Genomic DNA, 57,671 nt, shown 5'->3' with positions numbered 1-57,671 from the left:
TTGCACACGGCAACGTCGGTTCGGCTACCCAGCATCGTGAAGAGAGGTCTTTGTTCGTCGATCACGTTTGCCGGGCTGATGCTGTCGTGCTCGACGCCGAGGCCGCCCACGGGGGGAGACGTCAGCGAGAACGGGGTCCACAGCACCAGTTCGCAATGGTTGTTGAAGAAGAACGTCAGATTGTCGTCGAACGTGACTCGTTCGACGACGTGACCTTGAATCCACAGTTGCATTGAGGCCTCCGTGTGTCGGACGTCACATCCGACGGTAACATCCCGCTCCAGGCCGCTCAGCCGCATCGATCAGGAATCGAGAAGCGTGGGCGGCGGCCCCGCCGATAGCGTCGCCGGTAGGACGTCGATCAAGCGATGTCCCCGGTAGATCTGGGAGGTCGAGAACTGTGAAGACGATGACATGCAAGCAGCTGGGTGGGCCGTGCGACGTCGAACTCCGCGGCGACAAAGCCGACGACGTGATCCATGCGCAAGACCGCCACCTGAGGGAAATGGTGGAGAACGGTGACCTGACGCACGACGAGGCGCTGAAAGAGATGAAGGGCCGGTGGAAGCGGCCGGTATCGGGCCTGGGTTGGTACCGCAGCACGAAGAAGGCGTTTGCGGCGCTTCCCGAGGACTGACCACCTGCCCCGGTTGGGCAGGCGTCCTGACTTCGCGAAAAGTGGTGCCCCCGGCAGGACTCGAACCTGCGACCTAGAGATTAGAAGGCTCTTGCTCTATCCACCTGAGCTACGGAGGCATGCCGACGACCGGCGCAGGTGAGTATATCGGCACGGGTGAACCCGGGCCGACGCGAGTCACACTCGGCCGGTGCCTACCCTGAAGGGGTGAGTACACCCAGCCCTGATTCGATCGACATCCGTCGCAGCGCGGCGGCAAGCATTGGCTGGGTGCTGGCCTGGGTGGCAGCAGCGGTTGCCGTGGTGGTCACCGCGATCTCCGCGGGCGACGCGCTCGATCTCGCCGGTGTCGGAGATCCGGGGGTGCTGACGAGGTATGGGCTGCCCACCGTTCAGACGATCGGTGAGATCGGCGCCGTGGTCGCTGTCGGCGGAGCGTTGTTCGCGGCCTTCTTCGTGCCGCCGCAGTCCGACGGCATCCTCGATGTCGGCGGTTATCGGGCGATCAAGTTCGCATCGGTCGGTGCTCTGATCTGGGCTGTCGCGGCGCTGCTGATGATCCCACTGACCATTTCCGACACGTCGGGATACCCGCTCTCGGAGACCCTGAGTCCCGACCGGATCATTTCGGCGTTCGATCAGGTCGCAGACGCCCGGTCCTGGCTGTGGACCGCGATCTTCGCGTTGATCTGCGCGATCGTGGCGCGCATCGCCCTGCGATGGACGTGGACCCTGATCGTGTTGCCCCTGTCGATCCTGACGTTGATGCCGACTGCACTGGCAGGGCACTCGTCGACCGGTGGCAGCCACGATGTGGCGACGAACAGCCTGATCCTGCACATCGTGGGCGCATGCCTGTGGATGGGTGGACTCTTCGCAGTCCTGATCTACGCCCGCGGCGGCGGGCGGTACACACCGCTCGCGATCACCCGCTACTCCCGGGTCGCGTTCTGGACGTTCGTCGTCGTCGGGGCCAGTGGTGTCATCAATGCGCTGGTCCGGGTGAAGATCGACCAGCTGTTCACCGAGACCTATGGCCAATTGGTCCTGGCCAAGGTCGCGGCATTGGTGGTTCTGGGCGGGTTCGGTGCGTGGCACCGGAAGGTCGCCATCCCGGCCATCGAGAAGGATGACAACCGGCGTCCACTGATCCGCTTTGCCGTGGTCGAGTTGCTTGTCTTCGCGGCAACGTTCGGTATCGCCGTGGGGCTGTCCCGGACGCCCCCTCCGGTCAACGTCAACCCGTCGGACATGCCCGCGGCCGAATTGCTCCTGGGCTACCGGATCGACCACGAACCGACTTTCGCACGCGTCTTCCTCGACTGGCGCTTCGACCTGTTGTTCGGGACGTTGGCGATCGTCATGGCGGTCGTCTACCTGCGTGGCGTGATCCGTCTGCGCCGCCGTGGTGATGCCTGGCCGGTCGGTCGGACGATCGCCTGGATCCTGGGCTGCGCGGCGCTGTTGTTCGCCACCTCGTCCGGACTCGGTAAATACGCACCGGCGATGTTCAGCCTGCACATGATCGCGCACATGACGCTCTCGATGCTGGCGCCGGTGCTGCTGGTGCTCGGCGGCCCGGTGACGCTCGCCCTGCGGGCCCTGAGCCCGGCCGGCAAGAAGGCACCGCCCGGACCCCGCGAGTGGATTCTGATCATCCTGCACAGTCCGTACTCGCGGTTCATCACGCATCCGCTGGTGGCGTCGGTGCTCTTTGTCGGCAGCTACTACGTTCTGTACCTGGGTGGACTCTTCGAGTCACTCGTCGACTATCACGCCGCGCACGTGGCGATGAACTTCCACTTCATCGTCAGCGGATACCTCTTCTACTGGGTGGTCATCGGGATCGATCCGGCACCGCGGACGTTGTCGCCGGTTGCCAAGCTCGCAATGGTCTTCGGCTCGTTGCCTTTCCATGCGTTCTTCGGCGTGGCGCTGATGAGCACCGACAATGTGATTGCACGCAGCTTCTACCAGAGTCTGATGTTGCCGTGGAACCCCGACCTGATGAGCGATCAACGGCTCGGCGGCGGTATCGCCTGGGCGGCCGGAGAGATTCCGCTCGTGCTGGTGATGTTGGCCCTGTTGGTGCAATGGAGTCGCCAGGACCTTCGGCAGGCCCGCCAATTCGACCGGCGTGCCGATCGCGACGAGGATGCCGAGTTGGCAAGCTACAACGCGATGTTGAAGCAGATGTCCAGCGCCGACGAACCTGCGCCGGTGGCCGCGACAGGTCAGGTCGGGGACACGTCGGCGTCTGAGGACTCCGGCGACCAGGACGCGAGTGAACCCACCCCGGGGTCCCGTTCCTGACGTCCCGACCGGGCTGGTGCGCAGATCTGTCGGGTGTCCGAGTCCCGTCGCCGAGATCGGGCGTACGGACAAATTGCGGATAATTCGCTTATGCGGCAGTAAATCTCAGTGGTGACCGAGGCACTCCGAGGAGGGGTCAAAAGGCCATCGCCGTGGTTCTGTCCTTCCTTGTGGTGTTGTCGTGAAAAGACGATTTGCTGATTTTGAAAACTGTGACGTGAAACCGGGCTCAAGATCTGGTCGCATGTTCAGGCCCCATCATTTCCGGAAAATCCGGCGGTCGGGAATGCGAAGTCTTTTCTGACACAACCGGATTGACCAAGCGGAACTGTGTGCCGATTCGAGTGCCGCGGTCGTGATATGCGGGCCTGACTTGTGTTCATCATCGGTGGTACCTTCGGCAGGCCTAAGCGTAGGTGGCAGCCCCCGGTGATTCGGCAACCAGGCGGAAGGCAAAGGGTTTCCTTGTTACCTGGCCGGCATTGTCGACGGTGACAAGGTGGGCGGATGGGCAAGTGGCGGTGGAGATTTGGGCAGCGATGCATATCGCGGCAACGAATGGCGGAGCTCCCGTTCGCTGACCGGCCATCGCAAAAAGAGGTGAGCACAATGCGGCCGAGGCCTAGCAGGGGACTCAGCTGGGGTCTAGTATCCAATATGTGTGATCCTCACAGTCGAGTCCCCAATTGGTATTTGACGTCGCGCAACGCCTTTCGCACATAGGCGGATTCGCGCGGTGATGACAGGGCTCCTAGTGCAGCTGAGTAGGACCACGGTGTCAGGCATGGATGAGTCCTGGCCTATGCGGGGAAAAGCCCCGTCCGATAACTCGGGCTTCGGAAGCTGGCCGCGAGTGAGTAAGCGTGTCGGGGATGCCCACCGACATGCGCATCATCATCGGAGACTCTGAACGAATCGTAGGTGAACCTCAGATGAGGCGATTGATTGCTGCTGTAACAGGAACTTTGTTGGCGACTCTGGTATTTCAAGTCGTCCAAGAGCCTGTGGCAAACGCCCAGGTGTGTCCGGCCTCGCAAAACTTTGTGGTCGGCGGGACCGGGGACCCGAACGGCGTGGGTGTGCCCAATGTTCCTGCTGGGCCACGTACCAATATCGTGTATCCCGCAAGTATTTCGCCGGTCGGCGGTTATGTGTCGGGTGACGAGTCCGTTCGGCTCGGCACCGAAGGTTTGACCAACGCTCTCAACGAATTTCGTGCCAGATGTCCGGGCTCGGGCGTCAGCATCATCGGATATTCACTCGGGGCGATAGTCGTGTCGGACGTATGCGACAGATTGGGGGGCCCGAACACGACCTGTATCACCGAAGGCAATCCCAAACGTTTGCCAGGGGCTGACGGCGCCGGAATCTTCGGTGTCTTACCCACTTTCATACCAGGCTTTCATTTCACGGGTTGGCGGGCGGCGCCGGCAGGTGGCCCCGCGATAGTCGAGATCTGCAACCTTCGCGACCTCTACTGCGATGCGGTCAATCCGTTGAAGGATCCGTTGACCTTCGTCGAACGCGCGATCGGGACGTATTGTCAAGCGCAGCATGCATATCCGGCCCCCTGTGCGGAGCCGGTCTACCCCTCGTATCCGGTGCCTTTCGATGTTCCGAATCCACGTGACCTCGAGCCGGCCACGGGCCAGTTGGTGCCCAGCGCACCAATACGACCGTTGGATGCACCCTATGTACCGACTAGATTCGGCGACTTCCTTCCTCCGGTGGTGGCGGCGTCATTACCGGCTGTATTGACCGACTATGTCCCGCCCCCGGTACCCGACTGGGCGGTGGCGGCATGGAGTGACATCGTGGCTGCGATCCTCAATGCACTACCGGCAGCGGCAGATGTGCCCGCTGCGGTGCCAGAGATCGTGCCTGCGGTGGCCACCGATGTGCCCACCGCAGTGACTGATGTGTCGGTGGCCGAGGATGGTCCGCCCGTGGAACCAGTGGTGGTAGAAGACATCCCGACTGCAGCGCCTGCCGTGGCTGCGGTGGCCGATGATGTTCCGGTGGTGGAGACCGACGACGTCTCTGCCGGTGCGCCCGCGGTGCCGACTGATGTTCCGCCCGTGGTGAACGATGTGGTGAACGATGTATCGGCGCCCACGGTCGCCGACCTCGTCCCGCCTGCCGTCGGTGATCTGTTACCGCCTCCGGTTGCCGATTTTGTTCCACCTGCGCTCGCTGATGTCTTGCCGTCCATTCCGGGTCTGCCATGACCGAAAGTCACGCTCCGGTTCGGTCTACGCGTGAGATCTGTATGGGGTTGAAAGGCGGCTGTCATGCCCAAGCCATATCCACTTGACTTCCGCCGTGAAGTCATCGAAGCGGCTCGTGATGGCGAGGCCTCGGTGCGTCAGGTCGCGAGTCATTACGGCATCTCCGAAACGTGTTTGAAGCGGTGGCTCAGGATCGCCGACCGCGAGGACCACCTCAACGCGCTCAGACCGGACTCAGTTGCTGACGAGGCGGCTGCGTTGCGGGAAGCGCGCCGCAGGATCAGGGAACTCGAGCAGGAAGTGGAGGTGATGCGACAGGCGGTTGTGTACTTGTCGCAGGGCATCATCTCGAAGTGAAGTTCCTCCACGTGCAGAACTGTCGGGAACTCCTTGGGCGTGTTGTGACGTTGCTCTCAAGGATGATGAATCCACCCGGGCTGATGAGCGCCGTCGGCGACCGTGGTTGCGCGGTGGCGGGCGAACGCGACTTCGGCGATTGGATAGGGTTGTGGGGTGCAAAGGCGGCTCAGCTCCGTGTGCAGCGTGTCAAAATCGGACAACGCTTCATCTCGGGGAACTGACCCGGCTCAGCGGAGGGCAGAACACGGGCAATCCCTACGCCCATCACCCCTGAACAGCAGGTAGGAAGGCCATTAGATGCCAGAGTTCATCTACACAATGAAAAAGGTGCGAAAAGCACACGGCGACAAGGTGATTCTTGATGATGTCACCATGTCGTTCTACCCCGGCGCGAAGATCGGTGTGGTCGGTCCCAACGGTGCCGGTAAGTCGTCGATCCTCAAGATCATGGCCGGCATCGATCAGCCGTCCAACGGCGAAGCATTCCTCGATCCCGACGCGAGCGTCGGCATCCTCATGCAGGAACCCAAGCTCAACGAAGAAAAGACTGTTCGACAGAACGTCGAAGAGGGCATGGGTCTGATCAAGGAACAGCTCGACCGGTTCAACGAGATCGCCGAACTGATGGCAACGGACTACTCGGACGAGCTCATGGAAGAGATGGGCAAGCTGCAGGAAGCCCTCGACCACGGCGACGCCTGGGACCTGGACTCACAGCTCGAACAGGCGATGGACGCCCTGCGCTGCCCGCCGGCGGACGAGCCCGTCACCCACCTCTCCGGTGGTGAGCGTCGTCGCGTGGCACTGTGCAAGCTGCTCCTGCAGAAGCCCGACCTGTTGCTGCTCGATGAGCCCACCAACCACCTCGACGCCGAGAGTGTCCTGTGGCTCGAGCAGTACCTCGCGTCCTACCCGGGCGCAGTGCTGGCCGTGACCCACGACCGGTACTTCCTCGATCACGTCGCGCAGTGGATCTGTGAGGTCGACCGCGGAAAGCTCCACCCGTACGAGGGCAACTACTCGACGTACCTCGAGAAGAAGGCCGCCCGTCTCGAGGTCCAGGGCAAGAAGGACCAGAAGCTGCAGAAGCGCCTCAAGGAAGAACTGGCGTGGGTGCGGTCCGGATCCAAAGCCCGCCAGACCAAGAACAAGGCCCGTCTCGGCCGGTACGAAGAGATGGCAGCCGAAGCCGAGAAGATGCGCAAGCTCGACTTCGAGGAGATCCAGATCCCGACGCCTCCGCGCCTCGGCGATGTGGTCGTCAACGTCAGCCACCTCGACAAGGGTTTCGACGGTCGCGTGCTGATCAAGGACCTGTCGTTCACGCTCCCGCGTAACGGCATCGTCGGAGTCATCGGCCCCAACGGTGTCGGTAAGACGACACTGTTCAAGACCATCGTCGGACTCGAAGAACCCGACTCGGGCGAGGTCAAGGTCGGCGACACGGTCAAGCTCAGCTACGTCGACCAGAACCGCTCGAACATCGATCCGAAGAAGAACGTCTGGGAGGTCGTCTCCGACGGCCAGGACTTCATCACGGTCGGCCAGAACGAGATGCCCTCACGCGCTTACGTCAGCGCATTCGGGTTCAAGGGACCGGACCAGCAGAAGCGGGCCGAGGTTCTCTCCGGTGGTGAACGCAACCGCCTGAACCTGGCGCTGACCCTCAAAGAGGGCGGCAACCTGATCCTGCTCGACGAGCCGACCAACGACCTGGACGTGGAAACGTTGAGTTCGCTCGAGAACGCGCTCGAGTTGTTCCCGGGCTGTGCTGTGGTCATCTCGCACGACCGGTGGTTCCTCGACCGCACCTGTACCCACATCCTGGCGTGGGAAGGCAACGTCGAAGAGGGCAAATGGTTCTGGTTCGAGGGCAACTTCGAAGCGTATGAGGCCAACAAGATCGAACGTCTCGGCGCCGAGGCCGCCCGTCCGCATTCGGTGACACATCGCAAGCTGACCCGCGATTAGCAATTCGCCGACCGTCGGCGGTCACTACATTTGAAGGCAGCCCCTCGGAGATCCCGGGGGAGACCGATCAACTGGAGTGTGACGGTGATGGTCGGATCGACGCAGTCTGATTTCGCGGATACCCCGTCGGAGGACCTGCCAGAGTCTGTGAAAGCCCTGCTGGGACAAGCAATCAGTGGGTACTTCCACGGGCCGGGGACCCGTCGGCAGACGTCGTGGGATGAGCTGGGATCGGCGAGGCGATCCCAGCTCTTCCGGCATCTGGGTCTGGGCCAGGTCAGGGCACCGGACACGGCGGTGATCGACATCGACCACGACGGCGGGTCGGTGTTGATCGCAATGGTTGCCGACGACATGCCGCTGCTCGTCGAGTCCGTGGTGGCCGGCATCGAGGCGGCCGATCTGATGGTCGTCCGCATCGATCACCCGATTCTGTCCGTGGTCCGTGACGCCGACGGCGTCCTGCTGGAAGTGCACGGTCCCGAGGTCTCCGGCGGCACCACCGGGCGTGTCCGGATCACCGAGTCCTGGATCTACGTGGAGGCGACCCCGACCACGTCGACGATCGATCTCGAACGAGTCCGGGAAGAACTCGACACCGTCGTCGGACGGATCCGCGACGTCAATCAGGATCGAGCCGCGATGATCGGACTGATCGCCGGTCTTGCCGACCTGTTCGGCGCTTATCCGACGGCCGACGTGCCGGACGGTCTGGACCGGGCGACGGCATCGGATCATGCGCAGATGCTCGGTTGGCTCGCCGAGCAACATTTTTCGCCCTATGGCTACGTGCACTGCACCGGCACCGCGGGCAATCGGACCGCAGAACCGCAGACCGGTCTGGGGATCTGGCGGGGTGACACCGCTGCGCACCGAACCGATCCCGGAGCCGGCCCGGTGACCGTGCGGCAGCTCTATCTGCCGACCAGGATCCAACGGTCGAACTTTCCCACCTTGGTCACGATCGCCGACTACGACACCGACGGGACCCGTAAGGGCGATCACGTCTTCGTCGGGAGCTTCACCTCGACGGCATTGCACGAGAACATCCTGGCGATCCCGGTGATCGACACCAAGGCCGGCGACGTCCTGGCCAAGGCAAAGTTCGATCCCAGTTCGTTCAACGGCATGGCAATGCTCGAGTTGATGCAGACCCTGCCTCGAACCGAACTCTTCTCCATGTCCGCCGACGAACTGGCGCGGACACTGTCGGCGGTCCTCGAGGCCGTCCCCAATCGGCAGATCCGGGTGTTCTTGCGTCCGGAACCGGCCGGCGAGATCGTCTCGGCGCTGGTCTATCTGCCGCGCGACCGCTACACGACCCGGCTGCGCAAGACCCTGCAGCAACTGCTGCTCGACGAACTCGGCGGTGGACAGCTCGAATACACCGCCCGGGTCAGCGAATCGGCGCTGGCGCAGCTGCATGTGGTGATGCGGGTCCCGGCCCGCGACTGTCGTGCACTGGGCAGCCTCGCGGTGGGTACGCCGGGGCAGATCGCGTTGCAGGACAAGCTGGTCGAGGCGGCGCGTGGTTGGGACGAATTGCTCCGCGAGGTGGCGGTGGGCGATGCCGGGGACCTCGATGAGATCGCGTTCTACGCGGCGACGCTGCCCGACAGCTACAAGGACGTTCGCAGCCCGGCGGAGGCATACGTCGACATCGCGATCGTCGAATCCCTGGACGACGGCGATTTCTACGTGCGTCTGTACCGGCCGTCCGATGACGCGGCGCGCAGCGGTCAGGACTGGCGCTTCGCGTTCTATCTGTGCGGGCGCGCGGCGACTCTGACGGAGATCTTGCCGGTCTTGCACAGCCTGGGCGTCAACGTCCTCGACGAACGTCCACTCGCGATCGAGCGCCAGGACGGCCGACGGTGTTTCGTCTACGAGTTCGGACTCTCACTGGCCGACGGGATGACCGTCGACGAGCAGAATGTAGCCGACGTCGAACATCGTTTCACCGAGGCGTTCTCGCAGATCTGGCGCGGCGACGCAGCGGTCGACAACTTCAACGAACTGATCTTCCGATGTGGTCTGACCTGGCGCGAGGTGGCAATGCTGCGCGCCTACGCCAGCTATCTGCGCCAATGCGGAAGTTCTTACAGCGCAACACATGTGGCGGCGGTACTCGGCAGCAACACGATGGTCACCAAGTCGCTGGTCGAACTCTTCCGGGCCTCGTTCGACCCACGGGTCGCCGACGAGGACCGCCGCAACGAGGTGCTCGAACGGTTGTCGGCGGCGATCGGCGACATCATCAGCATGGATGTCGACCGGATCGTCAACGCATATGCCTCCGCACTGTCGGCAACGGTCCGCACCAACTACTTCGGCACCGATCGTGACGGGCAGCAGCACCACACCCTCAGTTTCAAGCTCCGGCCCCGCGAGATCCCCCAGACCCCGTTGCCGCGGCCGTTGTTCGAGATCTACGTCTACTCGCCACGTGTCGAAGGCGTACATCTGAGATTCGGGTCGGTGGCACGTGGTGGCCTGCGCTGGTCCGATCGGCAGGAGGACTTCCGCACCGAGGTCCTGGGATTGGTCAAGGCCCAGGCGGTCAAGAACGCGGTGATCGTGCCGGTCGGTTCCAAGGGTGGATTCGTGGTCCGGCGCCCACCGCTGCCGACCGGTGACGCGGCGACCGACCGCGATGCGATCCGGGCCGAAGGCATCGAATGCTATCGCCGGTTCATCTCCGGACTGCTCGATGTCACCGACAACATCGATGCGAAGTCAGGCGACGTCGTCGGGCCCCCGGAAGTGGTCCGCCGCGACGGAGAGGACCCTTACCTGGTCGTGGCCGCCGACAAGGGGACTGCCTCGTTCTCTGATATCGCCAATGATGTTGCCGCACAATATGGCTTCTGGCTCGGTGACGCATTCGCCTCAGGTGGTTCGGCCGGATACGACCACAAGGCCATGGGTATCACCGCCCGAGGTGCCTGGGAATCGGTGAAGCGGCACTTCCGGGAAATGGGTGCCGACACCCAGACCGAGGACTTCACGGTTGTCGGGATCGGCGATATGAGCGGCGATGTGTTCGGCAACGGAATGCTGTTGTCCCAGCACATCGGCCTGGTGGCCGCATTCGACCATCGGCACGTGTTCATCGACCCCGACCCGGACCCGGCCGCGTCCTTCGCCGAACGCCGGCGTCTGTACGACCTGCCCCGGTCGTCGTGGGCGGATTACCGCACCGACCTGGTCAGCGAGGGCGGCGGTGTGTGGCCCCGGGATCAGAAGGCGATACCGATCAGCCCCCAGATCGCCGACGCGCTGGGACTGGCCGACGACATCACGACGCTGTCTCCGCCCGAACTCATCCGCGCCATCCTGCTCGCACCGGTCGACCTGTTGTGGAACGGCGGGATCGGGACCTATGTGAAGGCCAGTACCCAGTCCCATGAGCAGGTGGGGGACAAGGCCAACGATGCGATCCGGGTCAACGGGAATGAGTTGCGCGCCAAGGTCGTCGGTGAAGGTGGCAATCTCGGGCTGACAGAACTCGGCCGCATCGAGTTCGCGCTCGGCGGTGGTCGGGTGAACACCGACGCGATGGACAATTCTGCCGGTGTCGACTGTTCCGATCACGAGGTCAACATCAAGATCCTGCTCGATTCGCAGGTCTCGACGGGCAAATTGCCCGCTGTGCAACGAAATCCACTGCTGGAGTCGATGACGACCGAGGTCGGGGATCTGGTGCTGGCCGACAACGTCTCGCAGAACGCGGAGCTCGGTACCAGCCGGGCCGGTGCCGAAGAGTCGGCCGAGGTCTACACCCGACTGCTCAAAGAACTCTCGGGGCACGGTGTCGACCTGCGGCTCGAGGCCCTGCCGCGTCCGGACGAATTGAGGAAACGTGGAAACACCACCGGCCGTCGGGGTTTGACCTCGCCCGAACTGGCCACCGTGATGGCGCACGTCAAGCTGTTGCTGAAGGCGGACATGCTCGCGGGTGAACTTCCGGACAACGATGTGTTCTCCTCGCGCCTGAGTGCCTACTTCCCGGCCGCGTTGCGGGAACGTTTCGCGGAGGGGATCGCAACCCACCAGCTGCGACGTGAGATCGTCACCACCACAGTGGTCAACGATCTGGTGGACAACGGTGGCATCACGCACGTCTTCCGTCTCTGCGAGGGCAGTGGCGGCGAGCCGGTCGACGTGGTGCGGTCCTATCAAGTGGTCACCGAGGTCTTCGGCCTGCACGCGCTGTGGTGGGCGATCGCCGCGGCCCCGTGCCCGGTCCCGACCACCGACGCGATGATCGTCTACACCCGTCGACTGCTGTTCCGGGCGTCCCGGTGGATGATCGCCGGACGCCCACAGCCCCTGGCGATGGCTGCCGAGGTCACCCGGTACGGCGAGCTGGTCGCTGAGCTGTCACCGCATCTGCCGGGGTGGCTGCGCAACGACTCGGCGCAGGTCGTGAACAGTCACGCCGCCCGACTGCACGCAGACGGCGCCCCGGAGGACGTCGCCGAAGCCGTCGCGCTGAGCCTTCATCGCTTCTGCCTCCTCGACATCATCGATGCCGCGGAGATCTCGGACCGCGACCCGATGGAGGTCGGTGACCTCTACTTCGCGCTGATGGACCATCTCGGGGTGGAGAAACTGCTCAGTGCGGTCTCGGATCTCGACCGCATCGACCGGTGGCACTCGTTGGCGCGGCTGGCATTGCGCGACGATCTGCACCAGGCGCTGCGATCGCTGTGTCTGGTGATCCTGGACTCCGGTGAACCCGACGAATCAGCGGACGAGAAGATATCCGAGTGGGAACTGCACAACACCTCGAGGCTGTCCAGGGTCCGCGCGACACTCGCAGACATCGCTGAGAGTGGAAACCTCGATCTGGCAACCCTTTCGGTTGCCGCTCGACAACTGAGGAGCATCATCCGCTGATGGCCGAATTGACACTGTCCGCCCGAGATCGGACCGATCTGGCGGCGTTTGCCGGTCGGGCCCTGCGCGCCGACGATGTCGCCGTGATCCGGATCAAGCGGCGACCCGATGGACTGCTCGGTGTCTGGGTGAACACCGGATTCGATGTTCTGGCCAGCCGCGTGGTCGCCGGATCGATGTCCGGCGACGACGTGGTGTGCGGTGCGTCCGAACTGCGAAGTGTCTTGCGGGCGAACAGAGATGACCCCGCGGCGAGCACCGTGGACACCGGGTTCGCGCTCGACAGCGCCTGGCGCGGTGCGCTGCCGTCCACCGATGGGTTCACGCACGTCGACGACATACCCGCACGAGTGCTGGTGCAACTGTCCAGGACCGGCGCCGAGGTGGCGCGCACACAGGGCAGCGGACACGGGTCGCCGACCTCGCTGCTCGACCAGCAGGTCCTCGATGTCTCGTCCGAGTCGTCGGATCAGGTTGTCGGGGTGTCGATGCGCTCGGTTTTCGCCTTGACCGCAATGGGTTTCGTGCGAGCGGCCGACAACCGCGACGTCACCGAGACCTCACCCATCGAGGACATCGACGACGCCGAGATGGTCCGGGTCCGGGCCACCACGGTATGGGCAAGGCTCGACGCCCGATTCGGATCGGTCTACCAGCGCCGAACTCTGCCCCTGGGGCTGTCGGTCAACTAGCCGGTGCCCGGCGCTTCAGACGAGCCACACCGCCGCATTGGGTGGCAGTTTGCCGTCGACCAGCGGTGCGCTGGAGAGCAGGACCTCACCGGGTGGCAACCCGATGGGTTCGTCCCCGGCGTTGAGGGCGCAGACCAGCCTGCCGAGTGACCGGCGGAACGCCAGACATCCGGACGGGGCGCCGTACCACTCGATGGCCTCGCCGGCGAACTCCGGACGTGTCTTGCGGAACTCGATCGCCTGCCGGTACAGCGACAGCGTGGAGCCCAGGTCTTCGAGCTGATTCTCGACCGTCAACGCAGCCCATTCCGCGGGGATCGGCAACCAGGTGTCCGGGTTGCTCGAGAAGGCGAACGGGGGAGCGGTGCCCTCCCAGGGCAACGGCACGCGGCAACCGTCGCGTCCGCGTTCGGTGTGTCCCGACCGCTCCCAGACCGGGTCCTGCAGCACGTCATCGGGCAGATCGACGTTGGGAAGGCCGAGTTCGGCGCCGTTGTAGATGAACACCGCGCCGGGCAGCGCGAGTTCGACCAGGATCATCGCCCGGGCGCGATCAATACCGGCCTGCGGTGAGTCCTCGGAGGCGTACCGGGTGACCTCGCGCTCGACGTCGTGGTTCGACAGCGTCCAGGTCGGGGTGCCCGAGACGAACGCGACGGCCTCGAGCGAATGCTCGATCGCCTCACGGACGGCCTCCGACTCGAAGGGGATCTTCGCAAGCCGGAAGTTGAAACCCAGGTGGAGTTCGTCGGGGCGCACGTATTCGGAAAACCGCTCGTTGTCCTGCACCCAGATCTCGCCGACCGTCATCGCATCGGGATAGTCGTCGAGGACCGCGCGGATCTGTCGATGGATGTCGTGGACGCCCGGATTGTTGAACCGGGGATCGTCGTCGGCGTTGCTGAGCAGGCCGACGCCCTCGAGGTCCATGTCCGGAAGCCCCTCGGGCTTGGCCATGCCGTGGGCGACATCGATCCGGAACCCGTCGACACCGCGGTCGAGCCAGAACCGCAGCGTCTTCTCGAGGTCGGCGAAGACCTCGGGATTGTCCCAGTTCAGATCGGGCTGTTCGGTGGCGAAGATGTGCAGGTACCACTGGCCGGGTTCGCCATCGGCCTCGGTGACCCGGGTCCAGGCCGGTCCGCCGAAGACGCTGCTCCAGTTGTTGGGCGGTTCGCTGCCGTCCTCGCCGCGTCCGTCGCGGAAGATGTAGCGCTCACGGGCCGCGCTACCGGGCTCGGCGGCAAGCGCCTCGACGAACCAGGGGTGCTGGTCGCTGGTGTGATTGGGGACGAGGTCCATCGTGACCTTGATGTCGCGTTCGTGGGCCTGCCGGATGAGCGCGTCGATCGCCTCGAGACCGCCGAACAGTTCGTCGATGTCGCGTGGGTCGGACACGTCGTACCCGTGGTCGGCCATCGGGGACTTCATCACCGGACTGAGCCAGATGGCATCCACGCCGACCAACTCCAGATAGCCGAGTTTGTCGATCACACCGGGGATGTCGCCGATGCCGTCACCGTTGTCGTCGGAGAAAGAACGGGGGTAGATCTGATAGAAGATCGCGTTCTGCCACCACCGGGGATATCCGGAATCGGCCGGCGGGTGATCCTGCGTCGAAGCATTGCTTGCGGCCTCGGAAAGATCATTCGTCTCGTCACTCACGTGATTTATCTTGCCTCACGCCCCACCGAACGTCACGATCACATCGCCGTAGCAGGTCTCGCTGTCATATCGGCGAGTTCATCATGGAGTCTGCTGCCATCTCGACGTAGTCGATCAGAGCCTGTCGATGGGGCTCGTCCAGGCGCTGCGAGTCGATCGATGCGATCGCGATGTGCATGCATCGCAACCACGCCGCCTTCTCGATGGGCCCGATGCGGAAGGGGTTGTGCCGCATCCGCAATCTCGGGTGTCCGCGTTCGTCGGAATACGTTCGCGGTCCACCCCAATACTGCGCGAGGAACATGCGCATCCGTCGCTCGGCCGGACCGAGATCTTCTTCGGGGTAGAGCGGTCGCAGGATCTCGTCCTTGGCGACTTCCTCGTAGAAGCGGGCAACCAGGTCGACGAATGTCTGTTCGCCGCCCACCGCCTCGTAGAACGTCTGCGGAGAAGTAGTCACGGCACCCATTGTTCCACTCTGTGAGCACTCGGGTGCGGCCGCGCCCGTCGGTCGGTTTCGGGTCCGGACACCCAGAGTTCACACAATTGCCGCGAGCGAGGCGCATTTTGCCTCGCATTTGTTCGGCATCCGTGTTGAACTGAATCGTTCCCATCGAGGTCGGTTGGTTTGGCCGGGAGGTCAGATGTCGCGGACGAAGGCGCAGCGTAAGAAGGGCCACGCGGGGTATGACCGCGTCTCGACCACAAGTGATGGACGCGTCAGATCGCGTGGTGAGGCAAGTGTGTCCACGTTGGACACCGGACCCCGCTCCGTCGACGCGATCGGTGTGCCGCCGGCCGTCGGAACCAATTCGCGCTGGGGCAAGCACCGTGTGCTGCTCCTGAACGCGACCTACGAACCACTTGCCGCGATCTCGATACGCAGGGCGATCGTGTTGGTGCTCCGTGAGCGGGCCGATGTCATCCACGAGGACGGCGCCGGCCCGCTCATTCATTCGGCGGAGATGGCGATGGCCGTGCCGTCGGTGATCCGGCTGCGGACGTACGTGCGGGTGCCGTATCGCGCGGTCATCCCGATGACGCGGGCCGCACTGATGCAGCGCGACCGGACGCGTTGCGGCTATTGCGGTGGCAAGGCCGACACGATCGACCATGTGGTGCCGCGCAGTCGCGGTGGGACGCACACCTGGGACAACTGCGTCGCCTGTTGTGCCTCGTGCAACCACAAGAAGGCCGATCGTCTGCTCTCGGAACTGGGATGGACACTCAAGGCTTCACTGACCGCGCCGAAGGGCCGGCACTGGCGGCTGCTGGCGACGGTGAAGGATTTCGACCCGGCATGGTCGCGTTATCTCGATGTGGGTGCGGCCTGAGCCGGGTCGGCGGGCATCGGCGTACCTTGTTTCGACGCGCCGGGTGACCTCGGCGAAGCAGCGCCGGTGCCGTCGGCTAAGTTTTGACACAAGAGTCGAGCGGTTCTGAAGGGCGGAACGATGGAAGACCTGATTGTGGCGATCGGCATGCCGACCATCATCATCACTGTCATTTCTGTGGTGTTGGTTGTCATGGCGTTGGTGTTCACCAGCGGTATCAAGTACCCGAAGGTGAAGTTCTACACGATCGACCAGAAGTGGGAGCATGGACCGTTGCTGCTCAGCGCAACCGAAGCAGCACCCGTGGCCCCGCTGTACCACGGGCACGGAACGGACGATTTGATCGGAGGCTCGGCAAGTGGCAAGTGGTGATGTGGTCAAGTCGACCGTCGATCCCGAATCGCTCCCCATGGGCTCGGCCCTGACCCTCAGTGGTCGGGTGTCGGCAGCTCGTTTCCCGGAGGACGTCCCGTCCACGCCACCGTTCAAGACGGACGAACTGGTGGCACTGGACGAGGCATTGTTCGATGCGACCGATCAGACGGGTATCCGTTTCTCGGTGTTCATCGGAGACCTGGGCGCTGACCCGGTCGCCGGTGCCGCGGCGATCCTTCCGAGTGCTCCGGAACCGGAACATGCCGCGCTCATCGCGGTGTCGCCGAACACCAAGGACGTAGTGGTCGTCTCCGGCAAAGAGGTCGCCACCCGTCTCAACGATCGGGTCGCCCAGCTCGGTGTCACCGCGGCGATCGCGGGCATCCGGTCCGGCGACCTCGTCGACGGATTGATCTCCGCCATCCGCGTGATCGCAGCGGCCGTCACCGTTCGCTGATCACGATCTGAACAGACAAAAGGGGCGGGGCAACCAATTCGGTTGCCCCGCCCCTTTTGTGTCTGTCTAACTCTTGTCGAAGGTGCGGGCCCGCAATGTCCGGGCCACGGTGTCGCGTCCTTCGGAGATCAACCGGCGCAGTGCCGGCGGATGGTCGGCCGCCAGCAGTTCGTCGGCCAGCGCCAGTGCGTCCTCGTCGACTGCCCAGTTCGGGTACAGCCCGACGACCACGGTCTGGGCGACCTCACTCGAACGCCGCTGCCACACCTGCGGGGCGACCTCGAAGTACTTCGAGGTGTAGGGCGCCAGGAGCGCGCTCTGACCCGGTCGGTTGAATCCGGCGATGATCGAGCGGCCCAACGTGTTCGAGAGGCTGTCGTCCTCGGTCACGGTGGTCCACGCCTGCGCTTTCGCCTCGGCCAGCGGACGTGAGGCCCGTGCCTTGGCGGCCTGCCTGCTGCCCGCGGAGGTGTTGTCCCGGGCGAGTTCGGCGTCGATCAGCGGGCTGTCGGCCGGATCGGTGTCGATGGCCCCGGCGGTGGCCAGCGCCTGCACGATCGACCACCGCAGGTCTGTGTCGACGGTGAGCCCGGCCAGCCCCTGATCGGCGGGATCGGAATCGAGCAGTGCCCGGACCACATCGGTCTGCTCAGGAGCCAGCACGCCGGCGAGCAGCGTGTTGACGAAGGCCAGCTGATGGTCGGAACCGGGCTGCGCCGCCCGGGCGAGTTCGAGTAGCCGGGCGCTGAACCGGGGCCACCCCACACTCGTTGCCCACTCCGGATCGGCGTAGCCGTCGATTGCGGTCTGCGCTTGCAGGAGCACCCGCTGCACGACACCGATCTCGGTTTCGGTACCGATGTTCTGCTCCACCAGCGCGGCGAAATCCCGGGCGCGCATCTCTGCCTGCCGGGTCATCTCCCAGGCCGCCGACCACACCAGCGTGCGGGGCATCGGCTCGCTGATGTCGGCGAGCCGGCTGGTCGCGGTGGCCAGGGAATCGGGATCGAGCCGGACCGAGCAGTAGGTCAGGTCGTCGTCGTTCAGCAAGATCAGCTGTCCGCGATCGACCCCGACCAGCTCGGCAACGGAGGTGCGGTCCCCGGTGACATCGAGTTCAACTCGCTTGGTGCGGACGAGTTTTCCGTCCACATCGTCGTACACGCCGACCGCGAGGCGGTGGGTACGGGTTTCGCCCGCGCCGGGTGCCGCCCCGTCCTGGAGGATGTCGAACCGCGTGAACGCCCCGGAATCGTCGAGGTCGAAGTCCGGCCGGATGACGTTGATCCCGGTCGTCTTGAGCCACTGTGAACCCCAGTCCGAAAGGTCGCGGCCCGACGCCTTCTCCAGTGCGCCGAGGAGATCGGCGAAGGTGGCGTTCCCGAACTGGTGGGCCTGGAAGTAGTCGCGCAGGCCGGACAGGAACTCTTCGAGACCGACGTATGCGACCAGTTGCTTGAGCACCGAAGCGCCCTTGGCATAGGTGATTCCATCGAAATTGACCTCGACGGCGGCGATGTCCGGGATGTCGGCCGCCACCGGGTGGGTGGACGGGAGCTGGTCCTGCCGGTACGCCCAGGACTTCTCGACGTTGGCGAATGTCGTCCAGGCGTTCTTGTACTCGGTGGCCTCCGACTGGCACAGCACCGAGGCGAACGTGGCGAAGGACTCGTTGAGCCACAGGTCATCCCACCACTGCATGGTGACGAGGTCGCCGAACCACATGTGTGCCATCTCGTGCAGCACGGTCTCTGCGCGACGTTCGTACAGGTATTTGGTGACCTTGGACCGGAAGACGTAGTCCTCGAGGAACGTCACCGCACCCGCGTTCTCCATGGCGCCGGCATTGAACTCCGGGACGAAGAGCTGGTCGTACTTGCCGAACGCATACGGAATGCCGAAGTTCTTGTGGTAGAACTCGAAACCCTGTTTGGTCTCGGTGAACAGCCGCCCGGAATCCATGAACTCGGCCAGTGACGAACGGCAGAAGATGCCGAGGTCGATGGTGCCGTGTTCGTCGGTGTAGTGGTCCGTCCACACCGCGTAGGGGCCGGCGATCAATGCGACCAGGTAGGTGCTCAGCAGTGGGGTGGTCGCGAACGTGTGCTTCCCCGGGGACGTTTCGGTGCCGGCCCCGTTGGAGATCACCTTCCAGTCCGTCGGAGCGGTGACGGTGACGTCGAAGGTCGCCTTCATGTCCGGCTGATCAAAACAGGCAAACATTCGTTTGGCGTCGGCGGTTTCGAACTGTGAGTACAGGTACACCGCATCGTCGGTGGGATCGACAAAACGATGCAGACCCTCGCCGGTGTGTGAATACACGCAGTCGGCGACCACGACGAGGGTGTTGTCGGTGGCCAGGTCGTTCAGCGCCAGGCCGTCCTCCTCGGTGTATCCGGAGACGTCGAGGTCGGAGCCGTTGAGCGTGGCGCTGTGCACGGTCTGCGCGATGAGATCGACGAACGACGAGGAGCCTGCCGTCGCGGTGAAGGTGATGGTCACCGCCGACCGGAACGTCTTCTCGCCGGGTTTGCCCGCGCCATCGGTGAGATCGAGATCGATCGCGTAGTTGGAGACCGAGATGTTCGCCGAGCGTTGGCCCGCCAGATCACGGGTCAAATTTGGTGCCGCCACGTTGCCTCGATTCAGGAGAGATTTGCCGGTTGCTACACAACTACCGTATTGCGTGTGGGCTCTTGCCGTGGTTCGGGGCAGGAGGGAATGGGACCCGTCCCGGATTGTTGAATGGTGCAAGGTGCCACCGGTGCCATACCTGGACGTTCTACTGCTGAAGGAGTTCTCCAACTCATGACCGCCTCGACTGACCGCGTTGACTTCTGGTTCGACCCGCTGTGCCCGTGGTGCTGGATCACCTCCCGCTGGATTCTGGAGGTCGAGAAGGTCCGCGACATCGAGACGAACTTCCACATCATGAGCTTGGCGGTGCTCAACGAAGGCAAAGACATCCCCGACGAATATCGCGAAGGGCTCAAGGAGGCCTGGCGCCCGGTTCGCGTGATCGCCGCTGCGCAGGCCGAACACGGCGATGAGATCCTGTCTCCGCTGTACACCGCGATGGGAACGCTCATCCACAACAAGGGCATCAAGGACTTCGGCGAGGTCATCCCGCTGGCACTCGAAGAGGTGGGACTGTCCGCCGAGTTGGCCAAGGCCGCTGACGAAACCACCTTCGACGGTGCCATCCGCAAGAGCCATCACGCAGGTATGGACAAGGTGGGCGACGACGTCGGAACCCCGACGATCCACATCAACGACGTGGCCTTCTTCGGACCGGTTCTGTCCCGGATCCCGCGGGGCGAGGACGCCGGAAAGGTGTGGGACGGCGCATTGGCCCTGTCGAGCTACCCGCACTTCTTCGAACTCAAGCGGTCTCGCAACGAGGATCCGCAGTTCGACTGAGCAGCTACTTCCGGTCGGCCTGATCTTTGGTCAGGTCGACCGGTGCCATGAGCAGTGGGCCCGGCGGTGGCAGCATCTGCACGTGTCCGCTCCCGATTCCCCGGACAATCTGACGAGGCCGGAAGAACATCCGTCCCGGCCCGGATCGGTCGCGCAGGGCCGCTGCTCGCCAGGTCAGCACCGGGTGGGTCGACTGCAGATTGGTCAACCATGTGAAGAATCCCTTCTCCAGCGTGGCCCGATCGGCGAACTCGTCGAAACTGACCGAGGTGAGCATGTATTTGCCGGCCGCCAACACCCCGATGGCGCCGGGTGATCCGGATGGTTGGTTGTAGTAGCCGTGGTTGTCGGCGGTGTACTCCATGGATCGCGACAGTGCCTGGCCGAGCACGGGGAGGTTCAGGCCGATGATCGAACCGAGCTGCCGCCAGTAGGACACGTGCCCGGCCGCGATGTGCCCGACCTCGTGTCCGATGATGAACCGCAGCGCCTCTGGGCTGCGGGCATGCCCACCGATCTCGAAGAGATCGGAATAGACGACGACAAATCGACGGAATCCGTGGCCGGATGCAAAGGCGTTGATTGTGCCGTTGCCGAGGACCACATAGGCGTCCGGGACGTACTCGAGCCCGAATCTGCGCGCCGATTCGACCACCATCTGGTAGCCCTCGGGGAACTGGGTCGGGCTCATCTTTACCCCGTTGACACGTGGCATCGCGTAGGTCAGGCCGCGGATCAGATACAGCAGCAGCGGCGCGAGCAGGACCAGCAGGAACCAGGTGTTCACAGACCCCGTTGCCACCAGGGCCACGACCAGCACGTACCCGCCGAGTCCGACAACCAGGACCAGGACCAGGATCGGAATCTCCCACGGATGCCGTCGCGGTGGCCCGGCAAACGGGGCCGGGGTGAGCCAGTGCGACGCCGCTGCGGGCGGAGGGGAGTCGGGATTCACCCTGACCAATCTAGTGTTGTCGCGGCTGCCGCATACCCCGGTCCGGGCCCGACGTTTCCGGTCGGTGCCCGAGGCGCGGCCGCACTCTGTCAGACTGTTCGGCATGCGCGTGTACCTAGGTGGCGACCATGCCGGATTCGAACTCAAAGCCCAGATTGCCGAACATCTGACCTCTGCGGGTCATGAGGTGATCGATTGTGGAGCGCACGAATACGATGCGCTCGACGACTATCCCGCTTTCTGCGTCGATGCGGCGCTGCGGACCGTCGCCGACGAAGGCAGCCTCGGGATCGTGCTCGGTGGCAGCGGGAACGGCGAGCAGATCGCTGCGAACAAGGTGCCCGGTGCCCGGTGCGCGTTGGCGTGGAGCGTCGAGACCGCACAACTGGCGCGGCAGCACAACAACGCGCAGCTGATCGGCATCGGGGGCCGCATGCACAGCAAGGCCGAGGCGTTGGCCATCGTCGATGCGTTCATCAACACCGAATGGTCGGGTGAAGAGCGCCATCAGCGCCGCATCGACATCCTCTCGGAGTACGAGCGCACCGGCGTACCGCCGCTGCTGCCCGGGCGCTGAGGCTTCGAAACACACTGTGCCTGAAGGGCATACGCTTCACCGGCTGGCCCGGGTCCACCATCGCAAGTTCGCCGGCCGACAGGTGGCGGTCAGCAGTCCGCAAGGACGCTTCGCCGCCGGGGCCGGCCGGATCGACGGACAGACCTTTCTCCGAGCGGAGGCCTGGGGAAAGCATCTGATCCATCGCTACGGCAACGGCGAGATCGTCCACGTACATCTGGGCCTCTACGGAGCTTTCACCGAAGGCCTGCCACCGCTGCCCACACCGGTGGGACAGGTTCGAATGCGCATGGAGACCGAGGATTACGGCACCGACCTCCGGGGCCCGACCGCCTGCGAGCTGTACACCCCCGCGGATCTGACCGCGCTGACCGCGCGATTGGGTCCGGACCCACTGCGCAAGGACGCCGATCCCGAACTGGCGTGGGCTGCGATAACCCGTTCCCGCAAGGCGATCGGTGCACTCGTGATGGACCAGAAGGTGCTGTGCGGTGTGGGTAACGTCTACCGTGCCGAGGTTCTGTTCCGGGCATCGATCAATCCGCATCGACCCGGCACCGGGATCGACCGCGCCGAGTGGGACGGCCTGTGGGCGGATCTCGGCGCATTGATGGCAATCGGCGTCCGACGCGGCAAGATGCACGTCGTGCGTCCCGAAGATGATCACGGGGCCCCGGCCTATGGGCCGGGTCGGCCGCGGACCTACGTCTATCGCCGCGCCGGTGAACCATGCCGAATCTGCCGGACACCGATCCTGATGGGGGAGATGGTGGCCCGCAAGGTCTATTGGTGCCCGACCTGTCAGGCCGATTGAGCCCGACTCCCGGCGACCGGTGGGTGATCGCCTGAGCGAGCACACAGGTTTCATCGGCATGATGGAGCCCATGGCAGTTGCGACGGTGCTCTTCGTCGGAGGAACCGGGGAGTCGTACCCGGGGGACACCCGCGTGCGGGTCGGCGGTCTCCTCGCCGCGGTGGCCGCCCGGCTCGATGAGCGATTCGACTGCCGATGGGTGGGATACCCGTCGAGCTACGGCCCGGTGCCCGAACTGACCGGTATGAGTTACCTCGACAGCGTTCGCGAAGGTGTGACGAACCTGCAGGGGCGGTTGCACGCGACCCCCGGACCGGTGATGCTCATCGGTTATTCGCAGGGCGCGGTGGTGGTCCGAAACCTGCTGGCCGGCCCGGAGAGTCCGAAGTCTGTGGTGGCAGTCGGACTGGTGGCCGACCCGCATCAGCCGCCGGGAGCCGTGCGCGGTTGCGATGGGTTCGGACTTGCCGGCGAGGGCCCGACGATCCCGGGGGATCTGCCGGTGATCTGGATCGCCGACCCCGCCGACGTCATCTGCAACGCCAGTGGTGACTCGTTCCTGCGAGATCTTGCCGACCTCACCGCCGCCATGTCCATCCATGATGTTCGTGGCTGGTGTCGTCATCTCTGGCAAGTCCTGAAGGGCAACGACTTCCAGAACGCGGACCGGACCTCGATCCGTCCCCGCCAGTGGCGCCGGGATGTGCGGCGCCTGCGGGTCGCGCTGGGGGAGATCGCGGGATATCTACCCGGCAGATTGATGTGGCGCGGTCTGCAGATCGTGAACCGTCGCGGTGGACGGCACACCGCATACGCCGCCGAACCACTTGGCGGCGGCGACCTGTCGGGCTGCGGTCTGCTGGCGCAGTGGTTGCAGGTCCAGATGACATTCCTGCCCTTCCGAGGTGTGGACGGCAGCGCCGCGTAGCAGGTGTCCACCGGGGGCCGATGACAACAATTCATCCGCCCGAAATGTGCGACGGGCGTAGTTGGGTGACACTGAGTCCCAGACCTGTCAACGCTGGGAGAAACGACGTGGATCACTACGACCTGGTTGTCATCGGCTCCGGCCCTGCCGGGCAGAAGGCGGCCATCGCCGCCGCCAAGCTCGGCAAGAAGGCCGCGGTCGTCGAACGCCGGAACATGGTCGGCGGCGTCTGTATCAACACCGGCACCATTCCCTCGAAGACGCTGCGCGAGGCGGTGCTGTATCTGACCGGTCTGAATCAGCGGGAGTTGTACGGGCAGTCGTACCGGCTCAAAACCGATATCACCGTTGCCGATCTGTCCTCACGCACGTCGCACGTGGTGGGCAAAGAGATTGACATCATCCAGAATCAGTTGTCCCGCAACCGAGTTGCCCTCCTGATCGGTAACGGAAGGTTCGTCGGACCCAACGAACTCATCGTCGAATCGGAGGGCGGTGACCGGAAGAACATCAGCTTCGACCACGCGGTCATCGCCGTCGGCACCCGCCCGGCGCGGCCCGCCACGGTCGAGTTCGACGGCGCGACGATCGTCGACTCCGACCAGATCCTCGGGGTCGACCGGTTGCCACAGTCGATGGTGGTGGTCGGTGCCGGTGTGATCGGTATCGAGTACGCCTCGATGTTCGCCGCGCTGGGCACCAAGGTGACCGTGGTCGAGCAGCGGGAGAGCATGCTCGACTTCGTCGACCGGGAGATCGTCGAGGCGTTGCAGTACCAACTGCGCGATCGGGGCGTCACATTCCGGTTCGGTGAATCGGTGAAAATGGTCGAGAAGCACCAGTCCGGAACGGTCACGGTGCTGGAGTCGGGCAAGAAGGTCCCGGCGGACACCGTGCTGTATTCGGCAGGCAGACAAGGCGTCACCGAGGAATTGGGTGTTGCCGCAGCCGGTCTGGAGGGTGACAACCGCGGTCGGCTCAAGGTCGATGAGTGCTTCCGCACCGCGGTACCCCACATTTATGCGGTCGGTGACGTCATCGGGTTCCCCGCCTTGGCGGCCACCGCGATGGAGCAGGGACGACGGGCCGCATACGACGCCTTCGGCGAACCGGTCGGGGACTCGGACGCGTCCAAGTATCCGATCGGGATCTATTCGATCCCGGAGATCAGCTTCGTGGGCAAGACAGAGGAGGAACTGACCGCGGCGAACGTGCCCTTCGAAGTGGGCGTCGCCCGCTATCGGGAACTCGCCAGGGGCGCCATCATGGGCGACGCATACGGCATGCTCAAACTGCTTGTGGACGCGCACGACCGGAGCATTCTGGGCGTACACGTATTCGGTTCCAACGCTGCGGAATTGGTTCACATCGGACAGACGGTGATGGGCTGCGGAGGGACCGTCGACTACCTGGTCGACGCAGTGTTCAACTACCCGACCCTGGCCGAGGGATACAAGGTGGCAGCCCTGGACGCGGTGAACAAGATGCGGGCCATTGCGCGCGTCACCGGCGTCGGCAACGGTCACGATCTCGGTGCCGAATAGCGGAGAGACGAAAAAACCCGGCACCGAGAGTTGCTCTCGGTGCCGGGTTCTCAGATGTTCTCCGGGAGACTAGCTACCCGGGACGTACTGCCCGCCGACAGTGCCCTGCACCACGATCGGGGTGCCTTCGGGGAAGTTCTCGTAGACCCACTGGCCGTTCTCCGGACTCAGGTTGATGCAGCCATGGCTCACGTTGGTGTTGCCCTGCTGTTCCACCGACCACGGTGCGGCGTGGATGAAGATTCCGTCCCAGGACATGCGGATCGCATGTTCGACGTACGTGCGGTAGCCGCCCGGCGCGTCGATCGGGACCCCGTACGTGGACGAATCCATGTACATGTCGCGGTACTTCTCTTTGGTGTAGTACGTGCCGTTCGGGGTCGGGTTCTCGTTCGATCCCATCGAGATGGGCATCTTGCGAACGATCTTGCCCTCGTGCCACACGGTCAACTCATGGGTGGCGTCGTCGGCGAGGGCAACCCAGCCCGTATCGGTCTTCACCGGGGGTGCGGGTTCGACGGGCTTCGGCGGCTCCGGTGCCGGTTCCGGCGTGGCCTGTGGTGCCGGCGGCGGCGTCGGGACCGTCAGGCCCGGGATCTGTGGCAGTGGGACGCCGGGCAGACCGGGGATGGTGGGCGACGGCTGCGCCGAGGCGGCAGTGGGAACTGCCAAAGCCATCACGACGACACCGAGTCCGGCGGCCAAGAGGCGTTTGGCGGTGCGTCCGCGGGCGAACTTGCTGGTCGACACTATGTATAACCCTAACGTTGGGTGCAGGTTTATGCGCTCCCCGAAAGCGCAGATTCAATACTTGCATGTCGGCCCGACGCCGCCAAACGTTACAAACCAGGTTGTGGTCAGAGTTGCTGAAGTGACTATTTGGGTCCAGTCGGCCGGCCTGAAAGTGATCTGACTCACTCTATTTCGGCGTTTGGCGTCCGCATCCCGTCAGCAATTGCTGGGAGCGGGAACACCGTTCATCCGGTCGGTCATCCAGGCCAGGGCCGGTGGCAGTCCGATCACTGCGGCGCTCAAATGGTCGGGTGAGGGGGTCAGGACAGAGACCACCGCTGTTCCGGCCCGGCAGTAGCGCGAGTTGGTGTGAAGGATCGAGTCGATCGGGATCAGGCTGTCGATGGGGCTGTGCCACTCGAAAACGGGGGCATCCGGTACCCCCGGGAAGAACTCCAGGCTGTTCTCGTTGACCACTCGTCGGGCCGCCGGATCGTCGAAGATCTTGACGTCCGGGGTCATCTCCCTGGCGCTGTGACCGAGCCCGGTCAGCAGGATCTCGTTGGTGCAGGCATTTTGCATCTCGCGATACATCGACTTGCCGAGCGGGGTCAGGTTCTGCCACACCGGCATCTCATTCGGATATTCGCGCGACAAACCGATCGCCGCGGCGAATGCGAGGCCGAACGCGGGGTGTGGATCGTTGTATCCGAGTCCTTCGGCCATCTTGATCAAGTTCATCGGGGCGCCGCCGTAAGCACTGCCCGCGATCTCGAGTCCGGGCGCGTACGAGGGTGCCAGGGCAGATGCCCAGGCTGTCGCCATCCCGCCACCGGAGTACCCCAGCAGCCCCACTCTGCTCTGCTTGACGCGCGCGGGGGCAAAACGCTGTGCCGCCCGGACCCCGTCCAGAGCGATCCGGCCGCCGAGCTGGGCGGCGCCGTACGAACTCCGTGGGCCCAGATGGTCGGGGATCGCCAGGACCCACCCCTGCTGGAGAACCCCGTTCAGCAGTGGGCGCTGACTGGCGGTCAGGCTGCCGGAGCGGGGATCGAGATCAGTCGTCGAGGCATAGAGCTGCCGCGACGGCGAGCATTCCAGGCCCATCGCGTTGACGATGTCCTGCACGCTGAGCAGCGGGCCATCGGCATTGTGACCATCGGGTACCAGGAGTGTGGTGACCGCTGCGATCGGACGCTCGTACATGTCGGTGCTGCGGAACTTGACCTGGTACGTGCGCAGTGCGAACAGCCCTGGGGGATCGGGCATCTCGCGGCTCGCGATGACCTCCCCGTTCGCGTAGCGGCCGATGTCGGCAGGCGCGTCGTAGAAGGAGTCGGGCAGCGGCGTGGGCAGGGCAACATCGTCGGCCGTGGCCGGGGCCGCGGTCAGCACCACCGCGGCCACCGACGCGACCGCGATCAGCCATAGGCGGGCAACTGTCGATACTCGTCGGTCCACGGGCCGCTCACTTTTACGGTAGGGGCGAAGGGATGGTGCCGAGCGGGTGTCTAGCAGGTGCTCGGCGCAGGTTGACCGGCAAATCTGTCGCCCAGCCACTGCAACGCGCCCGGGATGCCCAACGGGTAGGCGGCCAGGTGATTCGGTGCCGGTGTCGACAGGCTGGAAACCCGGACCCCGGCGCGGCAGAACCGGTTGTTGGTGACGACAATCGACTCGACCGGGATCAGTTCATCTGTGGGACTGTGCCATTCGAACACCGGGGCGTTCGGGACACCCGGAAAGGTGTCGAGACCGTTTGCCTCGACCACTTTTCGCACCGCCGGATCGTCGAAGATCTTGACGTCGGGTGTCATCTCATCGGCGCTGTGGTCTTCCCCGATGCGCAGGATCTCGGTGGTGCAGGCATTCTGCATCTCGAGGTACATCGACTTGCCGAGCTGGGTCAGGTTGTCCCACATCGGGATCTCGTCGGGGTACTCCCGGGACAGGCCGACCGCGGCGGCGTACGCCAATCCGAATGCCGGGTGCGGATTGTTGTATCCGAGCCCTTCGGCCATCTTGATCAGGTTCATCGGGGCGCCGCCATAGGCGCTACCGGCCAGACGAAGGCCCGGAGCGTATGTGGCGGCCAGGGCCGCGGCCCAGGCCGAGGCCATCCCGCCACCGGAATAACCGATCAGTCCGACCGGGCTCCCGGCGATGTTCGCCGCATCGAGGTTCTTCCCGGCCTTGATGCCGTCCAGGGTGATCCGGCCGCCGAGCTCGGCGGCCCCGTAGGCGCTCCGCGGGCCCAGATGATCGGGGATCGCGATGACCCAGCCCTGTGCGAGCAAGCCGTTCAGTGCTGGTCCCTGACGTGCGGTCAGGCTGTTGGTCTGTGAGTACAACGTGCGTGATGGTGCGCACTCGAGTCCGAGGGCGTTCACGATGTCCTGGAAACTCAGAACCGGTGCGTTCGCACGGCGATTGAGCGGCAGCAACAGGGTGGTGACCGCGGCGATGGGCCGCTCGTACATGTCGGTGCTGCGGAACTTGAGCTGCCATGTCTCGATGTTGAGGAATCCGGGGGGATTCGGCATCTTTCGCTTGGCGACGATGTCACCGTTCGCGAAGTCCCCGATATTGCCGGGTGCCTCATAGAACCGGTCCGCCAATGGGGTCGGCAGCGCAACGTTGTCAGCTGCGGCAGTGCCCGGAGCCATGGTCACCAGCGCCAACGTGGTGGCACACAGTGCGCCGAACGTGGTGAGCCGGTGTCGTAGTCGAGAACGGGACACAGCACTATTCGGCCTGCGCAAATTAAGCCTCCGGGTCGCGAAACGGGTTTGAGCGCCGGCCCCCTCGGCGACGATGACCGGAATGTAACCGTTCCGTGACCGCGTTTGTCAAGTGCGTCACATTGTTCGCTTTGCGAGGTATGCACCACACGGTCATCACCCCGGGGAGGATCGGGCGCGGTGGTCCGGGTGGGCTTGGAGCGCAACGACTTTGCCGACCCGTAGGCGGTTCGCCGGGGGTGGCTCGACGGTCGGGGGAGTGGCCGAAGTCGGTACCGTGGGCCGACCCTGTTCGTCCGGGTACGGCGCCGCGTGGGCGGACACAAGAAAGCCCCGGTCAGAAAAACTTCTGACCAGGGCTTTCAGGATGGAGCGGGTGACGGGAATCGAACCCGCGTAGCTAGTTTGGAAGACTAGGGCTCTACCATTGAGCTACACCCGCGTGCATACGACATCAATGGGATCGCCACTGTTGCCGCTGCGAAAGGAACTGTACCGTCTCGATCCCGCGGATATGAAATCGCCTGGTCGTCTCGGCGTGGCCGCTGTTCGGGGCGACCGGTTTAGGTTCGTGGGGCGGCGGCACGTAGTATTTGCGTTCGGTGAAAGCGGCGCTGGTTCTTGCCTGGTTTCGCAGAAGACCTCACGGGATGTGGCGCAGCTTGGTAGCGCATCCGCTTTGGGAGCGGAGGGTCGCAGGTTCGAATCCTGTCATCCCGACTCAAGAAAGAAACGCACTACAAGGGAGTCAAGTGAAGAGCACCGTCGAGCAGATCAGCCCGACGCGGGTCAAACTCAACGTCGAGGTTTCTTTCGAGGAACTCGAGCCGGATTTCGCCCGCACCTACAAGACGATGGCACGGGACATCCGGATCCCCGGCTTCCGTCCCGGTAAGGCGCCCGCAAAGCTGATCGAGGCCCGTGTCGGTCGCGACGCGGTGCTGGCCCAGGTCGTGAACGACGCGATCCCCGCCAAGTACAGCGAAGCCGTTGACGCCGCCGACATCAAGGCGATCGGCCAGCCCGAGATCGACCTCTCCGAGCTGGAGTACGGCAAGAGCGTCACGTTCACTGCCGAGGTCGACGTGCGTCCCGAGATCGACCTGCCGGATTACTCGACCCTCGAGGTCGAGGTCGAACCCGTCACCGTCGATGACGAGGCAGTCGAAGAGCAGCTCGAGGCTCTCCGCGCCCGCTTCGGCACCCTGACCGGTGTCGACCGTCCGGTTGCCGACGGCGACTTCGTCTCCATCGACCTGTCGGCCACCATCGACGGCAAAGAGGTCGAAGAAGCCGCAACGAGCGGCCTGTCCCACGAGGTCGGCTCGGGCGAGCTGATCGACGGACTGGACGAGGCCCTCATCGGCCTGTCGGCCGGCGAGGAAAAGGTCTTCAAGAGCACCCTGGTTGCCGGAGATCACAGTGGCGACGAAGCCGACGTGACCGTGAAGGTTGTCTCGGTCAAGGAGCGCGAGCTCCCCGAGGTCGACGATGAGTTCGCACAACTGGCCAGCGAGTTCGACACCGTCGACGAGCTGAAGGCCGATGTGCGCGAGCGGGTGGCCCGGTCGAAGAAAATGGGACAGGCCAACGCCATCAGCGAGGCGCTGGTCGCCAAGCTGGTCGAGACCATCGACATCCCGCTGCCCGAAGCGATCGTCACCGCCGAGGTCGACGGCCAGATCCATCAGGTCGTCCACAGCCTCGGCCACGACGAAGAGGCGTTCGAGCGTCTGCTCGAGGCCCAGGGAACCACCCGTGAGAAGTTCGAGGCCGAAGCGCGTGAGGCCGCCGAGAAGTCGGTCAAGACCCAGCTGCTGCTCGACGCCATTGCCGACCAGCAGGAGACCGAGGTCGCGCAGGACGAGCTGATGCAGCAGATCATGTTCCAGGCGCAGCGCTACGGCATGCAGCCGGCCGAGTTCGCTCAGCAGCTGCAGCAGGCCGGACAGGTCGGCGCAGTCTACGCCGAGGTCCGTCGTAGCAAGGCGCTCTCGGCGATCGTCAACGAGATCACCGTCAAGGACACCGACGGCAACGTTGTCGACACCGACGAGTTCTTCCCGAAGCAGGTTGCCGAGGCAGAGGACGACGCGTCGACCGACGAGTCATAAAGCGACAAAACGCCAGCAAGCATTCTGCTGTCAGCGAATAGGGGCGACGCCGAGGGTTCGGCGTCGTCCCTATTCGTTACTGTCGAAGCGAGCAGTCAAAATCATTGTGAGTCCGTTGAACGAAAAATTCCGGGAGCTGATCCCGGGACGCGAAGGTAGGTACCGTGACTGAGCCGAAGATCCACACGCCAGCACTCTCCGGAGTAACCGCGAGTTCGGGTGTGGCCGGACTGAATCTGACCGACTCGGTCTTCGAGCGTCTGCTGCGTGAGCGAATCATCTTCCTGGGCACCCAGGTCGACGACGAGATCGCCAACCGGCTGTGCGCGCAGATCCTGCTGCTCTCTGCAGAGGATCCGACCAAGGACATCAGCCTCTACATCAACTCGCCCGGCGGTTCGGTCACCGCAGGAATGGCGATTTTCGACACGATGCAGCTCGCTCCCTGCGACATCTCCACGTACGCGATGGGTATGGCGGCATCGATGGGGCAGTTCCTGCTCGCTGCGGGAACCAAGGGCAAGCGGCACGCACTGCCACACGCCCGGATCATGATGCATCAGCCGTCCGCCGGTATCGGTGGCACCGCGGCCGACATCGCGATCCAGGCCGAGCAGTTCGCGCTGACCAAGAAAGAGATGAACAAGCTCAACGCCGAGTTCTCCGGGCAGACGCTCGAACAGATCGAAGCGGACGCCGACCGCGACAAGTGGTTCACCGCCGAGCAGGCCAAGGCCTACGGTCTCGTCGATCACGTGATCACCCGCGCTTGAGCCCGTACCACCTGTCACCTCACCGGAGAGAGCCAAAGATATGAACAATCTTTCACCCCAGTCGCGGTACATCCTTCCCTCGTTCATCGAGCACACCCCGAATGGGGCGCGGGAGTACAACCCGTACGCCAAGCTGTTCGAAGAACGAATTGTCTTCCTGGGCACCCCGATTGACGAGACCGTCGCGAACGACATCATGGCGCAGTTGCTGGTGCTCGAGTCGCAGGATCCCGACCGCGACATCATCATGTACGTGAACTCGCCGGGCGGCAGCGTGCCGGCGATGCTCGCGATCTACGACACGATGCAGTACGTCCACTGCGACATCGCGACCGTGTGCCTGGGCGAGGCCGCCTCGGCTGCCGCGATCGTGCTGGCCGGCGGAACCCCCGGAAAGCGGGCGGCCCTGCCGAACGCGACCGTGCTCATCCATCAGCCGCGTACCGGTGGGGCCTACCAGGGCCAGGTCTCGGACCTGGAGATCCAGGCCGCCGAGATCGAGCGCATCCGTCGCCGGCTGGATGACATCCTGGCCGGTCACACCGGGCAGCCCGCCGAGAAGATCCGCAAGGACACCGACCGCGACAACATCCTGACCGCCGAGCAGGCCAAGGAATACGGCATCATCGACGAGGTTTTCGAGTACCGGAAGAAGTCCGGCCGCAAGTAACGGTTCCAAGTGTCGCGGGCCATGAAGTGGGCCCGCGACATTTGGCTTTATCGGTCGAAGTTCCGCCCACCGACGGGTACGGTCGTGAGTACTGTGCTCCCCGTGAGCCGGGACGGCCGCAAGTCGGCAGCGTCTGTCGGCATCAGGGTCTTTGGGGCATCAGGTAACGGAAGTAGGGACAGCAACAGATGGCACGTATCGGAGATGGTGGCGATCTTCTGAAGTGTTCTTTCTGCGGAAAGAGCCAGAAGCAGGTCAAGAAACTGATCGCTGGACCCGGTGTGTACATCTGCGATGAATGCATCGACCTGTGCAACGAGATCATCGAAGAGGAACTGGCCGAGACCAGCGACGTCAAACTCGATGAGCTCCCCAAGCCCGCTGAGATCCGGGACTTCCTGGAGAACTACGTCATCGGGCAGGACACCGCGAAGAAGACGCTGGCAGTGGCGGTCTACAACCACTACAAGCGCATCCAGGCGGGAGACCGCAAGGACTCACGCGGTGTGGAACCGGTCGAGTTGGCGAAGTCGAACATCCTGATGCTCGGCCCCACCGGCTGTGGCAAGACCTACCTGGCCCAGACGCTGGCGAAGATGCTGAACGTTCCGTTCGCCATCGCCGACGCGACTGCGCTGACCGAGGCCGGCTATGTCGGTGAGGATGTCGAGAACATCCTGCTCAAACTGATCCAGGCCGCCGATTACGACGTCAAGCGCGCCGAGACCGGCATCATCTACATCGATGAGGTCGACAAGATCGCCCGCAAGAGCGAGAACCCGTCGATCACCCGGGACGTCTCCGGCGAAGGTGTTCAGCAGGCATTGCTCAAGATCCTCGAGGGCACGCAGGCGTCGGTGCCGCCACAGGGCGGGCGCAAGCATCCGCACCAGGAGTTCATCCAGATCGACACCACCAACGTGCTGTTCATCGTCGCGGGTGCATTCGCCGGGTTGGACAAGATCGTGTCGGACCGAATCGGTAAGCGTGGCATCGGCTTCGGTACCGAGGTCGCCAAGAACGACAACGACAGCAGCGACTACTTCGCCGAGGTCCTGCCCGAAGACCTGATCAAGTTCGGATTGATCCCCGAGTTCATCGGGCGTCTCCCAGTGATCGCGTCGGTGACCAAGCTCGACAAGCCTTCCCTGATCAACATCCTGTCGGAGCCCAAGAACGCTCTGGTCAAACAGTACGCGCGACTGTTCGACATGGACGGTGTCGAGCTCGAGTTCGACGACGAGGCCCTCGAGGCGATCGCCGATCAGGCCATCCACCGTGGAACCGGCGCCCGTGGACTCCGCGCGATCATGGAAGAAGTCCTGCAGCCGGTGATGTACGACATCCCGAGTCGCGACGACGTCGCGAAGGTTGTCGTCACGGGAGAAACCGTGCGCGACAACGTTCTTCCGACGATTGTGCCGCGCAAGCCGCGCCGTGACGAACGGCGCGAGAAGAGCGCCTAGCGGGCCGGGCCGGTCACTCGATCACACGGTGACCGGCGGAGTAGATGTTCATCGATTCGCCGCGCAGGAATCCGATGATCGCAACGCCCTGTTCGGTTCCGAGGTCCACCGCGAGTGATGACGGTGCCGACACGGCGGCGATGATCGGTATCCCGGCCATCACGGCCTTCTGAACGAGTTCGAACGACACCCGGCCGGAGAGCATCAGGACGCTGCCTCGCAGCGGCAGCATGTCTTGCTGCAGGGCCCAGCCGATCACCTTGTCGACCGCGTTGTGCCTGCCGACGTCTTCCCGTGCCACGAGCAGGGCACCGTCGGTGGTGAACAACGCGGCTCCGTGCACCCCGCCGGTGGAGTCGAAGATCTTTTGCGAGTCGCGAAGACGATCCGGCAGCTGTGCCAGTGTCTCGACGTCCACGGTGGCGTCGTCATCGGCCGGCCGATGATTCGAGGCCAACCGGACCGCGTCGAGTGAGGCCTTGCCGCAGACCCCGCACGACGACGTCGTGAAGAAGTTGCGGGTGGCCGACGACGGAAGACTGCGGTTCTCACGCAACGTCACATCGAGCACGTTGTAGGTGTTGCGACCTTGGTCGTCGACCCCGTCGCAGTACCGGATGGTGGCGATGTCGTCGGCACCGTCGATGATGCCCTCGGTCAACAGGAAGCCGTGGGCGAAATCGATATCGGCCCCGGGGGTCCGCATCGTCACCGACAGGGACTTTCCGGACACTCGCAGTTCCAGCGGTTCTTCGACGGCCAGGGTGTCCGCTCGGGAGTCCGTGCCGCTCGGCCTGATCCGCCGGACTCTGGTGCGTGTGCTCATGCGGCCCATCAGCGGCGCTCCAATCGGACGGTCAGTGCCTTCGACACCGGTGTATTGGATTTGGCCGCAACATGTTCGAGCGGCACGAGCGGATTGGTCTCGGGGTAATAGGCCGCCGCGTTGCCGCGGGGAGTGGGGTAGGCGACGACCCGGAACGCCTCCACCCGGCGTTCTTCGAGGCCGGTGGGACCTGCGAACTCGGAGACCAGGTCGACACTTTGACCTTCGGTGAACCCGAACCCGGTGATGTCTTCGGGGTTGAGCAGCACCACGCGGCGATCACCCTTGATGCCGCGGTACCGGTCGTCGTGTCCGTAGATCGTGGTGTTGTACTGATCGTGGCTGCGCATGGTCTGCAGGATGACGCGTCCTTCGGGTACCCGCAGCCAGTTCAGGGGGTTGGTGGCCAGATTGGCCTTACCGGTCCGGGTCGGGAACGTCCGGGTGTCACGGGGCGGATGGGGCAGGACAAACCCATCCGGCCGGCGGACCCGGTTGTTGAAGTCATCGAAGCCCGGTACCACTCGCGAGATGTGGTCGCGGACCACGTCGTAGTCATCCGCCATCGCGGTCCAGGGGACCGGGTGGTCGGCACCCAGGGTCGCGCGGGCGATGTCGCAGATGATCGACACCTCGCTGCGGAGATGATCACTGGCGGGCGGCAGCGACCCGCGGGACAGGTGGACCGCCGACATGGAATCCTCCACGGTGACAGCTTGTTTGCGACCATCTCGGATGTCTTTGTCGGTGCGGCCCAGGGTGGGCAGGAGCAAGGCGGTGGTCCCGGGGCGCAGGTGTGAGGCGTTGAGTTTGGTGCTCACCTGCACGGTGAGCCGGCAGTTGCCCATTGCGGCCGCGGTGGCGTCGGTGTCGGGGGAGGCGGACACGAAATTGCCTCCCATGGCCATGAAGAAGCGGATGTCGCCGGCGGCCATCGCGCGAATGGTGTCGACGGTGTCGAGACCGTGCTTGCGGGGGGAGACGATCGCGAACTCGCGGTCCAGGGCCTCGAGGAACTCGTCGGGCATTTTCTCCCACACACCCATCGTGCGGTCGCCCTGGACGTTGGAATGTCCACGGACGGGACACACTCCGGCACCGGGCTTGCCGATCATGCCGCGCAGCAGCAGGACGTTGGTGAGTTCTTCGATGGTCGCGACACCGTGAACCTGTTGGGTCAGGCCCATCGCCCAGCAGATGATGGTGCGCTCCGAGGCGATCAGCCGATCGGCCAGCGCACGGATGGAGTCCTCGGTCAATCCGGTGGCAGTGACGATCTCGTCGAGGTCGGTCTTTTCGAGCTCGTCCAGATAGTCCTGTACCCCGAGGCAGTGTTCGTCCAGAAAGGCGTGATCGAAAACGGTTCCGGGAGCAACTTTCTCGGCGTCGAGCAAGAGCTTGCCCAGACCCCGGAACAGCGCCATGTCACCGCCGATCCGGATCTGCAGGAACTCGTCGGCCAAGGCGGTGCCCTTGCCGAGTACCCCGTTGATCTTCTGCGGGTCCTTGAACCGCAACAGACCCGCTTCGGGAAGTGGGTTCACCGCGATGATGGTGGCACCGTGTTGTTTCGCCTTCTCGAGTACCGAGAGCATCCGCGGATGATTGGTGCCCGGGTTCTGTCCGGCGATGATGATCAGATCCGCGGCCTCGAGGTCCGGGACCGACACCGATCCCTTGCCGATACCGATCGACGAGACGAGTGCACTGCCCGAGGACTCGTGGCACATGTTGGAACAGTCGGGAAGGTTGTTGGTACCGAGCGACCGGGCGAACAGCTGGTAGACAAACGCGGCCTCGTTGCTCGTCCGGCCCGACGTGTAGAACGCCGCCTGATCGGGATGTTCGAGGTTTGTGAGTTCGTCGGCGATCAGTGTAAATGCCTGATCCCAGGCGATCGGGCGATAGTGGTCGTCGCCGGCGGTGAGCACCATCGGATGGGTGATCCGGCCCTGCTGCGACATCCAGTGTTCCGAGCGCTCGCGCAGGTCGGAAAGGCTGTGCGTCGCAAAGAAATCCGGGCCGACGGTCCGTTTGGTCGCTTCTTCTGCAACGGCTTTGGCGCCGTTCTCGCAGAACTCCGCGTGCTTTCGGTGGTCCGGTGTTTCCGGCCAGGCGCAGCCGGGACAGTCGAAACCATTGCGCTGATTGAGGCCCACCAGGGTGCGAGCGGTGCGCACCGGCCCCATCTGTTTCACCGCGCGGTTGAGAGCTACGGCAACCGCGGTGACCCCGGCCGCCCACTGCTTGGGCGAATGCTGCTCGAGTTCGTCGCGTGCAGGCTCCCGGATCGATTCGGTGTTCATGCAAATCATCTTCCCCTGTCGGCCCGAATCCACCCACAGCAAGGCCCCGCTCGCGTTAACTGTCCCCATGGAGACTTCACCAGTGGGCGCAGTGGTCTTGGCCGGTGGCGCGTCGAAGCGGATGGGCAGCGACAAGGCCGCCCTGGCGTGGAATGGCGAATCGATGCTGGGTCGGGTCACCCGGGTGGTGGCCGAGCGGTGCGATCCGGTCCTGGTTGTCGCCTCGGCCAAGTCGCCGGCCTATCTCGGACTGGCCGAAGAACACCCCGGCACCGAGCAGATCCGCTGGGTGACCGACGAGAAGCCGGGGGCCGGACCGCTGGCGGGCCTCGCGCGTGGGCTGGCGGCGGCAGCAGAAGCCGGACGCGACGTGGTGTTCGTGTGTGCCACCGACATGCCGTTGATCTCTGTGGCCATGATCGACGAGTTGTTGCGGGGGCTGTCGGACGCCGACGACGCGGTGATCGCGGTTGATTCGCAGCGGGCCCACCCGTTGGCCGGGGTGTACCGCACCCGGGTCGCCGGAACACTCGCCGACCTGGTCCAGACCGGGGAACGACGAATGCTCGCCGCCGTCGACGCCCTGCGCACCCACCGGGTGACCCTGAGCGATCCGGCCTGGCTGACCAACGTGAACGCGCCCGAAGACCTGCATCGCCTCCGCGTTCACTGACCTGTTGATCGGCGGCCGGACCGCTATACCCGACGTGCGCTTTTCTCGCTTGCCGGACGACTGCCTAGAATTGGCCGGTGACCGAATCGACCGCGCATTCCGCCAGCAGTCCCACCGCCCTGCCCAAGGCCTGGGATCCAGGTGCGTACGAGGGCGAGCTCTACCAGGGGTGGGTCGACGCCGGGTACTTCACCGCCGACCCGTCCAGCGACAAGCCGCCATTCTCGATCGTATTGCCCCCGCCGAACGTCACGGGGTCGCTGCACATGGGACACGCGCTCGATCACGTGCTGATGGACGCCCTGTGCCGGCGACGTCGTATGCAGGGCTACGAGGTCCTGTGGCTACCGGGCATGGACCATGCCGGTATCGCCACCCAGAGCCTGGTCGAGCGTCAGCTCGCCGCCAAGGGCGAGAACAAGGACGACCTCGGGCGTGAAGAGTTCATCAACCGGGTCTGGACGTGGAAGGCCGAGTCCGGCGGCACCATCGGCACGCAGATGCGCAGTCTCGGCGACGGCGTCGACTGGTCGCGCGAACGCTTCACGATGGACGAGGGTCTGTCGAAGGCCGTTCAGACCGTCTTCAAGCGGATGTTCGATGACGGTCTGATCTACCGCGCCGAACGGCTGGTGAACTGGTCGCCGGTGATGAAGACGGCCATCAGCGACATCGAGGTCAAATACGCCGACGTCGAAGGTGAACTGGTCAGCTTCCGTTACGGCTCCCTCGACGACAACGAACCGCACATCGTGGTGGCCACGACCCGGCTGGAGACGATGCTCGGTGACACCGCGATCGCCGTGCACCCCGACGACGATCGGTACCGGCACCTGGTCGGCACCGAAATCGAGCACCCGTTCGTCGACCGCAAGATCCCGGTGATCGCCGACGATTACGTCGACCCCGAGTTCGGTACCGGCGCGGTGAAGATCACCCCGGCCCACGATCCCAACGACTTCGCGATCGGTTCTCGCCACCACCTTCCGATGCCGACGATGATGGACGAATCGGCGCGCGTGGCCGGGACCGGCACCGAGTTCGACGGTCTGGATCGTTACGAGGCGCGCGCCAAGATCCGCGAAGTGCTCGCAGCGCAGGGTCGCATCGTCAAAGAGGTGCGTCCGTACGTGCACAGCGTCGGTCACTCCGAGCGCAGTGGTGAGCCGATCGAGCCGCGCCTGAGCATGCAGTGGTGGGTCCGCGTGGAGACCCTGGCCAAGGCCGCCGGCGACGCGGTCCGCAGCGGCGAGACGGTGATCCATCCGAAATCGCTCGAACCACGCTGGTTCGCCTGGGTCGACGACATGCACGACTGGTGCATCTCACGTCAATTGTGGTGGGGTCACCGGATTCCGGTCTGGTACGGACCTGACGGCGACATGGTCTGTGTCGGGCCCGATGAACAGCCGCCGGCCGGATACGTGCAGGACAACGACGTCCTCGACACCTGGTTCTCGTCGGGTCTGTGGCCGTTCTCGACGATGGGCTGGCCCGAGGTCGGCGACGAACTCAAGAAGTTCTATCCCACATCGGTTTTGGTGACCGGATACGACATCATCTTCTTCTGGGTCGCCCGGATGATGATGTTCGGCACGTATGTGGCCGGCGAACTGGGCAAGGAGATCGGCCACGATGCGCCGGTCCCGTTCCGGAACGTCTTCCTGCACGGTCTGGTGCGCGACGAACACGGCAGCAAGATGTCGAAGTCGAAGGGCAACGGCATCGACCCGCTCGACTGGGTCAACCAGTACGGAGCCGACGCGCTGCGATTCACCCTGGCGCGCGGCGCCAACCCGGGAGGAGACCTCTCGGTGGGCGAGTCGCTCGCGCAGTCGTCCCGGAACTTCGCCACGAAACTCTTCAACGCCACCAAGTTCGCGTTGATGAACGGCGCCGCGGTCGGAGAACTCCCGGCGCGTGAGGACCTCACCGACACCGACCGGTGGATCCTGGACCGGCTCGAACAGGTCCGCCGCGACGTCGACGCCGGATTCGAGGCATACGAGTTCTCCAAGGCCTGCGAGTCGTTGTTCCACTTCGCGTGGGACGAGTTCTGTGACTGGTACCTCGAACTGGCCAAGGTTCAATTCGCGCGCGACGACGAAGCCCGTTCGGCCGCAACGAAAATCGTGCTCGGCACCGTCCTCGACGAACTGCTGCGGATGCTGCATCCGGTGATGCCTTTCGTGACCGAGGTGCTGTGGAAGACACTCACCGGCGGCGAATCGGTGGTCATCGCGCAGTGGCCGACCGCCACGGGCGTCGAGACGGACACCGTTGCCGCCAGGCGCGTCACCGACACCCAGAAACTGATCACCGACATCCGTCGCTTCCGCAGCGATCAGGGCCTCAAGCCGTCGCAGAAGGTGGCTGCCGAACTGATCGGCCTCGACGAGGCCGATCTCGCCGGCCAGCGCGACTACATCGACTCCCTGGCCAAGCTGAACCGGGCCGAAGACGGTTTCTCGGCGACCGCGACGATCGAGGTGCGGCTGGCCCAGAGCACCGTGACCGTCCAGATCGACACCTCGGGCACCATCGACGTCGAGGCCGAGAAGCGCCGATTGACAAAGGATCTGGCGCTGGCGCAGAAGGAGCTCGAGACGACCACCGCCAAACTCGCGAACGAGCAGTTCCTGTCGAAGGCGCCCGAACCGGTCAAGGAGAAGATCCGGACCCGGCAGCAGATCGCCGGTGACGAGGTGGCCAGGATCACCGCCAAGATCGAGGCGCTGGGTTCCGGATCATGACCGAACCGACAAATCCCGACCATCCGGCCCCGACCGCCGACGACCTCGCCGAGCTGGCAGAGGTCGAGGCGCTGCTCGACACCCGCTGGCCGGAGACCCGGATCGAACCGTCCCTGGCCCGGATCTCGGCGCTGATGGATCTGCTGGGTTCGCCCCAGAAGGGCTACCCGTCGATCCACATCGCCGGCACCAACGGCAAGACCTCGGTGTCCCGGATCATCGATGCGCTGCTGACCGCACTGCATCGCCGCACCGGCCGGATCACCAGTCCTCACCTGCAATCGGCCACCGAGCGGATCTCGATAGACGGGGTGCCCATCTCACCGCGGACGTACGTGGACACCTACCGCGAACTCGAGCCGTACATCGACATGATCGACGACCGGTCGCTCGCGGCGGACGGACCCCGGATGAGCAAGTTCGAGGTCCTCACCGCGATGGCGTACACCGCATTCGCCGAGGCCCCGGTCGAGGTCGCCGTGGTGGAAACCGGGATGGGCGGTCGCTGGGACGCGACCAACGTCATCGATGCCACGGTGTCGGTCATCACGCCGATCGCGATGGACCACAAAGACTTTCTCGGGGACACCCTGACCGCGATCGCGGAGGAGAAGGCCGGGATCATCAAGAAGGCGCCCGATTCACTGGTGCCGACCGATCCGGTGACCATCCTGGCGGTGCAAAAACCCGAGGTCGCCGACGTGTTACTCCGGGCGGCTGTCGAAGCCGATTCGTTTGTCGCACGTGAAGGTTCCGAGTTCGCGGTGCTCGAACGGCGCACGGCCGTCGGTGGGCAGTTGCTGACGTTGCAGGGTCTCGGTGGCGAATACCCCGAGGTGTTCCTGCCGCTCCACGGCGCCCATCAGGCGTCGAATGCAGCGCTTGCGCTGGCCGCGGTGGAGGCGTTCTTCGGCGCCGGCGCAGATCGGCAACTGGACATCGAGGCCATCCGCGCCGGGTTTGCCGCCGTCACCAATCCGGGCCGTCTCGAACGCGTGCGTTCGGCGCCGACGGTCTTCCTCGATGCCGCGCACAATCCACATGGTGCGGCAGCACTGGCGACGGCACTGGAGGAAGAGTTCGATTTCCGGCGTCTGATCGGTGTCGTCAGCGCGATGGCGGACAAGGATGTGGCGGGGCTGCTGCGCGCCTTCGAGCCGATTTTCGACGTCATCGTGTTGACCCACAACGGTTCTCCACGTGCGATGGATCCGGAACTCCTTGCCGAGGTGGCGGTCTCGATCTTCGGGGAAGAGCGGGTCCAGGTGCACGGCTTCCTGCCGGATGCGGTAGAGGCGGCCATCGAACTCGCCGAGGAGAACCTCGATGACAGCGGCATGATGTCCGGGACTGGTGTGGTGATCACCGGCTCGGTGGTGACCGCAGGTGCCGCGCGCACACTCTTTGGTAAGGATCCGGCATGAGTGAGAACGACCCCACCGATTCCCGCGGACCGACTCCGCAGCGGTTCACCCCGCCCAGCGTCGACCCCTGGCGGGGACTTCGTGGTGTGATGGCCGGGACGCTGATCCTCGAGGCGATCGTCATCGCACTGGCCTTTCCCATCGTGTGGCGGGTCGGCGGGGGACTGACTGTGTGGTCGGGTCTCTACCTGGGACTGCTGACTCTGGCGATGATTCTCGGTTCGGGACTGCAGGGCCGCAGCTGGGCCCTGCCGTACAACCTTGCGCTGCAAGTCATCACGATTGCCGGGTGGGCCATCCACTGGTCCATCGGTGTCGTGGGTGTCGTATTCGGGATCGTCTGGGTGTACATCGCATATATCAAACGCGATGTGCGATTGCGGATGGAAAGTGGCCAACTGAACGGCCAGGAACCGATCGACGACTGATCGTCGTGGCCCGGGGGTGTTGTTGCTCGAACGTAACCTGGAAAACGGGCATTTGGGGTGTTGCCGAGTGGTCGGCGCTGACAAGATCGCCTACACGTCATCTTTGACCCCCATTCTGTGATCGAAAGGTCTGTGCTCTCTATGTCGCGTACCCCGAAGTTTTTTCCTGCCGCCTGTGCCGCACTCGGCGGTGTTGCCTGCGTTGCCGCCGGGTTGGTCGTGGGAACCGGCGCGGCCTCGGCAGAGGTGGGTTCACCGCTTCCGGTCGGTGACGGCCAATGGGGATACATCGCCACGCATGCGCTCACCGAGCGTGCCGCCGACATGAACCTGCCGGAGTTCGTCGCATCGATACCGGTGCCCGGGGAGTACAAGCTCGCAAACCTGGCGATGGCGGCCCGGTTCGACATCGCTGTGAACGAGGCGCTGACCTCACCGGGCGGTTGTGTACAGGTGGTCATCGATCCGGCTCCCACCGGCGGCGGCGTCTTCAGCTACGGATTCTTCTCGGTCGCCGGGGAGTACTGCCAGCCGTGAGGCGGCGCGGGGTCTCGGGTTAGGCTTGCCCGGTGACTGAACGCACTCTGGTACTGATCAAGCCCGACGGTGTGAACCGCCAACTCGTCGGGGACATCATCGGCCGAATCGAGCGAAAAGGCCTGTCGCTGGTGGCGATGGAGCTCAAGACCGTCAGCGACGACATCGCCGCGGGCCACTACGCCGAGCACGAGGGCAAGCCCTTCTATCCCCCGTTGCTCGAATTCATCACCTCGGGGCCGCTGGTGGCCGCGGTACTCGAGGGCCCCCGGGCAATTGCCGCTTTCCGGCAGATCGCCGGCGGCACCGACCCCGTGGAAAAAGCCGTTCCCGGAACCATCCGTGGCGACTTCGCGTTGAGCACCCAGTTCAACCTCGTCCATGGTTCGGACTCGCCGGATTCCGCAGAGCGCGAAATCGCGCTCTGGTTCCCTGACCTCGGCTGATCGCCCGGCAGTCCTCCGAGTTTGCGTCGAACTCGGAGGACTTGGCCGCGGCCTCCTGGTTGTGTGGGATACTGGCTGAGGTTGTCGAGCCCGTCGGGCGCCGACGACCAGATGATCAGATCGGGTGCTCGGTCCCCAGGTCGCATGGATTCTCATGCGGTGTGGCGTGGACATCGTGGCGCTCGAGAAAGTCAATCATCACGCCAGGCATCGCCGGCGGGTGCGGGGAACGTCTCACATCCACCGGGCGAAGCGAGACCTAACAATCCCGGCCGAGGCCGGGTAAATAGCACAGCCCTCGCGTGGCCGCGTTTATCCGCGCCCGGGGGCTTGAGGAGAATACGTGGCCGACACGCAGTCGCCGGACGAACTGAACAACAGCAGTTCGGCACAAGAGTTTCCGCACAAGATGCGAGTGCATGCACTGGCAAGACTTCTGGGGCTGAGCAGCCGTGAAGTGCTGGTGCACCTGGCAGACATGGGGATCGCCGCTCGCAGCCCCCAGTCGAGCATCGTGCGAAGTACAGCCATCGCTGTTCGCGACAAGATCGCTGCTGGTGAAGGTGCCGAACCGGCACCAGACGTACCTGCCGCCGAGGCAGAGGTCCCCGTTGCGCAGAGCGAGCCGCCGGCCGCCGAGGCCGATGCCCCCGCGGCAGAGCCCGCCCTCGAGGCCGAGCCGACGCGTGCCCGTGCACCCCGGGCATCCCGCAAGAAGGCGGCCGAGCCGCTGAATCTCTTCTCCGCTGTCGACGAGGACACCGCGCCGGCACCGGAACGACCCGCCGCAGCGCCCGGACATGCCGGGTCCCCGTTGTTCCTGTCCGCAGAACCGGTCCCGGCTGCCGCCGTGGACGACCGGGACGAGTCGGACTCGGATTCTGACACCGACGAAGACGACGGTGATGCAGGTTCCCGCCGGCGCCGTCGGGGCCGTCGTGGTCGTGGCCGCGGGCGCGGTGAGATCGCTGCCGAGGGAACCGACGAGGACACCGCCGACGCGCATACCGATACCGAGTCGGACGCTGCGGTCGAGGCCGATACCCCGGCAGTGGACACCGAGGTCTCCGAGACCGCGGACTCCGACGAAGACAAGACCGACTCGGACAAGCCCGAGGCCCGCAGCGGCAACCGCCGCAAGCGCAGTCGCTCCAAGAAGCCGCGGGTCGATGCCGACACGGAGCAGGTCGTGACCGCGTCCGGTTCCGAGTCGTCCGATACCGACGGCGACGAGAAGACCGATTCCTCGACCGAATCATCCGCGGACGATTCCGAGAGCTCGGACGACCGCGGGACCGGCGAGCCGACGGACTCGGACTCCGACGACTCGGATGAGTCCGGCGATGCGGGTTCTGCCAACCGTCGTCGTCGTCGCCGTCGCCGTCGCAAGGGTGGCGAGAGTGACGACGCCACGACCACCGACGATCCGCCGAATACGGTTGTGCACGAGCGCGAACCCCGCAACAAGTCGCGGAGCCGCGACGAGGTGCAGGGGATCTCGGGTTCGACGCGCCTGGAGGCGAAGCGTCAGCGTCGTCGTGACGGCCGCGACGCCGGTCGTCGCCGTCCGCCGATCCTGAGCGAGTCCGAGTTCCTGGCCCGCCGCGAATCGGTCGATCGTGTGATGGTCGTGCGGGAACGGTCCGGCGTGGCCGCAACCGTGACCCACGAGGCACACGGCGACCATGCGTCGTCGGACGCCTCGCAGGCGACCCGCGACTACACCCAGGTCGCCGTGCTGGAAGACGGCGTTCTGGTCGAGCACTTCGTGACCACCTCGAACTCGTCGTCGATGGTCGGCAACATCTACCTCGGCCGGGTTCAGAACGTCCTGCCCGGCATGGAAGCCGCCTTCGTCGACATCGGCCGGGGCCGCAACGGCGTCCTGTATGCCGGCGAGGTCAACTGGGATGCCGCCGGTCTCGATGGCGGGTCGCGAAAGATCGAACAGGCGCTGCGCCCGGGAGATCCGGTCCTGGTGCAGGTCAGCAAAGATCCCGTGGGCCACAAGGGTGCCCGCCTGACCACGCAGATCTCCCTGGCCGGTCGTTACCTGGTGTACGTGCCGGGTGGCGGATCGACCGGGATCAGCCGCAAGCTGCCCGACACCGAGCGCAAGCGACTCAAGCAGATCCTCGGGAAGATCGTCCCCGACGACGCCGGCGTGATCATCCGCACCGCGTCCGAGGGCGTCTCCGCCGACGAACTGACCCGTGACATCGAGCGTCTGCAGCAGCAGTGGGAAACCATCAACGCCGCGACACCGTCGGCGAACAAGTCGAAGACGGCTGCACCCCAGGCCCTGTACGAGGAGCCCGACCTGCTGGTCAAGGTCGTCCGCGACCTGTTCAACGAAGACTTCAAGAAGTTGATCGTCGAGGGCAACGGTGCATGGAACGAGGTCGAGGGCTACGTCCGTGGCGTCGCCCCGGATCTCCTCGATCGCGTCGAGCGCTTCGAGAAGCCACACGCGGACTCACCTGACGTCTTCGACGTGTACCGAATCGACGAGCAGCTGGCAAAGGCGTTGGACCGCAAGGTCTGGCTGCCCTCCGGCGGTACGTTGATCATCGAGCACACCGAGGCCATGACGGTCGTCGACGTCAACACCGGCAAGTTCACCGGTTCCGGCGGCAACCTCGAAGAGACGGTCACCCGTAACAACCTGGAAGCCGCCGAAGAGATCGTGCGGCAGATGCGGTTGCGGGACATCGGCGGCATGATCGTCGTCGATTTCATCGACATGGTTCTCGAGTCGAACCGGGATCTGGTGTTGCGCAGGCTGACCGAGGCACTGGGACGCGATCGCACGCGGCACCAGGTGTCCGAGGTGACGTCACTCGGTCTGGTGCAGATGACGCGTAAGCGTTTGGGCACCGGACTGCTCGAGGCCTTCTCGACCACCTGCACCTGCTGCAACGGCCGCGGAATCATCGTGCACGCGAACCCCGTCGAGATCTCCACCGGCGGCGACGATTCCAGCCGTGGCGGAATCGATTCGAAGCGTCCGCGCCGAAATCGTCGGAGCGGCAAGCCGGATCAGCCGGCCGTCGCGCAGGTCGTCGAGTCGAAGCCGGCTGCCCACAGCCCGGCCGAACATCCGATGTTCCGGGCGATGGCGAGCCACACCCCGGACACCGATACCGAGGCCGGCGATACCCAAACCCCGGGCACGGACATCGATTCGGGCACGGGCGACCAGGCCCCGCAGCCGCAGACCGAAACGAACGCTCCGACAGCGGTCGCTGAGACCGCACCGGTGGTACGTGAACGCAAGCGGGCACCGAAGTCGATCGTTGTCGCCGCACCGAAGGTCGACGAGTCCCCGGTGACGGATGTCACGGCGACCGAGAAACCGGTCCCGGAGACGAAGATCGACACACCGGCCGCCGCTGACGGCGAGTCATCGTCGGAGGCCGCACCGGCATCCACCGCGCACGCGGCGCCGCCCAAGCGGCGGCGCGCGGTCAGGCGCAAGCCTGCAGTTTCTCCGCCTCCATCGCAGCCTGCGGTGGTCGTAGAGGTGGCTCCGGCCGCACCCGTCACCACGTCGGGTCCGGTGGGAGCAACCACAGAACCGGCAGTTGCCGTACGTCGCAAGCCGCGACGCAGGGCGGCCGGACGACCGGCAGGACCGCCGGTCGAAGAGTGAAACACGCTCGATAGGGGAGCTGGTTTGACCTGGTCGGCCATACTCCCGTAACCTTGCCAAGTCGCCATTCGGCGGACGGATAGCGCTGTGTCTGTTATGCAGCGCCCGGCCGGATCGGCAACGGGCAAGAGCCCGAATGAACCACGACAGACAGTTAGAGGTAGCTCTCCGATGGCAACGTACGCGATCGTCAAGACCGGCGGTAAGCAGTACAAGGTCGCTGAAGGCGATCTGGTGAAGGTCGAGAAGATTGACAGCAAGCTCGGTGATACCGTCTCGCTGCCCGTGACGCTTGTCGTCAACGGCGCTGATCTGACCACCGACGCTGACAAGCTCTCGAAGATCTCGGTGACAACCGAGGTCGTCGAGCATGTCAAGGGTCCGAAGATCAAGATCCACAAGTTCAAGAACAAGACCGGCTACCACAAGCGCCAGGGGCACCGTCAGAAGCTGACGGTTCTCAAGGTCACCGGTATCAAGTAACACGCCCACACACTTCTCAGGAGAACAGTCATGGCACATAAGAAGGGTGCATCCAGTTCGCGCAACGGGCGCGATTCGAATGCCCAGCGACTCGGTGTGAAGCGCTTCGGTGGCCAGCAGGTCAGCGCCGGCGAGATCATCGTTCGTCAGCGCGGCACGCACTTCCACCCCGGCGTCAACGTCGGACGTGGCGGCGACGACACTCTGTTCGCTCTCTCTGCCGGTGCGGTCGAGTTCGGTGCCAAGCGTGGCCGCAAGACCGTCAATATCGTCCCGGAGCCTGTGCAGGCCTGATCCGGCGCAGCCAGCTCCACAAAGCTATAGCTCCTAAGGGGCGGGCAGGGTCACTCGATCCGGTCCGCCCCTTAGAAATTTCCTAACTCTCGCAAGGTGAAAAATGTCTAGATTTGTTGACCGCGTGACGATTCACGCGACCGCGGGCAACGGCGGCCACGGCTGCTCCTCTGTTCATCGCGAGAAGTTCAAACCGCTCGGTGGTCCCGACGGCGGCAACGGTGGCAATGGCGGCGACGTGACCCTGGTGGTCGATTCGCAGGTCCACACGTTGCTCGATTTCCACTTCCACCCACATGCCAAGGCCGGCAACGGCAGGCCCGGTGCCGGTGCCAACCGGGATGGCGCAAAGGGTGAACCGCTGATCCTTCCGGTTCCCGATGGCACGATGGTCCTCGACCCCGACGGCAAGCTCTTGGCCGACCTCGTGGGGGAGGGCACCACATTTGCCGCTGCCTCCGGTGGCCGTGGTGGTCTCGGAAACGCCTCACTTGCCTCCAAGGCGCGCAAGGCCCCCGGCTTCGCCCTGCTCGGTGAAGAGGGTGAGGTCCGTGAGCTGGTCCTCGAACTCAAATCCGTCGCCGACGTCGGACTCGTCGGCTTCCCGTCGGCAGGCAAATCGTCTCTGGTTTCGGTGCTCTCGGCGGCCAAGCCGAAGATCGCCGATTACCCCTTCACCACGCTGCGCCCCAACCTCGGTGTGGTCAACAGCGGTTCGGACATCTTCACGATCGCCGACGTCCCGGGTCTGATCCCCGGCGCTTCGGAAGGTCGCGGGCTCGGCCTCGACTTCCTCCGCCACATCGAGCGCTGCGCGGTGCTGGCCCACGTGGTCGACTGTGCCACCCTCGAACCCGGTCGTGACCCGGTCACCGACATCGACGTACTCGAAGCCGAACTGGCCGCGTACCAGCCGGTTCTGCAGTCCGACACCGGACTCGGCGATCTCGCGAGCCGGCCGCGCGTGGTGATCCTGAACAAGATCGACGTGCCCGACGCCCTCGAACTCGCCGAGATGATCAAACCTGAACTGGAGCAGCGTGGCTGGCCGGTCTTCATGATCTCGGCGGTCGCCCACAAGGGACTCAAAGAACTCACCTACGCACTTGCCGACCAGGTGCGGCAGTACCGGATCGATCACCCCAAGCCGGTTGCCCGCCGCCCGGTGATCCGTCCGATCGCGACCGACGACAACGGCTTCTCGGTGATCGCCGATCCGGACGAGCCCGGTGGCTTCATCGTCCGCGGTACGCGCCCGGAGCGCTGGATCAAGCAGACCCAGTTCGGGAACGACGAGGCGGTCGGCTATCTCGCCGACCGGCTCAGCCGACTCGGTGTGGAGGCAGAACTGGTCAAGCAGGGTGCCGAAGCCGGATGCATCGTCACCATCGGTGACGTGTCGTTCGAATGGGAGCCGCAAGTCGCTGTGGCAGAAGACTTCCCGATGAGTGGTCGTGGGTCGGACATCCGGCTCGATCGCCCGGATCGGATCGGAGCCGCCGACCGTAAGATCGCGCGGCGCCTGCGCCGCGGCCTCGATGTGGAACTCGAGGATCCGGACGAATCGTGACCAGTGTTACCCGGCAACAGATCACGGGTGCCCGCAGCATTGTTGTGAAGATCGGTTCATCGGCGCTCACGGACCTGACCACCGGTCTCGACGTCGGACGGCTCGACGCGCTCGCCGATGCACTCGAAGCCCGGATGCGGGCGGGTTCGGACGTCATCGTGGTGTCGTCCGGGGCGATCGGTGCGGGTATCGCGCCACTGGGTCTGAAGGCCCGGCCCAAAGATCTCGCGACCAAGCAGGCCGCGGCCAGCGTCGGCCAGCTCGCACTGGCACACGCCTGGCACACATCCTTCGCCCGTTATGACCGCACCGTCGGCCAGGTCCTGCTGACCGCGCACGACGTCTCGCTGCGCGCTCATCACGCGAACGCACAACGGACACTTGATCGCCTGCGTTCGCTGGGTGCGGTCGCGATCGTCAACGAGAACGACACCGTGGCCACCAACGAGATCCGGTTCGGTGACAACGACCGGCTCGCTGCCCTGGTGGCGCATCTGGCCGGGGCGGACGCACTGGTACTGCTCTCCGATGTCGACGGTCTCTACGATGGTGATCCCCGCAAAGGGGACGCCTCATTCATCCCCGAGGTGGGTGGACCCGAAGATCTCGACGGTGTGATCGCCGGTAGCGGTGGCGCACTGGGTACCGGCGGAATGGCGTCGAAGCTGTCCGCCGCGCGCCTCGCCGCCGATGCCGGACTCCCGGTCTTGTTGGCCGCCGCGGCCGATGCTTCTGCTGCGCTCACCGACGCGTCGGTGGGTACGGCGTTCGCGCCACGCCCGCACCGTCTTTCGGCTCGCAAGTTCTGGGTTCGGCATGCCGCCGAGGCCACCGGACGGTTGATCCTCGACGACGGGGCCATCCGTGCGGTCGCCCGGGCTCGGCATTCGTTGCTGCCGGCCGGCATCGTTGCGACGAAGGGCCGCTTCTACAACGGTGACGTGGTCGACCTGGCCGATCAGAAGGGCCAGACCCGAGCGCGAGGCGTTGTCGCCTACGACGCCGGGGAAGTGGCCAAGATGATCGGGAAATCGACATCAGACCTGCCGGCGGACTTTCGCCGGCCGGTGGTTCATGCCGACGATCTGGTGGCGCTGTAGCGGTCGTCCTCGGCGTTGCTGAGCAGTTCGAGTACTTGTGAGCAGGGCCCGTCGATCTTGATCGTCGCGTACTCGTCGCCGCGGGTATGGCCGCGGTTGACGATGTGGATCGGCGTGCCGTTGCGCCAGGCCCGTCGAACGAAACGCAGACCACTCATCACGGTCAGGGACGACCCGAGGACGAGTAGCGCATCGGCGTCGTCGACCATCGCAAAACCTTGCTCCACAATGCTTTTCGGAACGCTCTCGCCGAAGTACACGATGTCGGGTTTCAGTATCCCACCGCACGCCGGACAGTCGACCATGACGAAATCGGTGGTGTCGGCGACCACCACATCGGCATCGGGAGCCACCTCGATGGCGCCCCGGCCGCGGATGCGGGTGACGAATCCGGCGTTGTGCGGCTCGAGCAGATCTGCGAGCCGGTGGCGGCTCATCACGTCGGCGCAGCTCAGGCAGCGGACCCGGCCGTAACTTCCATGGAGATCGATGACGGCCCGGTTGCCTGCCTTGAGGTGGAGCATGTCGACGTTCTGGGTGATGATGCCGTTGATCCGGCCATCGCGCTCCAGAGCGGCGAGCGCGCGGTGGCCGGCGTTGGGCAGGGCGGCATCCATATGTCGCCAGCCGATGTGATTGCGCGCCCAGTAGTGCCTGCGGAACTGTGGCGAACTCAGGAACATCTCGATGGTCATCGGTGTGCGGGCCGGGGCGTCCGGACTGCGGTAGTCGGGGATGCCGGAATCGGTCGACATGCCGGCGCCGGTCAGTACCAGCGCTCGCTTCCCGGCGAGCTCCTGGCGGAGCTGCCGTACCCGCGCGGGCAGGTCGGGGTCTGGGTCGGTGGGCTCTGCGGGTTCCCACTGCACCGGGCGGGTTTGCACGCCGTCCAGGATACGCAAAACTCGGCACCCCTATCGGGGTGCCGAGTTCATCTTGCGCCGATTCGGCCGAAGGGGAAATCCGAAGCGTCCGGGCAACTGGTGCATCGCACAATGCACCAGGACAGCGCTACCCGGCGCGGGCCCGGAAGCACGGAGGGCTCCGCGACGGCCGAACCGAGTCAGGCGCCGACGGTGACCAGTGGGTAGACACCGTTCTCGTCGTGGGTCTCGTTGCCGACGACGGGCGGATTGAACACGCACAACATGCGCATCTGGGTATCAGCGGTCACGGTGTGACGCTCGTTGCCGTTGAGCAGGTACATCGAGCCGGGGCCCAGTGGGTACTTCTCACCGGTTTCGCGGTCGAGCAGCGTGCCCTCACCCTCGATCAGCCAGACGGCCTCCACGTGATTGGCGTAGTGGAACTCGTTGACCGTCCCGGCCTTGATGGTGGTCTCGTGGAACGAGAACCCGACGAGGTCGCCTCCGAGCACGATGCGCTTGGAGCGCCAGTTGCCGTTCTCGGCCTCGATGTCGCGGTCGGTACCGGTGATCTCCTGCGTGGTGCGCACGATCATATGAAAACCTTTCTGTTGCAGGAGAGTTCGTTTAGAACTCAGGAATGGAGGATGTCCGCGGTCGCCTGGCTGAGAATCGCCAGCCCCTGATCGAGCTCGGCGTTGGTGATCGTCAGCGGCGGCAGCAGTTTCACGACCTCATCGGACGGGCCGGCCGATTCGACCAGCAGGCCCCGGTCGTAGGCGAGCGCGCAGACCTTGGCGGCCTTGTCGGGGTCCTCGAAGACCAGGCCCTGGACCATGCCGCGGCCGCGGGTGCTGATGCCCTTGTGGGTGCTGCAGAGCGAGATGAACGCATCGCGGATCCGCTCGCCCTTGGCGATCGTCTCCTTCTCGAAGGTGTCGTCCGACCAGTAGTGCTCGATCGCCTTCGTGGCGGTGACGAACGCGGGGTTGTTCCCGCGGAACGTACCGTTGTGCTCGCCGGGCGCCCACACGTCCAGGTGCGGCTTGAACAGCGTCAGGGCCATCGGTAGTCCGTAGCCACCGATCGACTTCGACAGCGTGACGATGTCGGGCACGATTCCGGCCTCCTCGAACGAGAAGAAGGCGCCGGTACGGCCACAACCCATCTGGACGTCGTCGACGATCAGCAGGATCTCGCGTCGCTTGCACAGTTCGGACAGGGCGCGCAGCCATTCGGGGCGGGCCACATTGACGCCACCCTCACCCTGCACGGTTTCGACTATCACCGCGGCCGGGCGGTTCAGTCCGCTGCCCGAGTCGTCGAGAACGCGCTCGAACCAGCTGAAGTCCTCGACCACACCGTCGAAGTAGTTGTCGAACGGCATGGGGGTGGCGTGCACCAGCGGGATGCCGGCGCCGGCGCGCTTCATCGAGTTGCCCGTCACGGATAGGGCACCGAGGGTCATTCCGTGAAAAGCGTTGGTGAAGTTGATGATCGAGGTGCGTCCGGTGACCTTGCGGGCCAGCTTCAGTGCGCTCTCCACGGCGTTCGTACCGGTGGGGCCGGGGAACTGGACCTTGTAGTCGAGTCCACGCGGCAGCAGGATCTTGTCCTGAAACGCTTGCAGGAACGCACCTTTGGCGGTGGTGGACATGTCGAGTCCGTGGGTGATCCCGTCGTTCTCGATGTACTCGAGCAGTGCGGCCTTCAGCACGGGATTGTTGTGTCCGTAGTTCAATGCGCCTGCGCCGCCGAAGAAGTCGAGATACTGGTTGCCGTCGCGGTCGGTGACCCACACGCCCTTGGCGCTGGTGAAGATCGCCGGCCATGCGCGGCTGTAGCTGCGGACCTCGGACTCACGGGTCTCGAAGATGTTGGCCGAAAAGGTTTCTTGCGTTGAGGTAGTCATATTTCCTCCGATGGGTGCGAAAGGTGCCCGTTTCTCGCCTGAACGAATCAGGGGCAACAGGTCGATTTCGTACTGAGTTGGGAGCGCTGGGCGGGCGGGTCGATCCCGGCTTCCGCCAAGGTGTGTGCGGCGATGGCTACGCCGCAGGCCGCCGGCCAGGCGGATGGGATGGAGCGTGGGGTCAGCGTCGCGGTGCGACGATATACAGATCCTCTTGCTCGTGATTGTCCGGAAAGTCGTTGGCCGAGAAGAGATCTTCGCGTCGGATGCTCATCTCACGTCGCTCGGCCAGACCCTGGAACAATGCCTGCGAGGCTTTGTTGTCGGGACTGATGGTGGTGTGCAGCGTCGTGATCCCGCGCGGTTCGAGTCGATCCATCAACTGGGCCAACATCTTTCCGGCCAATCCGAGCCCGCGCTGGTCGGCGTCGACGGCGACTTGCCACACCATCACGACGTCGGGCAGTTCGGGGCGGAGATAGCCGGTCACGAAACCGACGACTTCACCGTCGACTTCGGCGACTACTGATGTCTGGGCGAAATCCTGACACCACAGAACGTAGGCGTAACTCGAGTTCAGATCGAGAACTTTTGAGTCACGGGCGATTTCCCAGAGCCGGACTCCGTCAGAAACCTTTGGTGATCGAAATGCCACCGCGTCCGGCGCGGCGGTTGGGGTAGCGCTGATCTGAGTTGGGCTCATATCGAATTCGAAGTTAACAAGGCGTGACATCGATGTCACCCGCCCTGCGAAATTGGTGCGTAAAGCACGCTACAAACGCCTGATCATCATGTGTTTGTGAGGTGCCTCACAAAATCATGTCCTGCGTAACGGTGTTGCACTGCATCCCCCGATGCGTCGGTACCTGCGGTGTCGCGGGACAATGGGCGCCATGACCCGCATCATCGCCGGCGCAGCCCGCGGCCGACGCCTGACGGTTCCGGCCGCCGGGACCCGCCCGACGACCGACCAGGTACGTGAGTCGGTGTTCAACATCCTGACAAATCGGCTCGACTTCTCCGGGCTCGTCGTCCTCGATCTCTTTGCCGGATCCGGCGCACTGGGGCTCGAGGCGCTCTCCCGTGGGGCGCAGTCGGCGATTCTTGTCGAATCCGATGCCAGGGCGGCCAAGGTGATCGGCGGCAACATCACGTCGTCGGGTCTGGCCGGTGCGCGTCTCGTCCGCCGCCGCGTGGCCGACTACCTGCGTGCCGGTGCGCCGGTGGCAGACCTCGTGTTCGCCGATCCTCCCTATGACCTGCCCGACGAGCAGATCTCCGAGATGCTCGCGTTGTTGGCGAAGGGTCCGGTGGCACCGGGTGGTCTGGTGGTGCTCGAACGATCGGTGCGCAGTGCGGACACGGACTGGCCGGAGGCGTTCGGGGACACGCAGGTCCGCAAGTACGGGGAGACCCGGATCGAGATGGCCGAACTCGGTTGAGTGGCCGCGCACCGCGGCCTGATAACTTTCTGTCATGTCCGGAGCCGTCTGCCCAGGATCGTTCGACCCAGTCACCTCGGGGCATCTCTATGTCTTCGAGCGTGCCGCGGCCCGATTCGACGAACTGATCATCACTGTGACGATCAATCCCAACAAAAAGGGACTGTTCAGTGTCGAGGAGAGACTCGAATTGCTGGAGAAGGTGACCGCGCACCTGCCGAACGTGCGCATCGACAGTTGGCAGGGCCTGTTGGTCGATCATGTGCGCGAGCAGGGGGTCGACACCATCGTGAAGGGCCTGCGTGGTGCCGCGGACTTCGAATACGAGTTGCCGATGGCGCAGATGAACCGTGACCTCACCGGCGTCGAGACGGTTTTCATGATCACGGACCCGCGTCTGGCGCACGTGTCGAGCTCGCTGGTGAAAGAGGTCGCGAAACTCGGTGGGTCCGTCAGCGAGTTCCTGCCCGCTGTGGTGCACGAACGGTTACTCGAGAAGTTGTCCGCGGGCCGCTGAGGCTCCCCGGGGCCGACGTCCGGGTCGATCGTTTTTCGGCCCGTGGCAGGGTTTCGCCAGGCACTCGGCCTACTCTGGAGCCCGACACACCGGCCCGGGTTGCGTCGTCACGGCCGCAACATTGGGCACACTAGTCACAGAGATAACACAAAACCACCGATCGCAACACGATGAGCACGTGCCAACCGGGCACGGCCGTCATGGTTTGCGGCGAGGAGTGAGGTAGCTGTGTACCGGGTATTCGAAGCGCTGGACGAATTGGGTGCGATCGTCGAAGAAGCGCGCAGTGTTCCGATGACAGCGGGTTGCGTTGTTCCTCGGGGCGACGTGCTGGAACTGCTCGACGACGTCAAAGACGCCATTCCCGGCGATCTCGATGATGCGCAGGACGTACTCGACCAGCGCGACAAGCTGTTGGGTGACGCACGTCTGCACGCCGACACCATGGTCGGGGAGGCCACCGCCGAAGCGGACTCGACCCTGGCGCATGCGCGCGCGGAAGCCGACCGGATCCTGGCCGAGGCCAAGTCACACGCCGACCGCATGGTCGCCGAAGCACAGTCACATTCGGGTCAGATGCTGGCCGACGCCACCGCCGAGTCCGAGCGACTGGCCGCCGCGGCGAGCCGTGAATACGAGTCGGTGACCGGACGGGCGCACGCCGAGGCCGAGCGGATGATCGAATCCGGCAACGCCAATTACGAGCGTTCCATCGCCGAAGGCATCGCCGAACAGCAGCGACTGGTCTCCGAGACCGAGGTCGTGCAGGCCGCCCGTTCGGAGTCCGAGCGGATCATCGACGCGGCACATGCCGAGTCCGACCGCCTGCGCGGCGAATGCGATGTCTACGTCGACAACAAGCTGGCCGAGTTCGAGGAACTGCTGACCGGGACGATCCGGTCGGTGAATCGCGGGCGCCAGCAGTTGCGTACCGGAGCCGGTGTGCACGACTACGCCGAGCACGTCCGTCGCGGTGATTTCGGCACCGGAATGGCCGTCTGAACCAGCGCATATACCCGATGTAGATCCGGGTTGTGTCGGGATTGTCGAATGCGGCTATTCGAGGCGTATCGTGGTTCCTTGTGTCAGCGCGCGAAGGCAGTTCAATACGTCAGTCCCATCCCGTCGATGGCCCGTTCTCCCTGGACATCCGCAGTTTGGGTAGACGGGCCGGTTCGATGCGGGAAGTCCATCGGGCGATCACCGACGGGCCCCGCATCGGCCTGGACATGATCGCGATCCCGGCAGGTAGTGATGTGGATCTCGACCTCCGTCTCGAGGCCGTCTCCGAGGGTGTCCTGGTGACCGGTTGTGTGAGCGGCGAGACCGAAGGTCAGTGTGTCCGCTGCCTGGAACCCGTCACCGGCACCGCGAGCGTCTACCTCACCGAACTGTTCGCCTATCCGGACAGCGCCACCGACGAGACCACCGACGCCGACGAGATGCACCGGATCGTCGATGACAAGCTCGACCTGGAACAGGCGATCATCGACGCGGTTGCGCTCGACCTGCCGGCCACACCGTTGTGCAGCGACGACTGCCCGGGGCTGTGCCCCGAATGCGGTGTACGGCTCGCGGTGGCCGAGCCCGGTCATCACCACGACAAGATCGACCCGCGGTGGGCCGGCCTGGCATCGAAGTTTGCCGAGGATCCAGAGTCGAAGTCGTGACAGAGACCGTCGGATCAGGTGTGAGCGCGTCGGCTGATCATGGGGATCTGCTGGCGGCGGTGAATGTGTCGTTGTCCGACGAGATGTTGGAACTGGCCCTGACACATCGCTCCTACGCCTACGAGCACGGCCGGCTCCCCACCAACGAGCGCCTCGAGTTCCTCGGGGACTCGGTACTCGGTGTGGTGGTCACAGAGCACCTTTACCGCACCCACCCGGATCGGGCCGAGGGCGAACTGGCGAAGATCCGCGCGAGCGTGGTCAACATGCACGCCCTGGCCGATGTCGCACGTGGTCTGGGTCCCGGAGGCCTGGGGGCCCACCTTCGCCTCGGCAAGGGTGAGGAGATGACCGGTGGCCGCGACAAGGCGAGCATCCTGGCGGACGGCATGGAGGCGCTGATCGGCGCCATCCACCTCGAACTGGGTCTGGAGACCGCACGCAAAACGGTGCTCTCGCTCTTCGCTTCTGCGCTGAGCCGGTCGGCGGCACTGGGAGCAGGCCTCGACTGGAAGACCTCCCTGCAGGAACTCACGGCAGAGAAGGCCCTCGGCGTGCCGGTGTACCAGATCACCTCCACTGGCCCCGATCACTGCAAAGAGTTCACCGCAACGGTTCTCGTCGGCGGGCAGCCGTTGGGTTCCGGAGTCGGCAAGACCAAGAAAGAGGCCGAACAATTGGCCGCGTCCACTGCCTGGAAAGCGATTTCCGGGACAGGAGAAGATGCCTGAACTACCCGAGGTCGAGGTGGTACGCCGCGGCCTCACCGATCATGTTGTCGGCCACCGGATCACCTCGGTCGAGGTCTTGCACCCTCGGGCGGTGCGCAGACACCTCGGCGGCGCACTCGATCTGATCGGAATGCTCGCCGGGGCAACCATCACGGCCGCCAATCGTCGCGGCAAGTACCTGTGGCTCGAAGCGGATCCGGCCGGCCGCGCCGACCCCCTGGCAGTGGTGGTCCACCTGGGGATGAGCGGACAGATGCTGGTGCAGCAGCCCGGTGCACCCGACGAGACCCACCTTCGCATCCGCGCGACCCTCGACAACGGAACAGAACTGCGATTCGTCGACCAGCGGACGTTCGGCGGCTGGATGGTCGAC

At 64.5% G+C, this 57,671-nt stretch carries 50 protein-coding genes, 3 tRNA genes and 1 pseudogene (2 of these 54 running past the window's edge); 38 read left to right on the top strand and 16 right to left on the bottom strand.

Going from position 1 to position 57,671, the window contains the following annotated elements:
* Positions 1-233: the 5' portion of a DUF6188 family protein gene (locus AC51GR_RS14915; RefSeq protein WP_496325409.1), read on the bottom strand. 166 nt of this gene lie to the left of the window's left edge; only the first 233 of its 399 coding nucleotides appear in the window; the start codon lies at positions 231-233; its stop codon lies off the left edge, out of view.
* A gap of 176 nt (positions 234-409) precedes the next feature.
* On the opposite strand from AC51GR_RS14915, the gene AC51GR_RS14910 reads away from it, so the two are divergent.
* Positions 410-637: a hypothetical protein gene (locus tag AC51GR_RS14910; protein ID WP_496325408.1), complete on the top strand. Its 228-nt coding sequence runs from the start codon at positions 410-412 to the stop codon at positions 635-637.
* Between the two features lie 42 nt (positions 638-679).
* Here the strand turns inward: AC51GR_RS14910 and AC51GR_RS14905 are convergent.
* A tRNA-Arg gene (locus AC51GR_RS14905) sits at positions 680-756 on the bottom strand.
* A gap of 88 nt (positions 757-844) precedes the next feature.
* Here AC51GR_RS14905 and AC51GR_RS14900 point away from each other — a divergent pair.
* The 7 genes and pseudogenes from AC51GR_RS14900 to AC51GR_RS14870 all read left to right on the top strand — a co-directional run bounded on the left by AC51GR_RS14900 (position 845) and on the right by AC51GR_RS14870 (position 13,103).
* Positions 845-2,950: a bifunctional copper resistance protein CopD/cytochrome c oxidase assembly protein gene (locus AC51GR_RS14900; protein WP_496325407.1), complete on the top strand. Its 2,106-nt coding sequence runs from the start codon at positions 845-847 to the stop codon at positions 2,948-2,950.
* A gap of 872 nt (positions 2,951-3,822) precedes the next feature.
* A pseudogene (locus tag AC51GR_RS14895) lies at positions 3,823-4,464 on the top strand (cutinase family protein); the annotation flags it as partial.
* Between the two features lie 216 nt (positions 4,465-4,680).
* Positions 4,681-5,178 (top strand): hypothetical protein, encoded by a 498-nt coding sequence (locus AC51GR_RS14890; RefSeq protein ID WP_496325477.1) that lies wholly within the window; start codon positions 4,681-4,683, stop codon positions 5,176-5,178.
* Between the two features lie 63 nt (positions 5,179-5,241).
* The gene (locus tag AC51GR_RS14885; RefSeq protein ID WP_496325406.1) at positions 5,242-5,535 is read left to right on the top strand and encodes a transposase; all 294 of its coding nucleotides are present in this window, start codon (positions 5,242-5,244) and stop codon (positions 5,533-5,535) included.
* A gap of 300 nt (positions 5,536-5,835) precedes the next feature.
* On the top strand, positions 5,836-7,509 hold the full coding sequence (gene ettA / locus AC51GR_RS14880) for an energy-dependent translational throttle protein EttA (RefSeq protein WP_496325405.1): 1,674 nt from the start codon (positions 5,836-5,838) through the stop codon (positions 7,507-7,509).
* Between the two features lie 87 nt (positions 7,510-7,596).
* Positions 7,597-12,411, top strand: coding sequence for an NAD-glutamate dehydrogenase (locus AC51GR_RS14875; RefSeq protein ID WP_496325404.1), 4,815 nt, complete (start codon positions 7,597-7,599; stop codon positions 12,409-12,411).
* A complete protein-coding gene (locus tag AC51GR_RS14870) occupies positions 12,411-13,103 on the top strand; it encodes a DUF8185 domain-containing protein (protein ID WP_496325403.1) in 693 nt (230 codons plus the stop codon). The genes AC51GR_RS14875 and AC51GR_RS14870 overlap by 1 nt, the downstream gene beginning before the upstream one ends.
* 15 nt (positions 13,104-13,118) lie before the next feature.
* On the opposite strand, the gene AC51GR_RS14865 is transcribed toward AC51GR_RS14870, so the two are convergent.
* The gene (locus tag AC51GR_RS14865) at positions 13,119-14,768 is read right to left on the bottom strand and encodes a glycoside hydrolase family 13 protein (RefSeq protein WP_496325402.1); all 1,650 of its coding nucleotides are present in this window, start codon (positions 14,766-14,768) and stop codon (positions 13,119-13,121) included.
* 64 nt (positions 14,769-14,832) lie between these two features.
* Positions 14,833-15,237: a globin gene (locus AC51GR_RS14860; RefSeq protein ID WP_496325401.1), complete on the bottom strand. Its 405-nt coding sequence runs from the start codon at positions 15,235-15,237 to the stop codon at positions 14,833-14,835.
* A gap of 175 nt (positions 15,238-15,412) precedes the next feature.
* Here AC51GR_RS14860 and AC51GR_RS14855 point away from each other — a divergent pair, with 175 nt between their 5' ends.
* The 3 genes from AC51GR_RS14855 (at position 15,413) to AC51GR_RS14845 (ending at position 16,934) form a co-directional block, all read left to right on the top strand.
* Complete coding sequence (locus AC51GR_RS14855; protein WP_496325400.1) at positions 15,413-16,102, top strand: HNH endonuclease; 690 nt, start codon at positions 15,413-15,415, stop codon at positions 16,100-16,102.
* 120 nt (positions 16,103-16,222) lie between these two features.
* Positions 16,223-16,474 (top strand): aa3-type cytochrome oxidase subunit CtaJ, encoded by a 252-nt coding sequence (gene ctaJ, locus AC51GR_RS14850; protein ID WP_496325399.1) that lies wholly within the window; start codon positions 16,223-16,225, stop codon positions 16,472-16,474.
* Complete coding sequence (locus AC51GR_RS14845) at positions 16,461-16,934, top strand: DUF5130 family protein (RefSeq protein ID WP_496325398.1); 474 nt, start codon at positions 16,461-16,463, stop codon at positions 16,932-16,934. Before ctaJ ends, AC51GR_RS14845 begins: the two co-directional genes overlap by 14 nt.
* Positions 16,935-17,000: 66 nt before the next feature.
* Here AC51GR_RS14845 and pepN read toward each other — a convergent pair whose 3' ends face one another.
* The gene (gene pepN / locus AC51GR_RS14840) at positions 17,001-19,568 is read right to left on the bottom strand and encodes an aminopeptidase N (protein ID WP_496325397.1); all 2,568 of its coding nucleotides are present in this window, start codon (positions 19,566-19,568) and stop codon (positions 17,001-17,003) included.
* Between the two features lie 174 nt (positions 19,569-19,742).
* Between pepN and AC51GR_RS14835 the strand changes: the two genes are divergently transcribed.
* Positions 19,743-20,354, top strand: a complete 612-nt coding sequence (locus AC51GR_RS14835) for a mycothiol-dependent nitroreductase Rv2466c family protein (protein WP_496325396.1) — start codon at positions 19,743-19,745, stop codon at positions 20,352-20,354.
* Positions 20,355-20,358: 4 nt separating this feature from the next.
* On the opposite strand, the gene AC51GR_RS14830 is transcribed toward AC51GR_RS14835, so the two are convergent.
* Positions 20,359-21,309 carry a M48 family metallopeptidase gene (locus AC51GR_RS14830; protein ID WP_496325395.1) on the bottom strand — a complete coding sequence of 317 codons (951 nt, stop codon included), beginning with the start codon at positions 21,307-21,309 and terminating at the stop codon, positions 20,359-20,361.
* A 103-nt stretch (positions 21,310-21,412) separates the two neighbouring features.
* Here AC51GR_RS14830 and AC51GR_RS14825 point away from each other — a divergent pair, with 103 nt between their 5' ends.
* From AC51GR_RS14825 to sthA, 4 genes are all read left to right on the top strand, one after another.
* Entirely contained in the window at positions 21,413-21,886 is a 474-nt protein-coding gene (locus AC51GR_RS14825; protein ID WP_496325394.1) for a ribose-5-phosphate isomerase, read from the top strand.
* A gap of 16 nt (positions 21,887-21,902) precedes the next feature.
* The gene (locus tag AC51GR_RS14820) at positions 21,903-22,700 is read left to right on the top strand and encodes an Fpg/Nei family DNA glycosylase (RefSeq protein WP_496325393.1); all 798 of its coding nucleotides are present in this window, start codon (positions 21,903-21,905) and stop codon (positions 22,698-22,700) included.
* A 70-nt stretch (positions 22,701-22,770) separates the two neighbouring features.
* Complete coding sequence (locus AC51GR_RS14815; RefSeq protein ID WP_496325392.1) at positions 22,771-23,628, top strand: PE-PPE domain-containing protein; 858 nt, start codon at positions 22,771-22,773, stop codon at positions 23,626-23,628.
* Positions 23,629-23,735: 107 nt separating this feature from the next.
* Positions 23,736-25,172: a Si-specific NAD(P)(+) transhydrogenase gene (sthA, locus tag AC51GR_RS14810; protein WP_496325391.1), complete on the top strand. Its 1,437-nt coding sequence runs from the start codon at positions 23,736-23,738 to the stop codon at positions 25,170-25,172.
* A 69-nt stretch (positions 25,173-25,241) separates the two neighbouring features.
* On the opposite strand, the gene AC51GR_RS14805 is transcribed toward sthA, so the two are convergent.
* From AC51GR_RS14805 to AC51GR_RS14790, 4 genes are all read right to left on the bottom strand, one after another.
* Positions 25,242-25,922 (bottom strand): L,D-transpeptidase, encoded by a 681-nt coding sequence (locus AC51GR_RS14805; protein ID WP_496325390.1) that lies wholly within the window; start codon positions 25,920-25,922, stop codon positions 25,242-25,244.
* A 198-nt stretch (positions 25,923-26,120) separates the two neighbouring features.
* Entirely contained in the window at positions 26,121-27,365 is a 1,245-nt protein-coding gene (locus tag AC51GR_RS14800; protein WP_496325389.1) for a lipase family protein, read from the bottom strand.
* 50 nt (positions 27,366-27,415) lie between these two features.
* Positions 27,416-28,570 (bottom strand): lipase family protein, encoded by a 1,155-nt coding sequence (locus AC51GR_RS14795; RefSeq protein WP_496325472.1) that lies wholly within the window; start codon positions 28,568-28,570, stop codon positions 27,416-27,418.
* A gap of 443 nt (positions 28,571-29,013) precedes the next feature.
* A tRNA-Gly gene (locus AC51GR_RS14790) sits at positions 29,014-29,087 on the bottom strand.
* Positions 29,088-29,291: 204 nt separating this feature from the next.
* Between AC51GR_RS14790 and AC51GR_RS14785 the strand changes: the two genes are divergently transcribed.
* From AC51GR_RS14785 to clpX, 5 genes are all read left to right on the top strand, one after another.
* A tRNA-Pro gene (locus tag AC51GR_RS14785) sits at positions 29,292-29,365 on the top strand.
* Between the two features lie 32 nt (positions 29,366-29,397).
* Entirely contained in the window at positions 29,398-30,759 is a 1,362-nt protein-coding gene (gene tig, locus AC51GR_RS14780; RefSeq protein WP_496325388.1) for a trigger factor, read from the top strand.
* Positions 30,760-30,923: 164 nt separating this feature from the next.
* A complete protein-coding gene (locus AC51GR_RS14775) occupies positions 30,924-31,532 on the top strand; it encodes an ATP-dependent Clp protease proteolytic subunit (RefSeq protein ID WP_496325387.1) in 609 nt (202 codons plus the stop codon).
* Between the two features lie 40 nt (positions 31,533-31,572).
* Positions 31,573-32,202 (top strand): ATP-dependent Clp protease proteolytic subunit, encoded by a 630-nt coding sequence (locus tag AC51GR_RS14770; protein WP_496325386.1) that lies wholly within the window; start codon positions 31,573-31,575, stop codon positions 32,200-32,202.
* Positions 32,203-32,390: 188 nt separating this feature from the next.
* Entirely contained in the window at positions 32,391-33,668 is a 1,278-nt protein-coding gene (clpX, locus tag AC51GR_RS14765; RefSeq protein ID WP_496325385.1) for an ATP-dependent Clp protease ATP-binding subunit ClpX, read from the top strand.
* Positions 33,669-33,681: 13 nt separating this feature from the next.
* Here clpX and fdhD read toward each other — a convergent pair whose 3' ends face one another.
* Positions 33,682-34,503 carry a formate dehydrogenase accessory sulfurtransferase FdhD gene (gene fdhD / locus AC51GR_RS14760; RefSeq protein WP_496325384.1) on the bottom strand — a complete coding sequence of 274 codons (822 nt, stop codon included), beginning with the start codon at positions 34,501-34,503 and terminating at the stop codon, positions 33,682-33,684.
* A complete protein-coding gene (locus AC51GR_RS14755; protein WP_496325383.1) occupies positions 34,503-36,800 on the bottom strand; it encodes an FdhF/YdeP family oxidoreductase in 2,298 nt (765 codons plus the stop codon). The genes fdhD and AC51GR_RS14755 overlap by 1 nt, the downstream gene beginning before the upstream one ends.
* Before the next feature lie 67 nt (positions 36,801-36,867).
* Between AC51GR_RS14755 and mobA the strand changes: the two genes are divergently transcribed.
* From mobA to proB, 11 genes are all read left to right on the top strand, one after another.
* Positions 36,868-37,473: a molybdenum cofactor guanylyltransferase gene (gene mobA, locus AC51GR_RS14750; RefSeq protein WP_496325382.1), complete on the top strand. Its 606-nt coding sequence runs from the start codon at positions 36,868-36,870 to the stop codon at positions 37,471-37,473.
* Positions 37,474-37,550: 77 nt separating this feature from the next.
* Entirely contained in the window at positions 37,551-40,226 is a 2,676-nt protein-coding gene (locus AC51GR_RS14745) for a valine--tRNA ligase (protein WP_496325381.1), read from the top strand.
* The gene (gene folC, locus AC51GR_RS14740) at positions 40,223-41,650 is read left to right on the top strand and encodes a bifunctional tetrahydrofolate synthase/dihydrofolate synthase (protein ID WP_496325380.1); all 1,428 of its coding nucleotides are present in this window, start codon (positions 40,223-40,225) and stop codon (positions 41,648-41,650) included. The genes AC51GR_RS14745 and folC overlap by 4 nt, the downstream gene beginning before the upstream one ends.
* On the top strand, positions 41,647-42,078 hold the full coding sequence (locus AC51GR_RS14735; RefSeq protein ID WP_496325379.1) for a DUF4233 domain-containing protein: 432 nt from the start codon (positions 41,647-41,649) through the stop codon (positions 42,076-42,078). The genes folC and AC51GR_RS14735 overlap by 4 nt, the downstream gene beginning before the upstream one ends.
* A gap of 141 nt (positions 42,079-42,219) precedes the next feature.
* Positions 42,220-42,615, top strand: a complete 396-nt coding sequence (locus AC51GR_RS14730) for a hypothetical protein (protein ID WP_496325378.1) — start codon at positions 42,220-42,222, stop codon at positions 42,613-42,615.
* A 32-nt stretch (positions 42,616-42,647) separates the two neighbouring features.
* Positions 42,648-43,061, top strand: coding sequence for a nucleoside-diphosphate kinase (gene ndk / locus AC51GR_RS14725; protein WP_496325377.1), 414 nt, complete (start codon positions 42,648-42,650; stop codon positions 43,059-43,061).
* A gap of 343 nt (positions 43,062-43,404) precedes the next feature.
* A complete protein-coding gene (locus AC51GR_RS14720; RefSeq protein WP_496325376.1) occupies positions 43,405-46,713 on the top strand; it encodes a translation initiation factor IF-2 N-terminal domain-containing protein in 3,309 nt (1,102 codons plus the stop codon).
* A 171-nt stretch (positions 46,714-46,884) separates the two neighbouring features.
* Positions 46,885-47,196, top strand: coding sequence for a 50S ribosomal protein L21 (gene rplU / locus AC51GR_RS14715; RefSeq protein ID WP_496325375.1), 312 nt, complete (start codon positions 46,885-46,887; stop codon positions 47,194-47,196).
* A gap of 30 nt (positions 47,197-47,226) precedes the next feature.
* Positions 47,227-47,490, top strand: a complete 264-nt coding sequence (gene rpmA, locus AC51GR_RS14710; RefSeq protein ID WP_496325374.1) for a 50S ribosomal protein L27 — start codon at positions 47,227-47,229, stop codon at positions 47,488-47,490.
* A gap of 103 nt (positions 47,491-47,593) precedes the next feature.
* On the top strand, positions 47,594-49,060 hold the full coding sequence (gene obgE / locus AC51GR_RS14705; protein ID WP_496325373.1) for a GTPase ObgE: 1,467 nt from the start codon (positions 47,594-47,596) through the stop codon (positions 49,058-49,060).
* Positions 49,054-50,160 (top strand): glutamate 5-kinase, encoded by a 1,107-nt coding sequence (gene proB / locus AC51GR_RS14700; protein ID WP_496325471.1) that lies wholly within the window; start codon positions 49,054-49,056, stop codon positions 50,158-50,160. Before obgE ends, proB begins: the two co-directional genes overlap by 7 nt.
* On the opposite strand, the gene AC51GR_RS14695 is transcribed toward proB, so the two are convergent.
* The 4 genes from AC51GR_RS14695 to ectA all read right to left on the bottom strand — a co-directional run bounded on the left by AC51GR_RS14695 (position 50,133) and on the right by ectA (position 53,641).
* A complete protein-coding gene (locus AC51GR_RS14695; protein WP_496325372.1) occupies positions 50,133-51,044 on the bottom strand; it encodes a Sir2 family NAD-dependent protein deacetylase in 912 nt (303 codons plus the stop codon). The genes proB and AC51GR_RS14695 overlap by 28 nt on opposite strands.
* Before the next feature lie 179 nt (positions 51,045-51,223).
* On the bottom strand, positions 51,224-51,622 hold the full coding sequence (locus AC51GR_RS14690) for an ectoine synthase (RefSeq protein WP_496325371.1): 399 nt from the start codon (positions 51,620-51,622) through the stop codon (positions 51,224-51,226).
* Positions 51,623-51,660: 38 nt separating this feature from the next.
* Complete coding sequence (ectB, locus tag AC51GR_RS14685) at positions 51,661-52,938, bottom strand: diaminobutyrate--2-oxoglutarate transaminase (RefSeq protein WP_496325370.1); 1,278 nt, start codon at positions 52,936-52,938, stop codon at positions 51,661-51,663.
* A 181-nt stretch (positions 52,939-53,119) separates the two neighbouring features.
* Complete coding sequence (gene ectA, locus AC51GR_RS14680; protein WP_496325369.1) at positions 53,120-53,641, bottom strand: diaminobutyrate acetyltransferase; 522 nt, start codon at positions 53,639-53,641, stop codon at positions 53,120-53,122.
* Positions 53,642-53,831: 190 nt separating this feature from the next.
* On the opposite strand from ectA, the gene rsmD reads away from it, so the two are divergent.
* From rsmD to mutM, 6 genes are all read left to right on the top strand, one after another.
* Positions 53,832-54,380, top strand: coding sequence for a 16S rRNA (guanine(966)-N(2))-methyltransferase RsmD (gene rsmD, locus AC51GR_RS14675; RefSeq protein ID WP_496325368.1), 549 nt, complete (start codon positions 53,832-53,834; stop codon positions 54,378-54,380).
* 34 nt (positions 54,381-54,414) lie between these two features.
* Positions 54,415-54,897 (top strand): pantetheine-phosphate adenylyltransferase, encoded by a 483-nt coding sequence (gene coaD, locus AC51GR_RS14670; protein ID WP_496325367.1) that lies wholly within the window; start codon positions 54,415-54,417, stop codon positions 54,895-54,897.
* Positions 54,898-55,125: 228 nt separating this feature from the next.
* Entirely contained in the window at positions 55,126-55,899 is a 774-nt protein-coding gene (locus AC51GR_RS14665; RefSeq protein WP_496325366.1) for a DivIVA domain-containing protein, read from the top strand.
* Positions 55,900-56,075: 176 nt separating this feature from the next.
* Positions 56,076-56,567 carry a YceD family protein gene (locus tag AC51GR_RS14660; RefSeq protein ID WP_496325470.1) on the top strand — a complete coding sequence of 164 codons (492 nt, stop codon included), beginning with the start codon at positions 56,076-56,078 and terminating at the stop codon, positions 56,565-56,567.
* Complete coding sequence (rnc, locus tag AC51GR_RS14655) at positions 56,564-57,298, top strand: ribonuclease III (protein ID WP_496325365.1); 735 nt, start codon at positions 56,564-56,566, stop codon at positions 57,296-57,298. Before AC51GR_RS14660 ends, rnc begins: the two co-directional genes overlap by 4 nt.
* Positions 57,291-57,671: the 5' portion of a bifunctional DNA-formamidopyrimidine glycosylase/DNA-(apurinic or apyrimidinic site) lyase gene (gene mutM / locus AC51GR_RS14650; RefSeq protein ID WP_496325364.1), read on the top strand. It continues 477 nt past the right edge of the window; 381 of the gene's 858 nt are visible here — the first part of the coding sequence; the start codon lies at positions 57,291-57,293; the stop codon falls past the right edge of the window. The genes rnc and mutM overlap by 8 nt, the downstream gene beginning before the upstream one ends.

This window comes from Williamsia sp. z71 (genome assembly GCF_059553375.1).
This window is presented reverse-complemented; position numbering and strand designations above follow the sequence as displayed.

Bases quoted from the DNA above. Each gene is read 5' to 3' on its own strand.
- AC51GR_RS14755 (WP_496325383.1), bottom strand. From the start codon at position 36,800: ATGAACACCGAATCGATCCGGGAGCCTGCACGCGACGAACTCGAGCAG.
- AC51GR_RS14825 (WP_496325394.1), top strand. From the start codon at position 21,413: ATGCGCGTGTACCTAGGTGGCGACCATGCCGGATTCGAACTCAAAGCC.
- folC (WP_496325380.1), top strand. From the start codon at position 40,223: ATGACCGAACCGACAAATCCCGACCATCCGGCCCCGACCGCCGACGAC.
- AC51GR_RS14910 (WP_496325408.1), top strand. From the start codon at position 410: ATGACATGCAAGCAGCTGGGTGGGCCGTGCGACGTCGAACTCCGCGGC.
- ettA (WP_496325405.1), top strand. From the start codon at position 5,836: ATGCCAGAGTTCATCTACACAATGAAAAAGGTGCGAAAAGCACACGGC.
- AC51GR_RS14835 (WP_496325396.1), top strand. From the start codon at position 19,743: ATGACCGCCTCGACTGACCGCGTTGACTTCTGGTTCGACCCGCTGTGC.
- AC51GR_RS14660 (WP_496325470.1), top strand. From the start codon at position 56,076: ATGCGGGAAGTCCATCGGGCGATCACCGACGGGCCCCGCATCGGCCTG.
- AC51GR_RS14735 (WP_496325379.1), top strand. From the start codon at position 41,647: ATGAGTGAGAACGACCCCACCGATTCCCGCGGACCGACTCCGCAGCGG.
- AC51GR_RS14875 (WP_496325404.1), top strand. From the start codon at position 7,597: ATGGTCGGATCGACGCAGTCTGATTTCGCGGATACCCCGTCGGAGGAC.
- coaD (WP_496325367.1), top strand. From the start codon at position 54,415: ATGTCCGGAGCCGTCTGCCCAGGATCGTTCGACCCAGTCACCTCGGGG.
- AC51GR_RS14770 (WP_496325386.1), top strand. From the start codon at position 31,573: ATGAACAATCTTTCACCCCAGTCGCGGTACATCCTTCCCTCGTTCATC.
- rpmA (WP_496325374.1), top strand. From the start codon at position 47,227: ATGGCACATAAGAAGGGTGCATCCAGTTCGCGCAACGGGCGCGATTCG.
- ectB (WP_496325370.1), bottom strand. From the start codon at position 52,938: ATGACTACCTCAACGCAAGAAACCTTTTCGGCCAACATCTTCGAGACC.
- mobA (WP_496325382.1), top strand. From the start codon at position 36,868: ATGGAGACTTCACCAGTGGGCGCAGTGGTCTTGGCCGGTGGCGCGTCG.
- AC51GR_RS14860 (WP_496325401.1), bottom strand. From the start codon at position 15,237: ATGGGTGCCGTGACTACTTCTCCGCAGACGTTCTACGAGGCGGTGGGC.
- rplU (WP_496325375.1), top strand. From the start codon at position 46,885: ATGGCAACGTACGCGATCGTCAAGACCGGCGGTAAGCAGTACAAGGTC.
- AC51GR_RS14795 (WP_496325472.1), bottom strand. From the start codon at position 28,570: ATGGCTCCGGGCACTGCCGCAGCTGACAACGTTGCGCTGCCGACCCCA.
- obgE (WP_496325373.1), top strand. From the start codon at position 47,594: ATGTCTAGATTTGTTGACCGCGTGACGATTCACGCGACCGCGGGCAAC.
- ectA (WP_496325369.1), bottom strand. From the start codon at position 53,641: ATGAGCCCAACTCAGATCAGCGCTACCCCAACCGCCGCGCCGGACGCG.
- rsmD (WP_496325368.1), top strand. From the start codon at position 53,832: ATGACCCGCATCATCGCCGGCGCAGCCCGCGGCCGACGCCTGACGGTT.
- AC51GR_RS14730 (WP_496325378.1), top strand. From the start codon at position 42,220: ATGTCGCGTACCCCGAAGTTTTTTCCTGCCGCCTGTGCCGCACTCGGC.
- clpX (WP_496325385.1), top strand. From the start codon at position 32,391: ATGGCACGTATCGGAGATGGTGGCGATCTTCTGAAGTGTTCTTTCTGC.
- AC51GR_RS14690 (WP_496325371.1), bottom strand. From the start codon at position 51,622: ATGATCGTGCGCACCACGCAGGAGATCACCGGTACCGACCGCGACATC.
- AC51GR_RS14815 (WP_496325392.1), top strand. From the start codon at position 22,771: ATGGCAGTTGCGACGGTGCTCTTCGTCGGAGGAACCGGGGAGTCGTAC.
- AC51GR_RS14885 (WP_496325406.1), top strand. From the start codon at position 5,242: ATGCCCAAGCCATATCCACTTGACTTCCGCCGTGAAGTCATCGAAGCG.
- AC51GR_RS14870 (WP_496325403.1), top strand. From the start codon at position 12,411: ATGGCCGAATTGACACTGTCCGCCCGAGATCGGACCGATCTGGCGGCG.
- fdhD (WP_496325384.1), bottom strand. From the start codon at position 34,503: ATGGGCCGCATGAGCACACGCACCAGAGTCCGGCGGATCAGGCCGAGC.
- AC51GR_RS14855 (WP_496325400.1), top strand. From the start codon at position 15,413: ATGTCGCGGACGAAGGCGCAGCGTAAGAAGGGCCACGCGGGGTATGAC.
- ctaJ (WP_496325399.1), top strand. From the start codon at position 16,223: ATGGAAGACCTGATTGTGGCGATCGGCATGCCGACCATCATCATCACT.